This window comes from Thalassococcus lentus, from assembly GCF_028023555.1.
GTDB classification, from domain to species: Bacteria; Pseudomonadota; Alphaproteobacteria; order Rhodobacterales; family Rhodobacteraceae; genus Thalassococcus_A; species Thalassococcus_A lentus.
The window spans coordinates 1-42,891 of the sequence record NZ_JAQIOY010000013.1 but is presented as its reverse complement, the minus strand read 5'-3'; the positions used below and the strand labels follow the sequence as shown (position 1 = coordinate 42,891).

General features: G+C 58.1%; 46 protein-coding genes and 1 other RNA gene. 23 read left to right on the top strand and 24 right to left on the bottom strand.

Annotation, left to right across the window (positions count from 1 at the left end; translation table 11 throughout):
• Positions 1 to 89 precede the first annotated feature (89 nt).
• Both PFY00_RS18925 and PFY00_RS18920 read right to left on the bottom strand, forming a co-directional pair.
• Positions 90 to 704, bottom strand: a complete 615-nt coding sequence (locus tag PFY00_RS18925; RefSeq protein ID WP_271434169.1) for an exopolysaccharide biosynthesis protein — start codon at positions 702 to 704, stop codon at positions 90 to 92.
• Complete coding sequence (locus tag PFY00_RS18920) at positions 688 to 1,545, bottom strand: SDR family oxidoreductase (protein WP_271434168.1); 858 nt, start codon at positions 1,543 to 1,545, stop codon at positions 688 to 690. Before PFY00_RS18920 ends, PFY00_RS18925 begins: the two co-directional genes overlap by 17 nt.
• Positions 1,546 to 1,635: 90 nt before the next feature.
• Here PFY00_RS18920 and PFY00_RS18915 point away from each other — a divergent pair, with 90 nt between their 5' ends.
• Positions 1,636 to 2,274, top strand: a complete 639-nt coding sequence (locus PFY00_RS18915) for a class I SAM-dependent DNA methyltransferase (RefSeq protein ID WP_271434167.1) — start codon at positions 1,636 to 1,638, stop codon at positions 2,272 to 2,274.
• Between the two features lie 82 nt (positions 2,275 to 2,356).
• On the top strand, positions 2,357 to 2,842 hold the full coding sequence (locus tag PFY00_RS18910; RefSeq protein ID WP_271434166.1) for a lytic transglycosylase domain-containing protein: 486 nt from the start codon (positions 2,357 to 2,359) through the stop codon (positions 2,840 to 2,842).
• A 12-nt stretch (positions 2,843 to 2,854) separates the two neighbouring features.
• On the opposite strand, the gene PFY00_RS18905 is transcribed toward PFY00_RS18910, so the two are convergent.
• The 4 genes from PFY00_RS18905 to PFY00_RS18890 all read right to left on the bottom strand — a co-directional run bounded on the left by PFY00_RS18905 (position 2,855) and on the right by PFY00_RS18890 (position 8,231).
• A complete protein-coding gene (locus PFY00_RS18905; protein ID WP_271434165.1) occupies positions 2,855 to 3,790 on the bottom strand; it encodes a sterol desaturase family protein in 936 nt (311 codons plus the stop codon).
• A 214-nt stretch (positions 3,791 to 4,004) separates the two neighbouring features.
• Positions 4,005 to 5,555 (bottom strand): phospholipase D family protein, encoded by a 1,551-nt coding sequence (locus PFY00_RS18900; protein WP_271434164.1) that lies wholly within the window; start codon positions 5,553 to 5,555, stop codon positions 4,005 to 4,007.
• Positions 5,556 to 5,687: 132 nt separating this feature from the next.
• Positions 5,688 to 6,446 (bottom strand): class II aldolase and adducin N-terminal domain-containing protein, encoded by a 759-nt coding sequence (locus tag PFY00_RS18895; protein ID WP_271434163.1) that lies wholly within the window; start codon positions 6,444 to 6,446, stop codon positions 5,688 to 5,690.
• Between the two features lie 90 nt (positions 6,447 to 6,536).
• On the bottom strand, positions 6,537 to 8,231 hold the full coding sequence (locus PFY00_RS18890; RefSeq protein WP_271434162.1) for a thiamine pyrophosphate-binding protein: 1,695 nt from the start codon (positions 8,229 to 8,231) through the stop codon (positions 6,537 to 6,539).
• Positions 8,232 to 8,390: 159 nt separating this feature from the next.
• Here PFY00_RS18890 and PFY00_RS18885 point away from each other — a divergent pair, with 159 nt between their 5' ends.
• Complete coding sequence (locus PFY00_RS18885) at positions 8,391 to 9,128, top strand: aspartate/glutamate racemase family protein (RefSeq protein ID WP_271434161.1); 738 nt, start codon at positions 8,391 to 8,393, stop codon at positions 9,126 to 9,128.
• Here PFY00_RS18885 and PFY00_RS18880 read toward each other — a convergent pair whose 3' ends face one another.
• Entirely contained in the window at positions 9,129 to 10,067 is a 939-nt protein-coding gene (locus tag PFY00_RS18880; RefSeq protein WP_271434160.1) for a GlxA family transcriptional regulator, read from the bottom strand.
• An 81-nt stretch (positions 10,068 to 10,148) separates the two neighbouring features.
• On the opposite strand from PFY00_RS18880, the gene PFY00_RS18875 reads away from it, so the two are divergent.
• The 4 genes from PFY00_RS18875 to PFY00_RS18860 all read left to right on the top strand — a co-directional run bounded on the left by PFY00_RS18875 (position 10,149) and on the right by PFY00_RS18860 (position 15,179).
• A complete protein-coding gene (locus PFY00_RS18875; RefSeq protein WP_271434159.1) occupies positions 10,149 to 11,309 on the top strand; it encodes an acyl-CoA dehydrogenase family protein in 1,161 nt (386 codons plus the stop codon).
• A gap of 1 nt (position 11,310) precedes the next feature.
• Positions 11,311 to 13,356 carry an acetate--CoA ligase family protein gene (locus PFY00_RS18870; protein ID WP_271434158.1) on the top strand — a complete coding sequence of 682 codons (2,046 nt, stop codon included), beginning with the start codon at positions 11,311 to 11,313 and terminating at the stop codon, positions 13,354 to 13,356.
• A complete protein-coding gene (locus PFY00_RS18865) occupies positions 13,349 to 14,134 on the top strand; it encodes a carnitinyl-CoA dehydratase (protein WP_271434157.1) in 786 nt (261 codons plus the stop codon). Before PFY00_RS18870 ends, PFY00_RS18865 begins: the two co-directional genes overlap by 8 nt.
• 130 nt (positions 14,135 to 14,264) lie before the next feature.
• Positions 14,265 to 15,179 (top strand): BKACE family enzyme, encoded by a 915-nt coding sequence (locus PFY00_RS18860; RefSeq protein ID WP_271434156.1) that lies wholly within the window; start codon positions 14,265 to 14,267, stop codon positions 15,177 to 15,179.
• A 17-nt stretch (positions 15,180 to 15,196) separates the two neighbouring features.
• On the opposite strand, the gene PFY00_RS18855 is transcribed toward PFY00_RS18860, so the two are convergent.
• From PFY00_RS18855 to bhcA, 5 genes are all read right to left on the bottom strand, one after another.
• Positions 15,197 to 15,667 carry a hypothetical protein gene (locus tag PFY00_RS18855; RefSeq protein ID WP_271434155.1) on the bottom strand — a complete coding sequence of 157 codons (471 nt, stop codon included), beginning with the start codon at positions 15,665 to 15,667 and terminating at the stop codon, positions 15,197 to 15,199.
• A 135-nt stretch (positions 15,668 to 15,802) separates the two neighbouring features.
• Positions 15,803 to 16,804: an iminosuccinate reductase BhcD gene (gene bhcD, locus PFY00_RS18850; protein ID WP_271434154.1), complete on the bottom strand. Its 1,002-nt coding sequence runs from the start codon at positions 16,802 to 16,804 to the stop codon at positions 15,803 to 15,805.
• Positions 16,805 to 16,916: 112 nt separating this feature from the next.
• A complete protein-coding gene (bhcC, locus tag PFY00_RS18845) occupies positions 16,917 to 18,080 on the bottom strand; it encodes a 3-hydroxy-D-aspartate aldolase BhcC (protein WP_271434153.1) in 1,164 nt (387 codons plus the stop codon).
• 149 nt (positions 18,081 to 18,229) lie between these two features.
• Positions 18,230 to 19,201: a beta-hydroxyaspartate dehydratase BhcB gene (gene bhcB, locus PFY00_RS18840; RefSeq protein WP_271434152.1), complete on the bottom strand. Its 972-nt coding sequence runs from the start codon at positions 19,199 to 19,201 to the stop codon at positions 18,230 to 18,232.
• Complete coding sequence (gene bhcA, locus PFY00_RS18835; RefSeq protein WP_271434151.1) at positions 19,198 to 20,388, bottom strand: L-aspartate--glyoxylate aminotransferase BhcA; 1,191 nt, start codon at positions 20,386 to 20,388, stop codon at positions 19,198 to 19,200. Before bhcA ends, bhcB begins: the two co-directional genes overlap by 4 nt.
• Positions 20,389 to 20,547: 159 nt before the next feature.
• On the opposite strand from bhcA, the gene bhcR reads away from it, so the two are divergent.
• Positions 20,548 to 21,402 (top strand): HTH-type transcriptional regulator BhcR, encoded by an 855-nt coding sequence (gene bhcR, locus PFY00_RS18830; RefSeq protein ID WP_271434150.1) that lies wholly within the window; start codon positions 20,548 to 20,550, stop codon positions 21,400 to 21,402.
• A gap of 6 nt (positions 21,403 to 21,408) precedes the next feature.
• On the opposite strand, the gene metF is transcribed toward bhcR, so the two are convergent.
• Positions 21,409 to 22,272, bottom strand: a complete 864-nt coding sequence (metF, locus tag PFY00_RS18825) for a methylenetetrahydrofolate reductase [NAD(P)H] (protein ID WP_271434149.1) — start codon at positions 22,270 to 22,272, stop codon at positions 21,409 to 21,411.
• Between the two features lie 87 nt (positions 22,273 to 22,359).
• Between metF and PFY00_RS18820 the strand changes: the two genes are divergently transcribed.
• Positions 22,360 to 23,265 carry a LysR family transcriptional regulator gene (locus PFY00_RS18820; RefSeq protein WP_271434148.1) on the top strand — a complete coding sequence of 302 codons (906 nt, stop codon included), beginning with the start codon at positions 22,360 to 22,362 and terminating at the stop codon, positions 23,263 to 23,265.
• Positions 23,266 to 23,308: 43 nt separating this feature from the next.
• Here the strand turns inward: PFY00_RS18820 and PFY00_RS18815 are convergent, their stop codons facing one another.
• Positions 23,309 to 23,515, bottom strand: coding sequence for a cold-shock protein (locus PFY00_RS18815; RefSeq protein ID WP_271434147.1), 207 nt, complete (start codon positions 23,513 to 23,515; stop codon positions 23,309 to 23,311).
• A 230-nt stretch (positions 23,516 to 23,745) separates the two neighbouring features.
• On the opposite strand from PFY00_RS18815, the gene PFY00_RS18810 reads away from it, so the two are divergent.
• Positions 23,746 to 24,063 carry an arsenate reductase family protein gene (locus PFY00_RS18810; RefSeq protein ID WP_271434146.1) on the top strand — a complete coding sequence of 106 codons (318 nt, stop codon included), beginning with the start codon at positions 23,746 to 23,748 and terminating at the stop codon, positions 24,061 to 24,063.
• Entirely contained in the window at positions 24,063 to 24,431 is a 369-nt protein-coding gene (locus PFY00_RS18805) for a hypothetical protein (protein ID WP_271434145.1), read from the top strand. Before PFY00_RS18810 ends, PFY00_RS18805 begins: the two co-directional genes overlap by 1 nt.
• A 6-nt stretch (positions 24,432 to 24,437) precedes the next feature.
• Here the strand turns inward: PFY00_RS18805 and PFY00_RS18800 are convergent, their stop codons facing one another.
• The 5 genes from PFY00_RS18800 to thrS all read right to left on the bottom strand — a co-directional run bounded on the left by PFY00_RS18800 (position 24,438) and on the right by thrS (position 29,156).
• Positions 24,438 to 25,007, bottom strand: coding sequence for a DoxX family protein (locus PFY00_RS18800; RefSeq protein WP_271434144.1), 570 nt, complete (start codon positions 25,005 to 25,007; stop codon positions 24,438 to 24,440).
• Between the two features lie 9 nt (positions 25,008 to 25,016).
• A complete protein-coding gene (locus tag PFY00_RS18795; protein WP_271434143.1) occupies positions 25,017 to 25,760 on the bottom strand; it encodes an HvfC/BufC N-terminal domain-containing protein in 744 nt (247 codons plus the stop codon).
• A complete protein-coding gene (gene bufB / locus PFY00_RS18790; RefSeq protein ID WP_271434142.1) occupies positions 25,760 to 26,608 on the bottom strand; it encodes an MNIO family bufferin maturase in 849 nt (282 codons plus the stop codon). Before bufB ends, PFY00_RS18795 begins: the two co-directional genes overlap by 1 nt.
• A gap of 60 nt (positions 26,609 to 26,668) precedes the next feature.
• Positions 26,669 to 26,959 (bottom strand): BufA1 family periplasmic bufferin-type metallophore, encoded by a 291-nt coding sequence (locus tag PFY00_RS18785; protein WP_271434141.1) that lies wholly within the window; start codon positions 26,957 to 26,959, stop codon positions 26,669 to 26,671.
• Positions 26,960 to 27,209: 250 nt separating this feature from the next.
• Positions 27,210 to 29,156 (bottom strand): threonine--tRNA ligase, encoded by a 1,947-nt coding sequence (thrS, locus tag PFY00_RS18780; RefSeq protein WP_271434140.1) that lies wholly within the window; start codon positions 29,154 to 29,156, stop codon positions 27,210 to 27,212.
• Positions 29,157 to 29,613: 457 nt separating this feature from the next.
• Between thrS and PFY00_RS18775 the strand changes: the two genes are divergently transcribed.
• From PFY00_RS18775 to PFY00_RS18725, 11 genes are all read left to right on the top strand, one after another.
• Positions 29,614 to 30,354 carry an alpha/beta hydrolase gene (locus tag PFY00_RS18775; protein ID WP_271434139.1) on the top strand — a complete coding sequence of 247 codons (741 nt, stop codon included), beginning with the start codon at positions 29,614 to 29,616 and terminating at the stop codon, positions 30,352 to 30,354.
• Between the two features lie 65 nt (positions 30,355 to 30,419).
• A complete protein-coding gene (locus PFY00_RS18770; protein WP_271434138.1) occupies positions 30,420 to 31,400 on the top strand; it encodes an alpha/beta hydrolase in 981 nt (326 codons plus the stop codon).
• A 40-nt stretch (positions 31,401 to 31,440) separates the two neighbouring features.
• On the top strand, positions 31,441 to 32,049 hold the full coding sequence (locus tag PFY00_RS18765) for a hypothetical protein (protein WP_271434171.1): 609 nt from the start codon (positions 31,441 to 31,443) through the stop codon (positions 32,047 to 32,049).
• A gap of 132 nt (positions 32,050 to 32,181) precedes the next feature.
• On the top strand, positions 32,182 to 33,099 hold the full coding sequence (locus PFY00_RS18760; protein WP_271434137.1) for a nuclear transport factor 2 family protein: 918 nt from the start codon (positions 32,182 to 32,184) through the stop codon (positions 33,097 to 33,099).
• 95 nt (positions 33,100 to 33,194) lie between these two features.
• Positions 33,195 to 33,755: a hypothetical protein gene (locus tag PFY00_RS18755; protein ID WP_271434136.1), complete on the top strand. Its 561-nt coding sequence runs from the start codon at positions 33,195 to 33,197 to the stop codon at positions 33,753 to 33,755.
• Between the two features lie 259 nt (positions 33,756 to 34,014).
• The gene (locus tag PFY00_RS18750; protein ID WP_271434135.1) at positions 34,015 to 35,130 is read left to right on the top strand and encodes a LysM peptidoglycan-binding domain-containing protein; all 1,116 of its coding nucleotides are present in this window, start codon (positions 34,015 to 34,017) and stop codon (positions 35,128 to 35,130) included.
• Between the two features lie 46 nt (positions 35,131 to 35,176).
• Positions 35,177 to 36,196: a transporter substrate-binding domain-containing protein gene (locus PFY00_RS18745; RefSeq protein ID WP_271434134.1), complete on the top strand. Its 1,020-nt coding sequence runs from the start codon at positions 35,177 to 35,179 to the stop codon at positions 36,194 to 36,196.
• 146 nt (positions 36,197 to 36,342) lie between these two features.
• The gene (locus PFY00_RS18740; protein WP_271434170.1) at positions 36,343 to 37,053 is read left to right on the top strand and encodes an alpha/beta fold hydrolase; all 711 of its coding nucleotides are present in this window, start codon (positions 36,343 to 36,345) and stop codon (positions 37,051 to 37,053) included.
• A 69-nt stretch (positions 37,054 to 37,122) separates the two neighbouring features.
• Positions 37,123 to 37,524: RNase P RNA component class A (gene rnpB / locus PFY00_RS18735), an RNA gene on the top strand.
• A 102-nt stretch (positions 37,525 to 37,626) separates the two neighbouring features.
• Positions 37,627 to 37,794 (top strand): 50S ribosomal protein L33, encoded by a 168-nt coding sequence (gene rpmG / locus PFY00_RS18730; RefSeq protein WP_271434133.1) that lies wholly within the window; start codon positions 37,627 to 37,629, stop codon positions 37,792 to 37,794.
• A 174-nt stretch (positions 37,795 to 37,968) separates the two neighbouring features.
• Positions 37,969 to 38,475 carry a GNAT family N-acetyltransferase gene (locus PFY00_RS18725; protein ID WP_271434132.1) on the top strand — a complete coding sequence of 169 codons (507 nt, stop codon included), beginning with the start codon at positions 37,969 to 37,971 and terminating at the stop codon, positions 38,473 to 38,475.
• Between the two features lie 25 nt (positions 38,476 to 38,500).
• On the opposite strand, the gene PFY00_RS18720 is transcribed toward PFY00_RS18725, so the two are convergent.
• From PFY00_RS18720 to PFY00_RS18710, 3 genes are all read right to left on the bottom strand, one after another.
• Positions 38,501 to 38,962, bottom strand: a complete 462-nt coding sequence (locus tag PFY00_RS18720) for a cupin domain-containing protein (RefSeq protein ID WP_271434131.1) — start codon at positions 38,960 to 38,962, stop codon at positions 38,501 to 38,503.
• A 71-nt stretch (positions 38,963 to 39,033) separates the two neighbouring features.
• Positions 39,034 to 39,819 carry a Bax inhibitor-1/YccA family protein gene (locus PFY00_RS18715; protein ID WP_271434130.1) on the bottom strand — a complete coding sequence of 262 codons (786 nt, stop codon included), beginning with the start codon at positions 39,817 to 39,819 and terminating at the stop codon, positions 39,034 to 39,036.
• A gap of 115 nt (positions 39,820 to 39,934) precedes the next feature.
• Positions 39,935 to 40,141, bottom strand: coding sequence for a DUF1127 domain-containing protein (locus tag PFY00_RS18710; protein WP_271434129.1), 207 nt, complete (start codon positions 40,139 to 40,141; stop codon positions 39,935 to 39,937).
• Between the two features lie 125 nt (positions 40,142 to 40,266).
• Between PFY00_RS18710 and PFY00_RS18705 the strand changes: the two genes are divergently transcribed.
• Positions 40,267 to 41,148: a LysR family transcriptional regulator gene (locus PFY00_RS18705; protein ID WP_271434128.1), complete on the top strand. Its 882-nt coding sequence runs from the start codon at positions 40,267 to 40,269 to the stop codon at positions 41,146 to 41,148.
• Here the strand turns inward: PFY00_RS18705 and PFY00_RS18700 are convergent.
• Positions 41,119 to 41,517 (bottom strand): hypothetical protein, encoded by a 399-nt coding sequence (locus tag PFY00_RS18700; RefSeq protein WP_271434127.1) that lies wholly within the window; start codon positions 41,515 to 41,517, stop codon positions 41,119 to 41,121. The genes PFY00_RS18705 and PFY00_RS18700 overlap by 30 nt on opposite strands.
• 38 nt (positions 41,518 to 41,555) lie before the next feature.
• Positions 41,556 to 42,590 (bottom strand): alkane 1-monooxygenase, encoded by a 1,035-nt coding sequence (locus PFY00_RS18695; protein WP_271434126.1) that lies wholly within the window; start codon positions 42,588 to 42,590, stop codon positions 41,556 to 41,558.
• Positions 42,591 to 42,891: the final 301 nt, after the last annotated feature.

The following is a 42,891-nucleotide window of genomic DNA, read 5'->3' as shown; positions in this document are numbered from 1 at the left end:
CGCTGGGGCGATCCGACCGGTCGGGGGGCGCTGCCCCCCGAACCCCCCGGCGGTATTTGAAAAAAGAAGAAGCTCGGACTGCCTGTGGATCAGAGGAACCCTTGCCACAGGGCCATGGCGCCGGTTGTCAGGCCCGCAAGGGTGCAAAAGCCCATTACTGCATAGAGCCCGTCGTGCAGAACCAGACCGATGGCCAGAAGCGAGACTGCCCCCGCGCCAAATGATGTCAGCATCGGAAAGGGTTCGAGCAATGGCCATGGCAGGACTGTGCACAGGATCGCCACATGTACGAGCCTGTCGAGTGGCGGCTGTACCAGAAGCCTGAGCCGGTTGCGCGAATGACGGTCGACAAAGGCAGCCGGACCCGCGAGCCAGTTCAAACCGGCTTTGAGTCTGCTGGCTGCAATCTGGCGCCGTGTGATGAATCCGGGCAGCCAGAGGTGGCGGCGGCCCACCAGAGCCTGCAGTGTTACGGTTGCAATGACGATCATGCCGACAGTCGGTGAGCCGGGGATTGCAGAGAGCGGAGAGACTAGGATCAGCGCGGGTATCAGAATGAGCGGCGCAAAGCTCTGCTCTCCGATCCGGGTGATGATCTGCTGAAGGGGCAGCATCTCTTGGCCATCGTCAGGCACAATGCTGTCGAGCAGGGCGGTGAGCCTGCCGGTTGCCGGGACGGCCTGTTGATCAGCGGGCTTCGGCATCCATGACCGCCTGCAGGCCTGTGCGATAGTCGGGATATAGAAGACGAACGCCCAATTCCGTCTTGATCCGTTCATTCGAAACCCGTTTGCTTTCAGCATAAAAGCTGCGGGCCATGGGCGACATCTCGGCCTGATCGAAGGCCACCTCGGGTGGTCTGGGCACGCCCAGAAGATCGGCGGCATAGGCCAGAACATCCTGCGGCGGTGCCGGGTCGTCATCGCAGATGTTATAGGCCGCACCGGGGTTTGGCCTGAGAATTGATGCTTCGAGAACCTGCGCAATGTCTTCGACATGGCAGCGCGAAAAGACCTGTCCGGGCTTGATGATCCGGCGCGCGGTTCCGGCTTGAACCTTTTGGAACGGGCCGCGGCCCGGGCCATAAATTCCGGCCAAACGAAAAATATGGAGCGGCAAATCCGGCACGGCGCGCCAACGCGCCTCGGCGGCAACCCGTGCAACCCCGCGTTTTGTGGAAGGGGTCAGGGGCGTGTCTTCAGTGACCCAGCCGCCCGCGTGATCGCCATAGACACCGGTGGTCGACAAATATCCCGCCCAGTTCAGGGAACCGGCTTTGGCGGCCACTTCGGGTCCGATCAGGTCCAGCACCGGGTCTGAGCCTTCTGCCGGTGCCACCGAAGACAGCAGATGGTTGCATTGTTCCAGCGCGTCGGTCAGGGCCTGCACATCCCACAGAACCGGAGTAACCCCCGCCGCGCGCAGGGCATCGGCTTTGGCCGGGTCGCGGGTTGTGCCCAGAATGGTCCAGCCCTTTGGGACAAGGCGTGCCGCAAGTGCGCGGGCCGAATACCCATGGCCAAGAGAAAGAAGCGTGCCAGTCATGCCCTTTGGTGGCCGCTGAATGGCGGTTTTGCAAGCAAAAGCGCGCGTGCGGACTTGGCGCGTCGGTGATTGCCGGTCTAACCTGAAGCTATGAGCGACAAACCATCATTGGACGCGGCCTACAGTTTACAGGGGCAAGAGGACAACAAACGCCTCTATGCCGATTGGGCGACAACCTATGACAGCGGTTTTGCTGAACAGATGGGGTACCGCCTGCCGGATCAAGTCGCGCGTGTCTTTGCCGCGGCGGGCGGGTGTGGTCCGGTTCTGGATGTCGGGGCCGGCACTGGATTGCTGGGTCAAGCACTTGTGCATCTGGGGCTTGGCCCGATTGATGGCACGGATTTATCGGCTGAAATGCTGCGAGTTGCGAAAGAAAAACAGGTCTATAGCGCTGTTTTTACTGGTGATCTTCTGGATCGCTTGCCGGTTGATGACGGCGCGTATCAGGGCGCAGTCAGTTCAGGCACCTTCACGCATGGCCACGTCGGACCCGAAGCCTTGGCCGAAGTGTGCCGTACCGTTTGCAGCGGCGGGCTGATGGCTTTGTCGGTGAATGCAGCGCATTGGGTGGCGGGTGGATTTGAGGCCGCGGTGCACGCATTGAAAGTGCAGGGTGTCCTATCCGAAAGCCGAACCGAACAGGTTCAGATCTATGATGGGTCTGGCCAGATTGACGACGCACACGCCGCCGATACGGCGCTGGTTCTGGTGATGCGCAAGGCCTGACGGCGGGCATTGGCCGATGCCGTGTTCTGCGCTGGTGTCCTCTCTTGCCGCTGGGCTATTCTTTGCGGGCAGGAGGCTCTGAATGCTGACACGTCCGATCTTTGTCCTTTGCTTTTTCCCGTTTTTGTTGGGGTGCGCGGCGGCGCAAAGCGGCGCGGAGCCGGAGAAATCTGTGGCCGAGCAGATGGATATTCCGCTCCATCCAAATGAAACGCCGCAGTTGCGGGCCAAGATCAATCATTGGGCTGACCATTACGGATTGCCGCGCAGTCTTGTGCACCGGCTTGCCATTCGCGAAAGCACACACCGCCCCTCTGCGCGAAACGGGCCCTACTATGGCCTGCTGCAAATTCTTCCGCAGACCGCGCGCACGATGGGTTTTCGCGGTGTCCCCGGCGAATTGCTGGATGCCGATACGAACCTAAAGTACGGGCTGAAATATCTGCGCGGCGCGTGGATCGTGGCGGATGGCGATCCGGATGCGGCAATTATGTGGTATGCGCGCGGGTACTACTATGAGGCCAAGCGCAAAGGTCTGTTGGTCGAAACCGGACTTCGGCCGGGTTGATATTCCCCCGCATCAGCGCCCCGTGTACATCTGTTTCTTGCGTGCGCGGGTTTCTTGAGTGGCCTGTGCAGATCCGTCATGAAATGATCCGAACCATCGATCCCATGGCATCTCGACCGTGCCGTAGTTGCATTCGAAGTAACGGTGGTGGAGCTGGTGGAAAAAATCGCCCATCTTCGCGCGTTCCTTGTCAGCCACGTACAGCTGCTCAAACCCCGAGTGCGAAAACACCGGGTGGATCGATTGCATATACCCGTGAAACAACAGGTGCATCGGGTGAGTGGGCAGTACGAAATGAATCAGGAAGTTGGTGTAGAACAGCAGGTGTTCGACCGGGTGCATCGAGATGCCGGACCACGGGCCGACATTGACGTTTCGGTGATGCAGGGAGTGGGCGAGCTTATAGAGCGGCGGCCAGTGCAAGGCCCTGTGGACCCAATAGAAATGAAAGCTGGACCAAATCACGAGAACCGGGAACATCGCCAGAAACCACAAGGGATTGTCCGGAAAGGCAAAGGCCGGTGCGTATCCGTTTGCCATGGCCCAGAACACAATCCATTGCGCGATGGTCCATTGGGTGATTCCGCTGGCAATGGTCCAGAACATGTTGTCGTGGACCTGATTGCGAAAGGTAAAGGTGCCATTGTCACGGGTTTGGTCGCGCGGATCGAATTTATAGGCCGTTCCCTGACCGCGCCAGCGATAAAGCCAAAGGTGCAAAAGACCGGCGGTTGCCACATGTGGGATCAGGTTCAATAGCCAGACCGTGATCATCCATCCGGGTGCCCATTCTGCCATCGCAGTCAGCGGCGGCAGGAAAACCGCATAACCCACAAAGGCCAGAGCGATTGTGAAGGTCGTGCTGGAGATCGCCAGCCAATAGGCTGAATACCACCGCAGTACCGCTGCCGGCTTTGGCGGCCATTGAAACAATGGGTTCAGCGCCACGGCACCCTGTGGATGGTGGTTCCAACGGGCCGCCTCTTTGTCCTGATCCGAACTTGCCAGTTCATGTCCTCCTGTCCGCTTGAGGCATGGTGTTCTGGTTCAATCCGAAGATTCTGTTCTGTTTGCGACGTGTCGTCCGACCCAAAAGGAAAGGGCCAGCCCCCGACATATACTGCGAGAGGCTGATCTCTTTAGTGGCATGTAAGGTTTGCCGCTATAGCATCCACTCGATCGGCAGCACTTGGAGAACGGCAAGACCTATTTGCCTGAAAAGGCTGGTTCCCGGCTCTTGCTGCCAAATCATCGGATCGCTTGTAGCAGAGGGTTCTGCCCACACCATCCGGTCATCGGCGCTTAGCCTTGGTTGATATGTAACCAAGTCCAAGGGGCCGTCGAATGTTTGGCTGAAAGACCGTGCCATTTTAGGGCTTTCAATCAGAAATCCCATTTCACAGTTAAGAATTGCAGATCGAGGGTCAAAATTGAACGAGCCAATGAAGACCTTTTCGTTGTCGATGGCAAAAGTTTTTGCATGCAGAGACGCGCCGCGCAAACCAAGCGGATTGAGCTGATTGTCAGAGCCGGGTGCAAGTTCGCCGCGCAGTTTCAGCTCAAACAAATCGACACCAGAATCCAGCAGAGCGCGCCGATATTTAGTGTATCCGGCATGAACCAACATCACGTCCGTCGTGTTCATGGCATTGGTGAGAATATTGACATCTTTGCCCTGAATCGCGAGATCCGAAAAATATTTGGTTCCTTGCCGCCCGGGCACAAAATAGGCGCTGGCAAGGTCAAGGCGGGTTTCGACATCGCCCATAATGGCATCGAGGCGAAATATCATGAGATCGTCTCGGGTTGCCTTACCCAAACCCTTGATCGGGTCATCCGCAACCAATGTAACTTTTGTCCATTCCAATAGCTCTATGCGCGAAGCCAGTTTGTTCGCACTGGACGCCACGTCGTCCAAAACCAGCGCACTTTCATTGCCTGACAGGACGGCTTTGACGCGCACATCAAACTCTGCACGCGCGCCTCGCCCGGGAATAATGGATTCGACTTCAAAAACAGATTGGCTGTTCCAATAGGCATCAAAAACAGATGCGACCTCTTGTGCGATCCGGCCAACGGCTAGAACATCCATATCCTTGTAAAAGGTCTCACCCACCTCAAAGTACTCATCGCCTATGTTGCGGCCACCAATAATTGTCACGGCTCCGTCTACCGTGAGTGATTTGTTGTGCATCCGGCGGTTCATGCGAAAGAAGTCAAACAAGAAACTCATCGCTTTCGGCGAACGCACTGTTGACGGGTTGAATAGCCTGATTTCAAAATTGGGATGCGCATTCAAAGCAGCGAGGAAACCATCAAGGCCAGGCACACCGTTGTCATCCAGCAAGAGACGGATTTTCACGCCTCTGTCTGCCGCTTTGTCCAATGCGTCCAATAAAACAATACCCGATAGATCATCGTGCCAGATGTAATATTGCGCATCTATGCTTTGCTGGGCTTGGTTGATCATGCTCAAGCGGCTGGCCAATGCATCGATTCCGCCAGGCATGGGCGTTACTCCCGAAAGACCGGAATAGATTTCGGCAGCTTCGAGGGCCACGCGCCCGAACTCCGTCTCTTGAGAGGCTGGAATCGCGGTCGAAAGACGACGTTCCGAGATGTCTGGAAGGGGAAAAACAATGCGCGCGGCGATAACAAAAACCGCAAAGCTGGCAACCAGCCATATCAGGGATCTGAACAGTTTTCGCAACATTTCGCCACCTTGAATGAGCGTAGGAAAACGAGCTGAACTCTGAAAATTGGCTCATGCATTGGCGGTCACTGAACCGGCGAATAGCATTGCCAGTTACCGAACTGGATACATCTGGATGGGTCGGAAATCGTTTTAGTGCGCGTAGTCTGACCCTTCGGTATCCAGAATGGCCTTCAGTTCTTCGAGGTGACGGGCCTCTTGATCGACGGGATAGTCTTCGATCTCAGAGGCAACTTTTTCGGCGATCTCATCGGACAGAACATCCAGCGCCATCCCGGTTTGCAGCGCGCGGATATAGGTCTCGGCAGCGCGTTCAAAGTAGTACAGACGATTGAAGGTTTCCGCGACGGTCTGGCCGATGACCATGACGCCGTGATTGCCCATGACCAGAACCTTGTGTTTGGGGTTTTTCAGCAAGTCCGCACAACGCGCGCCTTCGTCTTCAAAAGCCAGACCGCCATAATTGTTGTCGATGGCGATCCGGTCAAAGAACATCGCGCAGTTCTGATCAATGGGGGGCAGGCGCTTGTCCTTGAGACAGGCAAGCACGGTGGCATGAACAGAATGCACATGCATCGCGCATCGCGCCTGCGGGCACAGGCGATGCAGACCGCCATGCAACCCCCAGGCCGTCGGATCAGGCGCGCCGGGTTTGGACAGCGTATCGGGGTCGTTCGCGTCGACGACGATCAGGTCTGATGCCTTGATGCGCGAAAAGTGCATCAGGTTCGGGTTCATCAGGAATTCTGTCCCATCGTCATTGATCGAAAGACTGAAGTGGTTTGCCACGGCTTCATGAAAACCCAAGCGCGCGGTCCAGCGAAAGGCTGCGGCCAGATCGACCCGTTCCTGCCAATGGTCAATGTTGGCAATGCTCTGAGGTGCGTTCATGTTCTTCTCCCACGGACTGTGACTGGCAAGAGTGTCCTGCTGCATATGGTTTGTGTCAATCGAGATTGTGTGCCGCCAGCGATACGCCGACTACCCCATCCATCGCATAACGGGCGCAGCGGCCTCTTCCAAAGGCTGAACCTGCACATCGATCAAAGTCGGTCCGTCATGGGCCAGCGCAGCAGCGAGCGCGGGCTCAAAATCTGCGGGTTCGGATACGCTCCATGCTTTTAGACCAAAGCCTTCGGCGACCTTTGCATTGTCTGTGCGCAAAAAATCAACGTGGAAATACCGCTTGTCCTTGTCGGCCATCTGGCTGGCCTTGATCCAGCCATAGCTGGCATTGTTCAGAACGATAAAGGTGATGGGGGCTTTGTGGCGAACCACTGTTTCCAGTTCACCGCAGGTGAACCCAAAGGATCCATCCCCCATCATCGCGACCACTTTGGCCTCTGGCCGTCCGAACCAAGCGCCAAGCGATGCCCCAAGCGCATAGCCCAACGCTCCATGCGCGCGGTTGGTGATGTAGTGACGCCCCGGTTTTGGCAGGTGACCATAGGCGTTGTAGTAAGGGCAAGACGCGCCGGGGTCTGACACGACGACGGATCGTTCGGGCAGCAGCCGGTTGAGCGTGTCGATCAGCCGTTCGGGGCGCATGGGCGCTTGGTCGCTGGCTGCCAGTTCGGCAAAGCGCGCAAATTTGCGTTTCTTGATTTCTGCCACCGAAGCAGCCCCACCAAAACGCGGCAGATCAGACCGCTTTTGCAAGACAGCGTTGACCTGATCCAGTGCAAGGCGCAGATCGCCGACCACGCCGACTTCGGTCTGATAGTTGGCCCCGATCACCATGGGATCACTGTCAAAATGCACGATGCGCGTGCCCGGTGCGGGTGCTTCCCAGCGTTTTGTGGTGGTCGACCCGGCGCGGCAGCCCATGAAAACGACCAGATCGGCATCGGTCATCATTTCCCACGTCTCATCCGTGCCGCCGTTCGAGCCTACCACGCCTAGCGAGAGCGGGTGATCATCAGACAGGGATCCCTTGCCAGAGACAGAGGTGGCAACGGCGATGTCCAGACTTTCCGCGATTTGGCCCAGCGCGTCCCAGGCTTTGGCAATCACCACGCCGCCGCCACAGACAATCAAAGGCCGTTTGGCTGTCAGGATTGCTTCGACCGCGGCTTCGGCTGCGCCGGTTTCCGGGGCCGTCGCGCGGGCCGGGTATGTTGCGTGGGTCGTATCGCCCCAAACGTCCGTTGGATCGACAGCATCGTACTGAATGTCGTAGGGCAAACCGAGATGCGCGCTGCCGGGACGGGCGGTTGTCATGGCACGAAACGCCGCGCGCACCATGCGCGGGATATGGGCAGATTGCTTGATGACCGTGTTGTATTTGGTCAAAGGGCGCATCAAGGCTTCCTGATCGACTTCGGTCAGCGGGTATTTCCCATAGGAGCCAACAGAAATGTCGGTTGTAATGGCTAGCACCGGATATGAGCTTTCGTTCGCTTCGATCAGACCGGGCAGGATATAGGTGGCGCCGCCGCCTGATGGCCCTTCACAAACGCCGACACGGCCGGTCACGCGCGCATATCCATCGGCCATGTAAGCGGCGCAGCGTTCGTCCCGCGTCAGGACATGGGTTATATTGTGATCCAGCGTGTAGAGCGCGTCATAAAACGGCAAAGTTGTATCGCCGCACAGGCCAAAAACATGGGTGACACCCTGCGCTTCGAGCATGCGCACCATCGCTTCGGCGCCATTGAGTTTGTTTGAGTCTTTCATGACATTCCCCGGTGTTGCGCTGCGAGAGTGCGGGGCAGATCAGCTTTTGGCAAGCACCGAGTGTCCAGTCCTATGGCGTGAATTGGCTTGCAAACGGGTGCAAAGCGCGGTGCTGTATCGGTACATGCAAAGTGAGCCTTCGGGGCAAAGGGAACAGCCATGGACAGCCAAGACATCGCCAGCGGCGGCAAATCCATTTACGGCGCAAGCCTTGGGATATTGATGCTGGACGCGCGGTTTCCCCGGATCCCGGGCGATATGGGGCATGCTGGCACATGGCCGTTTCCGGTGCTCTATCGCATTGTGCGGGATGCATCGCCTGATCTGATCGTGCGGCGGGGGGCTGAGGGGATGCTGCCAGCCTTTATCGACGCCGCGCAGCAGCTGGTCGCTGATGGTGCCGATGGGATCACAACGAATTGTGGGTTTCTGGCGCTGTTCCAGACCGCGCTTGCCGAGGCTGTTCCGGTTCCGGTTTTGACGTCCAGCCTATGCCAGGTTGATCTGGTAAACCGAATGTTGCCTGCGGGGCGCCGTGCCGGAATCCTGACGATTTCGGCCTCGACCCTGACTGTCGCACATTTGTCGGCGGCCCATGTGCCCGAAGGCACCCCCATCGGATCAACAGAAGGCGGACACGAATTTACGCGGGCCATTCTCGATAATGAAATTCAGATGGATGTGAACAAAGCCCGTCAGGACAACGTGGACGCCGCCATGGCGATGAAACAGGCGCATCCGGATCTGGGCGCCATCGTTTTGGAATGCACGAACATGGGCCCCTATGCACGCGACATCACCCGGGCGACCGGGTTGCCGTGTTTTTCCATGGTCACACTGGCGCAATGGTTTCATGCAGGCCTGGTACCGCCCCGGTTTGCAGCGCACGACAGCTGATCAAAAGGCCCGCATCTCTCGTGGTGTTGTTCCATGGTGCAGACGAAACGCCCGTGTCATCGCGCTGGCGTTGTCATAGCCGCAGCGGGTCGCGATTTCTGAGACGCTCAGACGTGTTTGTTCCGTCAGGCGCCGCGCTTCGGCAAGCCGCAGCGCGCGATAGACCGCCGCCGGGCTTTGGCCGGTTTCGCGTTTGAAATAGGCCTCAAGGGTTCTTTGGCTCAACCCCAGTGTTTGTGCGACGTTGGGAAGGCTTAGCGGTTCTTCTATGTTGCGACGCATCAGTGCTGCCGCTGCCTGCACGATTTGGCCCGGGCGGCTGGCGGCCTCGGCCATTGCGCCCGGCGCGCGTTCGCCATGCATGAACAGGGCACCCACTTCGAGTGCCAGCATGGCGCCATGATCCCTGGCGATCATCGCCAGCATCATTTCAAGCGCTGTGACACCCCCACCGCAACTGGCCCTTTTTGTTCCCAGAATGAACCGGTCCTGCACAACATCGACATCGGGAAAGGCCTCGGCGAACTGATCCAGAACGTCCCAGTGGATTGTTGCGGGATGTCCGTCCAGCAACCCGGCCGCGGCCAGCAGCCAGCTGCCCGTGTCCAGACCAGCGAGGCAGGCAAAACGCCGTTCCGCTGCCCGCAAGGCTGCCAAAACAGGTGAAGCCGTATGCGTGGTGTGGCCATAACTGGGCATCACCAAAAGCATGGCTCCACCGGGATGATCCGACAGCGCGCATTCCGGTGTGACGGGCAGTCCAGAGGACGAGATCACCTCTGATTTCGACAGACCAAGAAACTGCCAGCGATAAAGCGTGCGCCGCGCCAGCGAATTTGCGGCCCGCAGCGGTTCAACCGTGTTGGCCAGACAGTGGTTCGAAAAGTCCGGAAACAGCAGGATGCCGATTTCTTTTGGTGGGCTTTGCGAAATTTGCATTAAAATCTCCAATCCTGCACGACTTTGCCTGACGCATATGCGTTCAGTCAATCCAGCAAAGACGGACGCGGGGAGGGTGTCATGCATTTTGGGTTGAGCGAAGAACAAGAGATGATCGTCTCAACGGTTCGGCGTTTCGTCGAGACTGAAATCTATCCGCATGAAGCCGAGGTAGAGCGCACCGGCGAGGTGCCTCAGGAGCTTGCCGAACATCTCAAATCCAAAGTGCAGGAAATGGGGTTCTGGGCCTGTAATTTCCCCGAAGAGGTTGGTGGTGCAGGTCTGAGCCATCTGGATTTCACGTTGGTCGAGCGTGAACTGGGGCGCGGTTCGATGGCGCTGACGCATTTCTTTGGTCGTCCGCAGAACATTCTGATGGCCTGCGAAGGCGATCAACGGGATCGCTATCTGCTGCCCGCAGTCCGGGGCGAAAGGATGGATGCGCTTGCCATGACCGAGCCGGGGGCTGGTTCGGATGTGCGGGGAATGACATGTACCGCCGCCAGAAACGGCGGTGATTGGGTTGTGAACGGCACCAAGCATTTCATTTCCGGCGCCGATCATGCGGATTTCTTTATCGTTTTCGTCGCCACGGGCGTGGATGAGACACCCAAAGGCCCCAAAAAGCGGATCACCTGTTTCCTCGTGGATCGGGGTCATCCCGGTTTCACTGTGCGGGACGGCTACAATTCGGTCAGCCACAAGGGATACAAGAATTGCATTCTCGAATTCGATGACTGCCGACTGTCAGATGCACAGGTTTTGGGCGAGGTTGATGGCGGTTTTGAGGTCATGAACACATGGCTTTACGCGACCCGATTGACCGTCGCGGCGTTCTGCGTTGGGCGGGCACGGCGTTGCTTCGATCTGGCGTTGGAATATGCGGCGGAACGCCGGCAGTTTGGCCAGCAGATTGCCAAGTTTCAGGGGGTTTCCTTCCAGATTGCAGACATGATCACAGAAATCGATGCCGCAGATCTTCTGACGCTGAACGGTGCATGGCGATTGGATCAGAACCTGCCTGCGAACCGCGAGATTGCCAGCGCCAAACTCTATGCATCGGAAATGCTTGCACGGGTCACCGACACCAGCCTTCAGATTTTTGGGGGTATGGGGCTCATGGATGATTTCCCGATCGAACGGTTCTGGCGGGACGCGCGCGTTGAACGCATCTGGGACGGAACGTCGGAAATTCAGCGTCATATTATCAGCCGCGATTTGTTCCGGCCGCTGGGCGCCTGACATGACGCGGTTCGAACGGCTGCTGCAACCGCGTTCAATCGCCGTGGTGGGCGGCGGCGCATGGTGCCGCAATGTGATCGAGCAATGCACTGCATTTGGCTTCGACGGGCCAATCTGGCCGGTTCACCCAAAACGGCCAACTGTTGGCGGCTTGTCCGCCTTTCCTTCGCTTGACGATCTGCCCGAGGCACCGGACGCTTGTTTTATCGGGGTCAACCGTGAAGCAACAGTTGGCGTTGTTGAACAATTGTCCAGCCGTGGTGCGGGCGGGGCGGTCTGCTTCGCGTCAGGGTTTCGTGAGGCAGCCGGAGAGCTGGCTGATGGCGCGGACCTTCAACAAGCGCTTTTGAAAGCCGCCGGGGACATGCCAATCCTTGGCCCCAATTGCTATGGGTTCATCAATGCGTTGGACAGCGCATCGCTCTGGCCGGATATCCATGGTCTGCAACCCGTGGAGCGGGGCGTGGGCATCCTCGCGCAAAGCTCTAATGTCGCGCTTAATCTGACGATGCAGCGGCGCGGGCTGCCGATTGGCTTTTTGGGAACAGTCGGCAATCAGGCGCAGGTGGATCTGGCTGCGCTTGGAATGGCGCTGCTGGATGATCCGAGGATCACGGCTTTGGGCCTCTACGTTGAGGGGTTCAGCGATATTCGCGCCTTTGAAGCGCTTGCGAACAAGGCGCATGTTTTGGGTAAACCCATTGTAGCCATGAAGCTTGGGGCATCCGAGCAGGCCAGCGCCGCCGCGATTTCACATACGGCGTCTCTGGCGGGATCGGATGCGGGCGCACAGGCCTTTCTGGATCGGTTGGGGATCGCGCGCGCCCGCTCTCTTGGTGGTTTTCTGGAGACCTTGAAGATTTTGCATTGCACGGGCCCTTTGCGCAGCAGCAAAGCGGTCTCGATGTCCTGCTCAGGGGGTGAGGCCAGTTTGATTGCCGACAGCGCGCTGGGCACGGATGTACAGTTTCCGGCCTTGACTGACCGGCAGCACAAGGGGCTGTCCAAGGCGCTGGGCCCAAAGGTCGCTTTGGCCAACCCGTTGGATTACCACACGTATATCTGGGCAGACGAAGGCGCGATGCAGGCGTGCTACAAGGCGATGCTGGACCGGGACGATCTGGGTATCGGATTGCTCGTGCTCGATTTTCCGCGTCCGGATCGGTGTGAAACCTCGGATTGGGATGTCGCGTTGCGCGCTGCAGCAGGTGCTGCGGGGCAATCGAAAACACCTTTGGCCATTCTGTCCAGCATTCCCGACACGATGCCCGAGGCGCGCGCAGAGCAGATCATGGAAGCAGGCATGATTCCGCTGTGCGGCATCGGCGACAGTCTCGAAGCCATCGCGGCTGCGGCCTCTGTGCTGTCCGCCCCGGGCGGTCGCATTCTGATGCCTGAAAATCCGGAAAACGGTGTCACTGAGCGGGTTCTGTTTGAGGATGAAGCCAAGGTCGCATTGTCGGCACATGGATTGCCTTGTCCGATCGGGCGCGCTGTTCCTGTATGCGAGGCCGCAGAGGCCGCGCAGGAGATAGGGTTTCCGGTTGCGTTGAAAGCCATGGGGCAGGCGCATAAAACCGGCCACGGCGGTGTTTGGCTGGGGCTGGCTAGTCCCTCAGAGGTCACAGAGGCGGCCCATCAGATCGGGTCTGAGACCCTTTGGCTCGAGCAGATGATGCCCGGCGCCTTGGCTGAATTGCTGATCGGGGTGCAACGTGATCCGGCGCATGGCTTCGTTTTGACCATTGGAGCAGGCGGGGTTCTGACGGAAATACTGTCAGATGTTGAACACCGTTTGCTGCCGGTTTCGCGGCAGGATGTTTTGGAGGTGTTGGACCGTTTGCGCATGGCCCCGATCCTGCGGGGCTATCGTGGCGCGGAGGCTGTTGATACGGGCGCCATTGCTGATGCAGTGCTTTGTGTGCAGGACTATGTGCTAACCCGTTCCGGCGCGGTTCAGGAGATAGAGATCAACCCGTTGCTGTGCTTTGCGGACAAGGCCGTGGCCGTGGACGCGTTGATCCGACTGGAGGAAGAAAATGAGTGAGAATGCGATCCTGACGGAACGCCGCGGCGCCGTGCTTGAGGTGACTTTGGCACGAGGCAAGGCCAACGCGATCGATCTGGCCACAAGCCGGATCATGGGCGAGATCTTTACCGAATTTCGGGATGACCCGGAGCTGCGTGTGGCGATTGTCACCGGGGCTGGTGAAAAGTTCTTTTGTCCGGGCTGGGATCTGAAAGCGGCGGCAGAGGGCGACGCAGTCGATGGGGACTATGGTGTTGGCGGTTTCGGTGGATTGCAGGAGTTGCGCGGACTGAACAAGCCCGTGATCATGGCCATCAATGGAATTTGCTGCGGCGGCGGATTGGAATTGGCCCTGTCCGGGGACATTCTGCTGGCGGCAGAGCATGCCAGTTTTGCACTGCCCGAAATCCGTTCGGGCACCGTTGCGGACGCGGCAAGTATCAAGCTGCCAAAACGAATTCCCTATCACATTGCCATGGAGATGCTGTTGACCGGTCGCTGGTTGGACGCGCAGGAAGCGGCGCGTTGGGGGCTGGTCAACCGGGTGCTGTCGGCGGATGAGCTGATGACGCAGGCCCGGCAATTGGCAGATGAATTGGCCTCGGGTCCGCCGTTGGTTTTTGCGGCGATCAAGGAAGTGGTGCGCGAAGCGGAAGATATGAAGTTCCAGGACGCGCTGAACCGAATTACCAAGAGTCAGTTTGAAACTGTGGAGCGGCTCTACAGGTCCGAGGATCAACTGGAAGGCGCCCGGGCTTTTGCCGAAAAGCGCGACCCTGTCTGGAAGGGGCGTTGACGGTGTCCGGCGCTTGTGAGCAGGCTCACGTCGCCCCGCCCACCGTCCCATACTGGCGCGGTGAAACTTGCGGCGTCTGTTTTGGCTGCCCGATCAATGCGTATTTTGAAAAAGAAGAAGGACCAATGTCATGCCTTTGACCATGAACCGTGAGGTTTTCATCACCTGTGCTGTGACAGGGTCTGGTGGCACGCAGGATCGCAGCCCGCATGTGCCACGAAGCCCCAAGCAGATTGCCGACAGTGCGATCGCAGCTGCCAAGGCCGGTGCTGCCGTCGTGCACTGCCATGTTCGTGACCCTGAGAGTGGCACGCCATCGCGGGATCTGGCCTATTATCGCGAGGTCACGGATCGCATTCGTGATGCGGATGTGGACGTGGTTTTGAACCTGACGGCTGGCATGGGCGGCGACATTGTTTTTGGCCCGACCTCTAAGCCTTTGCCGGTACAGGCAGGCACTGACATGATTGGCGCCGAAGAACGGGTTGCTCATATTGCGGAATGTCTGCCGGAGATTTGCACACTGGATTGCGGAACCATGAATTTCGCTGAGGCGGACTATGTCATGACCAATACGCCGGGCATGTTGCGGGCCATGGGGGCAATGATGACCGAGATGGGCGTGAAGCCCGAGATCGAGGCTTTTGATACCGGTCATTTGTGGTTTGCCAAGGAACTGGTTCGCGAAGGCATTCTGGAAGGGCCCGCTCTTGTGCAGCTTTGCATGGGGGTGCCCTGGGGCGCACCGGATGATCTGAATACCTTCATGGCCATGGTCAACAATGTGCCAGACGATTGGACCTTTTCGGCCTTTGCGCTGGGCCGCAATCAAATGGCCTATGTTGCGGCGGCCATTTTGGCCGGGGGCAACGTGCGGGTTGGCCTGGAAGACAATCTTTGGCTGGACAAAGGCGTTCTGGCAACCAATGCGCAACTTGTGGAGCGTGCAGTGGGCGTGATTGAGGGCATGGGGGCCAAGGTCGTCGGGCCTCAGGCCGTGCGCGAAAAGCTGGGGTTGGTCAAACGGGCGCCACGCGGTGCCTGATGGCCGGGGTGCCGGCGTTATCCGGCAGCCAGCGCGGTCGTGTCTGGCTGACCTGAGACGCCGGCCTTGGCCTTTGCGCGCATATGAAGCGCAAAGGCGATAACCCAAGCCAGACCGGCCAGAAGAAGTGTTGGAGCGGACGACAGGATCGCCATGTTCCGCGTGAGTTCCGTGCCGAGACCGAGACCGGCAACGGCTGTCCAGCTTGGCAAGACCATGAGAAATGGCAGCGCGGCTAAGGGAACAATCAGGCTGAAAAATTCGCCCTCCCGGGCTTTGGGGGTGAGGCGCTCTGCCTTGATGGGCGGGATCGCAATCGCGATCGCAATGGCAAGCGCCAGCAAATTGCCAAGGACCGGAAGGATCAGATCAATACCTGACGCGTTCTGTGTGTTCAGAGTCGCAAAGAACAGAACTGAAAACGCGGCGGCATATGCACCGACTGTTCGCAGCAGGAAGATGTAAAGACCTACGATCCGTTCGCTCATTTTTTCACTCTCCGTCCAGCCATTGTTAATCTTGGTTAACAACCACTGGACGAAGAATGTGTGCATTTAGAGGCGCAAGCGTGGCGAGCATTAGCAGGTGAAAAGATTGCTTTCTATCAATCTGTGGGAGAAAGCCTAGAAATTCACCTGAGTTGCAACCCCGCGTTCGAGGGCGAGCTCCACCACTTTTGACGCAACGGCAAGGTCCTGAAGACCCACGCCGGTACCATCAAAGAGCGTGATTTCCTGATCATTTTGCCTGCCGGGATGCGCACCATTGATGACTGCGCCAATCTCAGTGATGTCGGTTTCATTGATCAAACCCGAAGCAATGGCGTGCTGCGCTTCGCCGATAGTGATGCTTTGCGCAATTTCATCGGTAAAGACCGTGGCCTTGGCCAAAAGGGCCGGGTCGACCTCTTGCTTGCCCTTGGTGTCCGTACCCATGCAGGCAATATGTGTGCCGGGTTTTGCCCAATCTGCCATAAGCCCGGCCTGATGTGACGAAGTGATCGAGATGATGACATCAGATTGGGCTCCCAATTCCTCAAGCGACACCTGCTCGAACGGGAGCCCCAGATCACGGGCGGTTTCTTCCAGACGGCCAATCATTTCCGGGTGGAAGTTCCAGCCAACGACCTTTTCGAAATCGCGTTGGGTTGCTGCTGCGCGCATTTGAAACGCGGACTGATGGCCCGCGCCGATCATGCCAAGCACTTTCGCGTCCTTGCGGGCGAGGTGATTGATGGAAACAGCCGACGCCGCAGCAGTCCTGAGCGCTGTTAGAAGATTGCCGCCGACCAGCGCCTTGACCCGGCCGGTGTCGGCATCGAACAGGACAACGGTGGACTGATGATTGGTCAGTCCGCGGTTTTCGTTTCCGGGCCAATATCCGCCCGACTTGAGCCCCAGTGATAGCCCGTCCTTATCAAAGCCGGATTTGAAACCGTACAGCGCGTCGGCGTGACCGATTGCCTCCCGGATCACCGGGAAATTATAGGCCGCACCGCTGTTCATGGCTGCAAAAGTTGCCTCGACGGCGTCATAGGCATCTTGTGGCGTCATCAGGCCGGCGATTTCGGCCTCTGGTACGATTGTGACCAGGTTCGCTTCGAGTTTGGGGGCTCCGTCGGCCATAACTTATCCTTTTCCGGGGCAAGAACCCCTGAGTGCATTGCGTTGTTTGGCGGATTGCGCCGGCCTTGAGGGCGGCGTTCGGCCCCGCACCGCAGTGCGGAGCCAGATCGGGTCAGTAGGCCTTGCCGCGTGCCGAGACGGGCCACAGGCTTTCAACCTTGCCGTTGCGCAGGCCGACATACCAATCGTGCACGTTGCAGGTTGGATCGCAGTGACCGGGCACGAGGCGCAGCTTGTCATTCACCTTCAGCACAGCATCTGCGTCCGCGACCACGCCATGTTCGTCCGAGCATTTGACGTAGGCCACATCATCGCGGCCAAAGACGGTCGGCAGACCGCTATCGATCGATTGCGCCTTGAGGCCAGCATCGACAATCGCCTTGTCGGCTTTGGCGTGGCTCATGACGGATGTCAGAATGAACAAAGCGTTTTCCCATTCGCCTTGGTCAATGCGTTTGCCATCCTTGTCGAGAATGCGGCCATAGTCGGCATCCATGAATGCGTAAGACCCACACTGCAATTCATTGTAAACACCTGAATTGCTTTCGAAATAGTAGGATCCTGTTCCGCCGCCACCAACGATGTCGCAGTCCAGTCCTTCGGCTTTCAAGCCGTCCACTGCGTCACGGACCATGGCAATGGCGACGTCGACCTTGGATTTGCGGTCTTCATAGCTGTCCATATGCTGCATCGCGCCCTGATAGGCCTGAATGCCTGCGAACTTCAGTCCTTCGGCGGCATCAACGGCTTTGGCAATCTCGATAACCGCGGGCGTCGTTGTCACGCCGCAGCGCCCCGCACCGCAATCAATCTCGACGAGACATTCGATTTGTGTGCCATGGCGTTGGGCGGCCTGAGACAGATCCGCAATGTTCTCAATGTCATCCACGCAGCAGATCGTGCGCGCACCCAGCTTTGGCATCCGCGCCAGCCTGTCGATTTTGGCGGGTTCGCGAACCTGGTTCGACACCAGAACATCCTTGATGCCACCACGGGCAAATACTTCGGCTTCGGACACCTTTTGACAGCAGACACCGCAGGCGCCGCCCAATTCGACCTGCAGTTTTGCAACATCGACTGACTTGTGCATTTTGCCGTGTACGCGGTGGCGCATACCGTGGGCTTTGGCATAGTCGCCCATCTTTTTCACGTTCCGTTCAAGTGCATCCAGATCCAGCACGAGGCACGGTGTCTGAACATCGGCTTCGTCCATGCCGGGCAGTGCCGGAATGTCATAGCCCACTTCAAATTCGTCCAGATTGGTTGTGTCTTTCATTGCATCTCTCCGAATGGTCTTTTGATGTTGGATGCAGCGCATCCGTAGGTTTCTAATTAGAGCATGGCGTTTCCGATAGGAAACTCAGTGGGCAAAAAAACGCGTTGGGATTATGCCCGGGTTTGGGGTTTGGTCAAATCCACCTTCAATCAGCCGCGCCCAATCCAAGGCAGGGCATCGAGATCGACGTTGCCGCCGGTGATGATGACGCCAACCCGTTTCCCGCGAAAGATTTCGGGGTTCTTTAGGATGGTCGCCAGCGGTGGGGCACATGAAGCCTCCATCACGATTTTCATGCGTTTCCACGTCAGTTTCATTGCATCGATGATTTCGTCTTCTGACGCGGTCAGAATGTCCGTCACGTAGTTGCTGACAAAGTGCCAGGTGTTTTCCTTAAGTGGCACTTTCAAACCATCAGCAATCGTAACGGGCGCATCGTCGGCAATGATATGGCCCGCTTTGAAGCTTCGATAAGCGTCGTCAGCCTGTTCAGGCTCGGCGGCGTAGATTTCGACCTCGGGGGCAAGGGTGGACAGTGTCAAACAGGTCCCCGACACCATGCCGCCGCCGCCGATGGGTGCGATGACCGCATCCAGTCCGTCTGCCTGTTCCATGAGTTCTTTTGAACAGGTGCCCTGACCTGCAATGACCCGTGGATCGTTATAGGGGTGCACAAATTCAGCGCCTGTTCGTTCCTGAACCTCGGCAAACACGGCCTCGCGGCTGGTTGTTGACGGCTCGCATTCCGTAATGATGCCACCGTATCCGCGCACCGCATCCTTTTTGGCCTGCGGGGCCGTGCGGGGCATGACCACATTGCATGGAATCCCGCGACGACCGGCAGCATAGCTGAGCGAAAGGGCATGGTTGCCCGAGCTGTGGGTGGCAACACCGCGTTGCGCCAGCGCGTCAGGCAGGCCAAAGACCGCGTTCGATGCACCACGGACCTTGAAAGCACCGGCCTTTTGAAAATTCTCGCATTTGAAGAACAGTTCTGCGCCCGTCAGCTCGTTCAGAAACGACGAGGTCAGAACCGGGGTGCGGTGGATGTACGGTTTGATCCGTTCATGCGCCGCCAGCATGTCCTCATAGGTCGGGATATGAGTTGTCACGTCTTTCATTGTGCTGCCATCCTTTGTGCTTGGCCGCCGTGCCGATAAACGTTCTGGGCTGCGGCCACGCCTGAGCCGAGGCTGATTTCCAGCCCAAGATCCGTCATGACCATTTCAGCGGTGGCAATGCCAGATAGGGCCATGGCGTCGGTCAAAAGCCCCAGATGCCCGATGCGGAATACTTTTCCGGCCACATCGCCGAGGCCGCCGCCAAAGGCCATGTTGTAATGCTTGGCCGCATGCACCGGGATCAGGCTCGCGTCGAAACCGTCCGGCGTGCAGATTGCGGTCACGCTGTTCGAATAGAGCTCGGGGCGCTTGGCACAGGGCGAAAAGCCCCAGGCCGAAACTGCCGCTCTGACACCATCGGCAATTCGGGCATGGCGTGCGAATACAGCATCGAGGCCCTCATCCAGGATCATGCGGGTTGCCTCGTGAAGGCCGTTCATCAAGCCGACAGAAGGCGTGTAAGGATAGGCATCGGCGGCATAGCCAGCGCGCATGTCATCGATGGACCAGAAGGTGCGCGGTAGGGTGGCCGCTTTGGAGGCGGCGATTGCCTTTTCACTAAAGCCGACGATGGCAAGACCGGCGGACAGCATAAAGCCCTTCTGGCTGCCCGTGACAGCGACATCGATCCCCCATTCGTCAAATTCGAAGGGCATTGAGCCGATTGAACTGACACCGTCGACCAGCAACAGCGCCGAGTGTCCGGCGCGGTCCATGGCTTTGCGCAGGCCGGGCACGTCCGATACAACGCCGGTCGCGGTTTCGTTGTGCGTCGCCAGAACGGCCTTGATGGTTCCGTTGGTGTCATCGCGCAGGATCTGTTCAAACTGATCGACCGGCAGACCTTCGCCCCAAGCCACGTCAATCTGCTGAACGGTCAGGCCAAAGCGCTGGCACATGTCGATCCATTTGTGGCTAAACATTCCGTTGCGCGCCGCAAGAACGGTATCGCCGGGGTTCAGAGTGTTGGTCAGCGCTGCTTCCCAGCCACCCGTGCCTGACGCAGGAAAGATAAACGTCTCGCCTTTGGTCTGGCGCAGCACCTTGCGAACACCATCCAACGCGCCATGCAGGATCGGTCCGAATACCGGCGAACGGTGATCGACTGTTGGCATGTCACAGGCCTTGCGAAGCGACTCTGGGATGTTGGTCGGGCCTGGAATGAAAACCGGGTTCTGCATGTTCATGATAAATCTCCTCTTCCGGGATTGGTTATAGAAAGCGCCCCCGTTGAGGTCTATTTTTCTGAAATCATTTTTCAAAAACGTAGTGGGCTGGAAAAAATGAATTGATTCAGTGGCTTGAATTTTCCACTCTGTGAAAGAGTTTTTCGAAAGGCGAATCTGATGGCCGAAGAATCCAACAAGAATACCGCCACGCGGGCACGCGGGCGGCCGCGTGGCTGGGCGGACAATCTCGAACAGAACCGGATCAAATCGCTGGATCGTGCGATGGAGGTCTTGGAAACGCTGGGTAGACGGGGGGGCTCGACCCTTTCTGATCTGGCCGAAGCCTGCGGCCAGCCGGCCTCGTCAGTCTATCGTGTGCTTGTTACGCTTGAGGCGCGCGGCATCGTTGATTTCGACCCCGGGCCACAATTGTGGGAGATCGGGGCAGGGGCCTTTCAGATCGGATCACATTTTCTGCGTCGGACGTCGCTGGTTGAACGCGCCCGACCGGCGCTGCGCAGTTTGATGGAGCAAACGGGCGAGACCGCCAATTTGGGCATCGCCCGAGACGGGCAGGTTTTGTTCATGTCTCAGGTTGAAAGCCATGCGAATATCCGCGCGTTCTTTCCGCCGGGCACATTATCTCCGATGCACAGCTCTGGCATTGGCAAGGCGTTGCTGGCTCAGATGACGGATGAGCAGGTGCAAAATGTCGTTTCGGCACATGGATTGGAACGGTTCACCCGCTTCACACTGGCGAACCCGGCCACTCTGGTTGCGGATTTGGCTCTGACACGGTCGCGCGGCTATGCTTTGGACAACGAAGAAAAGAACCTCGGGATGCGCTGCGTGGCAGCGCCGATCTTTGACATGCACGGCGAAGCGGTCGCCGGTTTGTCCATCTCAGGCCCATCGGCCCGATTGCCCGACGATCAGCTGCCTGAGTTGGGCCGGTACGTGGCTGCAGCCGCGCGTGAAGTGACGGAAGGCATCGGTGGGCAACCGCGCGCTGCGCCACAAGATCCTGCGTGATCACCGTCAGGCGACGTTTTCCAGTTTGACCTCAGGTGCCACGCCAAGCGCGAAACAAACGTCTCGTGTCAGCTCTGGACGGTTCAGCGTATAGAAGTGCAGCTTGTCTACACCGCCTTCCAACAAGTCGCTGCACAATTCGGTACAGATCGCTGTGGCCAGCAGATCTTCGCGGCCATCGCGTTTGGCCGTTACAAAGGCGTCTTCGACCCACGCGGGAATGTGGGTGCCGCAGCGCTGCGCGAACCGTCGGGCGCCATCCCAGTTCTCGATGGGCAAAATGCCGGGGACAATCGGTTTGTCGATCCCGGCCTTCTGGCACGCGTCGCGAAAGCGGAAAAAGCTGTCCGCTTCAAAAAAGAATTGGGTCAGGGCTTCGTCAGCGCCTGCATCCAGCTTGCGCTTGAGCCATTCGATGTCAGCCTGAGCATTGGCGGCTTCGGGGTGTGTGTCAGGATAGGCGCCAACTCGGATCGAAAAGTCGCCGGTGTCGCGCAAGGCCTCGATCAACTCGACAGAACTGCCGAACCCGTCCGGAAATGGCTCAAAGCTTTGTGCCCCCTTCGGAGGATCGCCGCGCAGCGCGACGATATCCTGAACACCGGCCTCGGCAAAACCGCGCGCGATTTCCAATGTCTCGGCCTTGGTTGCCTCAACACAGGTTAGGTGCGCTGCGGTGCGAAGGCCGGAGTGTTTGTGAAGCGTTGCCACAACATCCCGCGTCAGATCGCGGGTTGTGCCGCCTGCGCCGTAGGTCACCGAAACAAAGCGCGGTGATAACGGAGCAAGCACCTGTACCGTGTCCCACAGCCGGAATGTGCCCTCGACATTGCGAGGCGGAAAGAATTCGAAGGATATTTCAGGCTGCATAAACGGGGTCCTTTCTCGTTAGGCCCTTGTTGCACGCGCAGCATTGTGAGACAATTTCATAAATCTCATAGTTAACATGAGCCGCATATGCATATCGAGTTTCGCCACCTGCGCACCATCCGAGCCATTCATGAAGCTGGCGGCGTTGCCCGTGCAGCAGAGCAGCTGAACATCACGCAATCTGCCCTGAGCCATCAGATCAAGGGGTTGGAGGATCAGGCCGGGGTCGAGCTGTTTGTGCGCCGGTCCAAACCGATGCGGCTGTCTGCTGCTGGAAAACGCCTTCTGCGGTTGGCCGAACAGGTGCTGCCACAGATCGAAGCGCTGCAAGAGGAATTTGCCGGACTGCGCAGCGGGAAATCCGGGCGGCTTCATATCGCCATTGAATGCCACGCCTGTTTCGAATGGCTTTTTCCGGTGCTCGAGAGCTTTCGCAAAGACTGGCCGGATGTGGATGTCGACATCAGGCCGGGCCTCGCCTTTGATGCGTTGCCTGCCTTGCTCAAGGAAGAGGTGGATGTGGTGATTTCATCCGATCCAGAGGACATAGCGGGCGTAACGTTTACGCCGCTGTTTGATTACAGCCCCGTTTTTGTCGCGGCGGCCAATCACCCGCTGGCGTCCAAGCCTTTCGTCGAAGCCGAAGATTTCCGGGGTCAAACGCTGATCACCTATCCGGTCGAACGCTCTCGGCTGGATATCTTCAGCCAGTTGCTCAGCCCTGCCAAGGTCGAGCCTGCAGCCATCCGCCAGGTTGAGCTGACGGCCGTGATCCTGCTGCTCGTGGCGTCGAACAGGGGGGTGTCTGTGCTGCCGGACTGGGTGGTTCGTGAGGTGAAATACAGTTCTGATTACGTGACACGGCCGTTGACCGAGGAGGGCATAACCAGACGTCTTTATGCCGCAACACGCACAGAAGACTTGGACAAGCCCTACATGAACAGACTTGTTGATCTTGCCGGCACGGAGGCACGGCGTTTGCAGGAGGCCTAAGGGCGAAGGTCGGACGGCCCGGTATACCCGGGCCGAGCGTTTATCACAGTGCCTGGATGTTTGCTGCCATGCTGCGGCCGTCACGGCCTTCTTCGATGTCGAAGCTGACTTTCTGATTGTCTGCCAGACCCGTCAAACCCGAGCGTTCGACTGCCGAAATATGAACAAAAACATCTTTGCCGCCTTCATCAGGCGCGATAAAGCCGTAGCCTTTCGTGGTGTTGAACCACTTCACGGTGCCGTTTGGCATAGTTCCCGTGCTCCCTTTTTCAGTCTGCGTTTCAGGCCTGCAACGCACAGGCCGTCCCCGACACAATCGCCTTTCAGGGAGGAACTTAGGGGTGTACTCCGGGCCGTTCCGTGACTGATCGTCGCGTGTCACATGAATAAACATCGTGCGGCGGGGAGAAAAAGCAAGCAAATCTCCCTCGAAATTCGTGTCGCGCGCGATTATTTGATCGTAGTGATGAAGGAGACAGCATGATCCTCTATGGACTGAAAAACTGCGATACCTGCCGCAAAGCATTGAAAGCATTGCCCAATGCGGAGCTGGTAGATGTGCGCGATCCCGGCGTTCCGGCAGCGGTGCTTGCAACTGCCTTTGATACCTTCGGTGACAAATTGCTGAATACTCGCTCGACCACGTGGCGGGGTTTGAGCGAAACAGAACGGGCGGACGCGCCTTTGGCGTTGATTTCCGCGCACCCGGCGTTGATGAAAAGACCATTGATCGTAGACGGAGACACAATGGTGCTGGGCTGGGATGCCGCTGCACAACAAAAGATGGGAGTAGCCTGATGCGCAACGCAGCATTGACCCTTGGAATTATCGCGGGCGTTTTCGGAATGCTGGTTGGCTTTTTTGGCTTTGGCTATACCGAGCTGGCGCGCAACTACTCTGAAGTCGAACAGATGTTCGGCATGTTCGACAACCCGGGTCTGGTCCGGGCCATGTCCATTCTGTCACCGCTGCTGGCCATTGCAGGCGGGGCCATGTCAAAGGCCCGCGCGTTGTGGGGCGGCATTCTGCTGTTGGTCTCGGCGGCAGGGATGTATTTTGCCTTCGGCTTCAACGTCTTCACGATGTTCCCGATTGCCTTTGCCGGTCTTGCAGGCGTTCTGGCCTTGGCCGCGGGTAAACCGGATGAGCCTAAGGCGCATTTCTGAACCGGCTCAGGCCAGCGCCGTGTCCGTGCGGCGGGCGCTGAGCAAGCGATCCAGAGAAAGGGCGCCCGCGCCCTTGATCACCAAGGTAACCAGCACAAGCATCCAGAACGCGCGCTGATCGAGGATTGGTGCGTCTGGGATCCGGTCGAACCAAGCGCCAAGCGTTTCCGCGTGTTCAATGCCGCCATGGCCATAAAGATCGGTCAGGCTTTGGACGACCACGAAGCCAATCATGCCAAGCGCTGCCAGCCGCGTAAACAGGCCCACGACGATCAGAAGTGGCAGGATAAACTCGGCCCAGGTTCCGGCAACAACGACCAGCCAATGGAAGATTGATAGTTGCGACACGTCATAGACGACGGCTTCCATCTGTTTTGGGAAAATCTGCGCATAAGCCCCTGTGGAGGGCTGGAAGATACCGAGCAGCCCATCACCCAGCTTGGTCATGCCCGAGGCCCAGAAGTAGGTCAGCAGGGTCGCGGCAAAAACAAAGCGCGATAGCAGAGGCAAAAGCCCATCACCGAGATGTTCGATTTGTGCAAATAGACGATTGTGCAGCGATATCAGCGTGTTCATGGCGGACTCTTAGAGTTTTAGTTGAGCTATTGCGCCGCTTGAAAGCAGCAATGACAGAGTGTTGGGCAGGTCGAATTCAGGTCCGGCTGCTTCTAGCGCGGCCCCAAAGTTCCCGCCGGACAGGCATGCTTGGACAAAACCGGCCGCAGCAGCATCAAGCGGATGCAAAACCGGATCGAACTCGGGACGTGTAATCAGAACGTTTTCCGGCGCCGCACCGGGCTTGGCCGCACCGGGCTGCGTTGCATATCGATAGATCGACAGCATGGGCCAGCGCGATTTCACCAGCTTGGTCGCCGGCGCCAGCACCAGATACCCTGCCATCAGCGCCCCATCCGACAAGTCTTGGAAAACTGCCGGATCAAATGCTGGACAGTCCGCCGCGTGATAGCTGGCCCGCTGCGCCAGTTCGAGCCGCGCGATATCACCGAGATAAGGAATATGAGCCAGCGGCTCGGCGGCTTCGAGAAAGGCCGGGAACCCTTCGCCATAGTGCATCATCAAGGGTGATGCCGGCGGCGACTGGCGCAGGAAATGCCCGGCCACCATGGCAAAATTCTCTTTACCCAAAAGACTGGCTACTGCCGGAAAACCGGTTTCTAGCGCTTCACGCAGGGACACCGCGACATTGTTGCGGTACACAGCGTACCGGCGTCCAGCCGAACGGCCCTCGTTGTCTTTCAACCCCTCTGGAACGGGTACCCGGGCATCAAGTAGCCCGGCGCGAAATGCGTCTTGGGACACAGTGATCATCACGCATGTACCCGCGCCAGTGCTGCCTCTGCACGCCGGGCTTCGTCGCGCAGAACAGACCAATCAGGGACATCGGTGTCCCATTCAATCAACAATGGTTTGGGGCCGGAACGCTCAAGCACAAGGTCGAGCAGACCCCAGACCGGATCGGCCACCTCGCGACCATGGCTGTCGATCAGCAATGGCATTCCATGGTCGTCTTCGTCTTCGTCGTGCCCTCCAAGGTGCAATTCCCCCACGGCGTCGAGCGGAAAGGCGTCGATATAGGCCTGCGGGGAATAGCCCAGATTGGTGGCGGATACGAAGACGTTGTTCACATCCAGCAAAAGCCCGCAGCCGGTCCGACGGGTCACCTCGGTCAGGAAATCCGTTTCCGCCCAAGTGCTTTCTGCGAAGGCGAGATAGGAAGACGGGTTCTCCAACAGCATGCGGCGGCCAAGTGCTGTTTGCACTTCGTCGATGTGTTCACACACACGCGCCAGTGTCTGATCTGTGTAGGGAAGCGGCAGCAGGTCATTCAGGAAATGGCTGTCGTGCGTGGACCAAGCCAGATGCTCCGAGAAGCTGGCAGGATCCAGCCAGCCCACAAGCTGTTTGAGACGCTCAAGGTGGTCTGGATCAAGGCGGTCTTCACCGCCGATCGACAGACCGACACCGTGCACGGAAATGGGAAATTGTTCGGACAGAGCCCGTAACTGGGCCAGCGGTCGACCGCCATCACCCATGTAGTTTTCAGCATGAACCTCCAGCCATCCCACGGGTGCCGCATTCTCAAGAATGTCGCTGTAGTGCTGGGGCTTGTAACCGACACCGGGCAGCGGGGGCAGGGATTGTGTTTGGTCGAACATGCTTGGTCTTTCGTATGCGGAAAGGGATGGGCCGTTGTGGCCCAACCCTTATCATATGGATCAGCTTTTGGGCAGGTCACGCTCCAGAGCTTCCAGCGAACCCATGCGGCCGTCTGGCAGCTCGATGTCGCCGCATGTACCTGCGTCAACCAGCGTCCAGGCGTTGCCCTGGTAGTCAACGGTGGAGGAACCGGCGCATGTGGTGCCTGGGCCAGCGGCACAGTCGTTCTGGCCTGCCAGCGAAACGCCGAAGCACTTTTCTTTTTCCATGGCAGTTGCGGCTGTGCCGTGTGCGGTGAAGGATGCAGCGACGGCGCCTACGAGAGCAGCTGTTTTCAGGGTCTTGGACATTGGACTTCCTTTCAGTCTTGGGTTGGTCGTGTTTTTGAAACCGGGGCCAAAGCGGTGTGTCGCCTTGGCTCAATCAAAGTGCACTGGACGGCTGACCAAAGGAATTCACGGGCCCGTGCATCACAGGCCTGTGTGCATCTGTGGGCCCTGCGTGAGTGTTTGCAGTTGCAGAAAGCCATAAAAAACAAAGGCATAGAAAAAGGCCCCGAAATATTTCGGGGCCTTTTTCTGTGGTTCCAGCGCTGGAATGTTACAAAAGATCGGGCGGCGTTGCGTCTTTGGCGAGGCTGCTCACGATTTCCGTCAGGCTTGCAACAGAAGTTTGCTTTTCACCCAAGCGGCGCACGGTCACGGTCTTTTCGTCCACTTCGCGATGTCCGACGGCAAGAATCACAGGCACTTTGCCGACGGAATGTTCACGGACCTTGTAGTTGATCTTTTCATTCCGAACGTCCGCCTCGGCGCGCACACCAGCTGCCTGAAGCGCTGAAACGACCTCGGCCACATAGTCATCGGCTTCGGAGGTGATCGACGCGACGACAACCTGACGCGGCGCAAGCCAGAACGGCAGTTTGCCAGCGTGTTCTTCTATCAGGATGCCGATGAAGCGTTCAAAGCTGCCCAGCACCGCACGGTGCAGCATGACCGGACGGTGTTTTTCACCGTCCGAGCCGATGTAGGTTGCATCCAGACGCTCAGGCAGAACAAAGTCCACCTGCAGTGTGCCGCACTGCCAATCACGACCGATGGCATCGGTCAGAACAAATTCCAGCTTGGGGCCATAAAAGGCGCCTTCGCCGGGATTCAGCTCGAACTCGCAACCCGCGGCAGACGTAGCGGCCTTGAGGGCGTCTTCGGATTTGTCCCAGACCTCGTCCGAGCCGGCGCGGGTGTCCGGGCGATCCGAGAACTTGACTTTGAACCCTTGGAAACCGAGGTCGCTGTAGATGCTGGCAAGGAAGTCAATGAAGCGTTTGGTTTCATCTTCGATCTGATCCTCTCTGCAGAAAATATGGGCATCGTCCTGAGTGAAACCCCGAACGCGCATGATGCCGTGCAATGCCCCTGATGGTTCATATCTATTGCACGAACCGAATTCGGCCATACGCAAAGGAAGATCGCGGTAAGATTTTAATCCCTGGTTAAAAATCTGCACGTGACAGGGACAATTCATCGGTTTGAGCGCGTTGATCGCCTTTTCGCGGGCATGTTCCTCGTCCACTTCGACAATGAACATGTTCTCTTGGTACTTTTCCCAGTGGCCTGAGGCTTCCCAGAGTTTGCGATCAACGACTTGCGGTGTGTTCACTTCCACATACCCACCGGCACGTTGCTGGCGACGCATGTAGTCTTGCAGTTGCGTGTAGATGCTCCAGCCGTTCGGATGCCAGAAGATCTGGCCAGGCGCTTCTTCCTGCATGTGGAACAGGTCCATCTCGCGGCCCAGCTTGCGGTGGTCGCGTTTGGCGGCTTCTTCCAGCATGTTCAGATATTTGCGCAGATCTTCCTTGTTGCGGAAGGCTGCGCCGTAGATGCGCTGAAGCATGGCGCGGTTGCTGTCGCCACGCCAGTATGCACCTGCAACGCTCATCAATTTGAACGCATCAGCGGGCACCTGACCGGTGTGCTGCAGATGTGGGCCGCGGCACAGGTCCTGCCAATCGCCATGCCAGTACATGCGCAGCGGCTCATCGCCCGGGATGCTCTCGATCAACTCGACCTTGTAGGGCTCGCCGCGGTCTTCGTAGTACTTGATCGCGACATCACGGTCCCAAACCTCGGTCGTCACAGGCTCGCGCTTGTTGATGATTTCTTTCATCTTTTTCTCGATCGCGCCCAGATCTTCCGGGGTGAACGGTTCGGCCCGATCGAAATCGTAGTACCATCCGTTGTCGATCACGGGGCCAATTGTAACTTTTACGTCCGGCCAGATTTCCTGAACGGCGCGCGCCATGATATGCGCCAGATCGTGGCGCACCAGTTCCAGCGCAGGCGCGTCGTCCTGCATGGTGTTGATGGCGATTTGTGCGTCCGCATCGATGGGCCATTGAAGATCCCAGTGCTGGCCGTCGACCATGGCCGATATGGCTTTCTTGCCGAGAGATTTGGAAATGGAGGCAGCCACTTCGGCAGGGGTCACGCCCTGATCAAAGTCACGTTTAGAGCCATCGGGAAATGTAAGGGAAACTTGGGCCATAAGCCTTGCTCCTCGTCGGTTTGGCGCCCACGGAACGCCCGGTTGCGGGTTGTGATGTGCCTCCTCATGGCCTCAGGGCATGATGGATGTCAAGCGCAGTAGCCGTGCAAGCGCCGCGCAGCTGCCGAACCTGACTTTGCTGCGACAGTTTGGGTTTTGCAGGCCCGCCGGAAAACCGACAGGCCAAAGGGCAATTCACTGTGCCACCGCCCTTGAAAATCGATGGTTTTTGCCGGTTTCAACCCATATTTTAAGCCCGGCAAGAAAGCGCGCACATCCTTCTTGAATGCCAGATTACGCAGCTGTTCCAGGGGATATGCGGGCTTTCAGGTGCCGAATGAATTTTCGTCAAATTAATGGCCGTTGAGATGTGGTTGTCTAGGGAAGCGGCGGCACTCTGCATCTTTTCAATCGGTGGTTTTTCGATATTTTGTCGGTGGTTAGGGAAGGAAAAAACATGTCCGAACTTGCTTATCTGGATGGCCCTCGAGGGGATCGGCTCGCCTATGTTTATACGGCGGGAAAAGCCCCCTGCGTTGTGTTCTTGTCAGGGTACAGATCTGACATGGAGGGGACGAAAGCCGTTCATCTTGAAAGTTGGGCAAAGTCCCGAGGACAGGCTTTTCTGCGTCTGGACTATTCTGGGCACGGGCAATCGGGCGGCGTTTTCGAAGAAGGCTGTATCGGGGATTGGGCAGCTGATGCAGCGGCTGTGATTCGAGCGGTGGCCCCGGGCCCTGTTGTGCTGGTCGGCTCTTCCATGGGGGGCTGGATCGCCAGCATCTTGTCTCAGCGACTGCAGGTTGCGGGTTTCGTGGGTATCGCGGCGGCGCCCGATTTTACCGAAGACGGTTTTTGGGCGGGGTTCGACGAAGAGCAGCGTCGCAAGGTCATTGAGGAGGGCGGCGTAGAGCTGCCGTCCGCCTATGAGGACCCGTATGTCGTGACCAAAAAGCTGATCGAAGATGGCCGGGACAATCTGGTTTTGCGATCTCCGCTGCCGATGACGTGGCCGGTGCGATTGCTTCAGGGCACCGAGGATGAGGCCGTCAGCCGTGAAACGGCCCTACGGTTGCTGGATCACATTGCCGGTGAGGACGTGCGCCTGACGCTGGTGAAAGGGGCTGATCATCGGTTTTCCGATCCCGCCTGCCTGACCATGATCGAAACTGCCATCCAGGAGGTGTCGCCTCTGTGACGCAGCGCTTTGCTTGCCCTGCGCGTCGCTGTGCGTGTACTGGCAGCGATTGATACGGGGGTGGTATGAACGTGGTTTTGGCTTGGCTCGGTTGGGCAATTCTTTTTCTCGGGCTGGCAATGGCCGGGTTGTGGCTTTTGGGGCCGCGTGAACCTGTCGTTACCGATATCCGGTTTGATGCCTCTGCGTTGTCGCAAGGGGTGGATGCCTATCTTGCTCAGCAGGAGGCACGCTTTGACGACATAACGCCGGGCGTAGAAAAGCAGGTGGTGTGGGCCAATGGCCCGGAACAGAAAACGCCGCTGTCCATTGTCTACCTGCATGGCTTTTCGGCCACGGCGCAGGAAGTGCGACCCTTGCCGGATCTGGTGGCCCAGGCGCTTGGCGCGAACTTGGTCTTTACGCGGCTGGCCGGACATGGCCGCAGTTCAGAAGCTATGGCAGAGCCTGAGGTCGAGCACTGGATGCACGACGTGGCCGAGGCCTTGGCCATAGCGCATAGGATTGGTGATCGGGTTGTCGTTCTAGGCACCTCAACCGGTGCCACACTGGCCGCGCTGGCGGCACATGAAGATATGGGGGTGCAGATGTCAGGCGTTGTACTGATCGCCCCCAATTTCAGGGTGAACAATCCTGCTGCCGCTCTTTTGACCTGGCCAGCGGCGCGTTGGTGGTTGCCTGTGCTGGCTGGCAAAGACAGGGTTTTTGAGCCGCGGAACAAGGGCCAGGAACAGTATTGGACCACGCGCTACCCCAGCATTGCGACCCTGCCCATGGGCGCGGCAGTCAAGGCGGCCCGCGCACTGCCCCACGAACAGGTTCAGACGCCGGCATTGTTCATTTTCGATGACAAGGATAAGGTTGTTGACCATGTGGCCACGCGTGAGGTTGCTACCCGATGGGGCGCGGCATCACAGATGCATGTGGTTCATGCAGGGCCGGAAGATGACTCCTATGCGCATGTGATTGCAGGGGATATCATGTCGCCAACTCTGACCGCACCGACGGCAGAACGCATCGTCGAATGGGTCCGCAATTTGCCGTGATGAACGAGCGATAGGAACTGGCATGAAACGCCCGCGTTCAATGTGGAGCTTGGAAACCTTGGGCCGTGTGCGCCTGTCCAAGCATTTCTGGATGCGCGAGTTTCTGTATTCCGAGATTGGCAATTTTCATCAAATCCAGAACATTCCGGACGACCCGGATTTGACGATTCAAAGAGGGCGTGCCTTTTGCAGCACCTTGCTAGACCCGCTAGAGGAAACTTTTGGGCGTGTGTTTGTGCGTTCAGGCTACCGATCACTCGAGCTGAACAGCTTTGGCAATCGGAACAAGCTGAACTGTGCACGCAACGACTATCCGCTGGAATGCCATATCTGGGATCTGGCTGATGTTCCGGTTGCCGGCGCCTCTGTGGTCATTCCGTGGTTTGCAGAGCGCTACGAACAGGGCCGCGACTGGCGTGATCTGGCGTGGTGGCTCTACGATCATCTGCCGTTTTCCGAGGTCTGGTTCTTTCCAAAACTCTGCGCCTTCAACATTGCATGGCGGCCAGAGCCGAAAAGGCGCATCGACAGCTACATAGCGCCTAAAGGCACGTTGTTGCGCGCCGGAGAAGAACCCGTTGAGACGCAAGCCGTTCGTCAAAGCCGCTACGCAGATTTCCCCGCGTTTCGGGGGCTATGGCACCCATGACCCGACGCAAGGTCGGAATTTGTTAACCACTTTTGCGCAAAACCAGTGAACGGGCGGTTGACCCGCATGGGTAGCGGGGTGCGCGTAGTGAAAGGCTTTGAACCACGATTTCGGGACTTCCCGTCGTATTTGATGACCGTCACGCAGGATGTGTTGGAAAATCGGGGGCTGGGGGAGCCGTTGAAACGCTATGTTCATCCGCAGGCCGTTTTGCGTGCGGGGGATGGCATCCGATATGGCGCTGATGGGTTCAGTGACATGGCTCTGGCCTTTTTGGCGGCCTGTCCCAATGCACAAATGCTGACCGAAGACATCATTTGGTCTGGTGCGCCACAGGTTGGTCTTTTGGGGTCGCAACGCATGTTGGTGATGGCGACACATCATGGCGCTGGGCAATGGGGCGAGCCGACGGGCAAATCGCTTCGTTTTCGGGTGTTTTGCGACAGCTACGCCAAAGACAACCGGATCAGCGAAGTATGGCAGGTGCGGGACACGGCTGCGATCCTGCATCAAATCGGCCAAACGCCACAAGAATGGGCCAGGCGCCAGCTTGCTGCCGGTCAGCTGTCCGAAGAGCATCTTGGGACGGAACCCAATGTACAGGGCTACTACACTGGCGCCGGCAACGCAGACCAATGGGGCGCAGCCTTTGCCGATTTTTTGCAAAGTGTGATGCTGGGCGCGTTTTCCCGATTTCCGGAACAATATGACCGCGCGTGCCAGCTGGATTATCCCGGAATGAAGCCTGCTTTTGGCACCGTGGCGGCGGAAGCGTTCTGGATGGGGCTGCGTGGCTCCTTTCCTTCGGCGCAATTCGTTTTGCACCACAAGATCGGAATGGAGGAAGCCTTGCTGCCGCCGCGTGCGGCGCTGCGCTGGTCCTTGACCGGCAAGCACGACGGCTGGGGGCTGTTTGGCACGCCCACAGGGGCGAACATCCACATCATGGGCATCAGCCATGCCGAATTCGGTCCGCACGGCCTGAGACGTGAATGGACCCTGATCGACGAGCTGTCGGTCTGGCAGCAAATCGCGCGCCAGTCTGGCTGATCGCGCGGCTTTGATCTGCCTGTCAGCGGCAAAGGCTTGCAGTTGTGAAGAAGCCGAGGCAGCCTTGATCCATTGGTACGATAAGGATTTGAGACATGCTGCGGGTAGCGCTGTTGGCTTTTCTGAGTGGATTGTTTGCGACAACTCTTTCGGCACAGACGTGGCAAGCGATCACTGAAGATGATGGTGCTTTTGCCTATTCCTATGCCGGGGTCCCCAATTTCATGGGGCTCTATTGCCTTGGCCCGTCACCAAAGGGCGGCGCTGACGCGACCGGTTCGGCCTATGCCCAGACCCAGCCCAATGGTGATGGTCAATTTATTCTGGAACTGGGATTGCCTGTTGAAAGCCAGTTGGACGTTGTCGGGATCTCGCTGCGCGTCGGAGGGGATGACTATGATCTGCCTTTGGCTCGGTTCCATGAAACCTCGGGTATGGTACTGCATCCGGTGAACGTGGACGATCCGATGATTGAGGCGCTTCAGGCGTCCAACACGGTGCGGATCCGAAGTGAAGACCGTCTGCTTCTGAGCCTTCCATTGCGCGCCTCCCGGCGTAGCATCGATGCCATGATTGCGTTCTGCAAGACGCTCAATCCACCGCCCGAAGCCCCTGAAACGGTGTCTGAGCCTGGCGTGCCGGAAGACCAACCCTAGATATGGCGCGTAAATAAATCCGGCGTCTGAATGCATTGATCCTGGAGACGATCCGCCAACCGGTGCGGCACCGATTCTATCTGTTTGAGCCGCCAAGCGGCGCGAATAGCCCATCCCTAGTTCCTCCAATACATCGCGAATGCTGTGCAAAGCCCCTAAAATATTGGCAGATATCCGCCTAACCCCAATAAGTGGTATCGTCATTGACCTGAGGCACAAAATCAGTACAGCTTTGAAGGGTAGTAGGGGGACATCGAGTATGACTATACGTGCAAGCGCGGCGGCGGCCGCGATGCTTGCGGCCAGTACATTTGCAGCCGAAGCACAGCAAACCTGCGGCGGAAACTACACAGTACAGCGCGGAGACTCACTGTCTCTTATTGCGGACAAGCTGTACAAAGACGCCGGGCAGTGGACCACAATTTACCGATCAAACATCGACAAGATTCCGAGCCCGAACCAGATCCGGGTTGGGCAGAGCTACCGCCTTCCGTGTATCAACGGATTGCCAGTCGGGCTCGAAGGAGGAACGGTTTTGCAGGCGAATGCCGCCGTTCCCAAGGCGGTAACCGCGACCGTGAAACCGCAAGACCGCCGTGCTCCGGCGCGGGTGGCTGCGGCAGGAAATGCTGGTGGCACCATCCGTCTTCTGGCTGGGGACGATTTCAAACCTTTCACCAACCGTTTGTTGCTGTCGTCGGGTTTGATCACCGAGCTAGTCAACCGTTCGATGGTCGCCGCCTCCGGTCTGCCTGAGCACAAGTTTGTATGGGTGAATGACCGCTCGGCACACCTTGATCCGATGTTGTCCGAGGGCATGGTCGATCTCGCCTTCCCATGGAAGAAACCGGACTGCACCGCGGCACCAAACAGCCGTGCCTGCACGGACTATCTCTATTCCGAACCCCTGTTCGAAATGCTGGTGGTCCTGTTCACCTCTAAAGATCGCCCAATCGCATACAACGAGATCTCTGATCTGGCAGGCGTGCGGGTCTGCAGCCCTCTGGGGCACGGGACACTGGCCCAGCGTGGATCCGGTGCGGATTACCTGTCGCAGGTGGGCGCGCGTCTTCAGCAGCCGGTCACAGGCCGCGAATGCTTTGAGCGCCTCGAAAATGGTAGTGTCGACGCTGTGGCTCTGAACGAATTTACAGGGCGTATGTTGCTGCGGGACATGGGACTGGCCGACAAGGTAACGCTTGAGCTGCGCCGCCCATTGTCGATCGAAGGGCTGCACGTTGTTGCGCACAAGTCGAACCCGAGAGCGCAGGAAATTCTATCGTCCTTTGACAGCGGCCTGTCCGCAATTCGCGACAGTGGCGAATACGTCAGCGTATTGGACAAGCATCTCTCCAGCATCTGGTCGGGCTTGTAAGTTCATGCGCAGCCCGTTGGCTTTTTTGAAAATCGCGCTGGCGGTCATGACCGCCAGCTGTCTTGTTTCACCCTCGGCAGTTCTGGCCCAAAGTGGCAATGACGGCTGCGCGCCGACGCCCTATGCGGTTGCCGAAGGTGAAAGCGTCTTTACCATCGCTGAAAAGCATTATGGCGATCCCGAGCAGTGGACACTGATCTATTACGCTAACGAAGACAAACTGAAGGCCTCGGTCTTTCAGGTCTCGGCGGGTGATGTGTTGATGATTCCGTGCGCTCCTGGCAGCGCGCAGGCCAATGCGACGCCTCTATTGCGCGATGAGGCGGAAATCAACTTGCTCACCGGGTCTGGCTTTAGCCCGTTCACCGATCAGGATTGGCCCGGCAGCGGAATGGTGACGGAACTGGTGCATGCGGTCATGGAAAGCACGCCGGATCCACTGACATATTCCCTGACGTGGAATGACACTTGGGCGGATCATTTGGCGGATCTGGATGCCAAACGGTTCGATATGGGCTTTCCTTGGTACCAACCCAATTGTGCGCAAACGCCGAATGAAGAACGCTGCAAAAACTTCCATTTCTCGGACCCACTGGTCGAGGTGCTGATCTTGCTTTTCGTGAACGAAGGCTCGCAATTCACCTTCGAAAGCGACGCAGATATTGTGGGCAAGCGGCTCTGTCGCCCGGCTGGATACTTCACACATGATCTGGAACGTCCGGACCGGCAATGGTTGTCACGCGGATTGGTGTCTTTGATCCAGCCGGATACACCGCAGGATTGCTTTGCGGCCCTGCAGGCCGGAGACGTGGACGCGGTGACGGTGAATGTCTTTTTGGGTGCCACAACCATCGAAGGGATGGGATTACGGGGCAAGGTGGTGCCATTGGACCGCCCGCTGTCTTCCGAGTCGCTTCATGTGATCATTTCGAAAAAGCACTGGCGCGGCACTACACATCTTTATCGGTTCAACGCCGGCTTGGCCGTTTTGAAAGACTCCGACCGCTATGCGCAGATTGTGTCCAAGCACCTCGGGATCTTCTGGGACAAGATCAAGATAAACTGAGCAACGGGGCAGCGATCCGGCTGTCCCTACAGCTATAGAGCGAAAAAATTCGCATTCCACCGCCGTTGCTCCGGTAGGCTCTTGCAATCAGGCCTGTTTTCCAGTCTGACCAAGGAACACAAAGTATTTGAACAGGTTGGGGTATGATGCGCGAAACCGTGGTTTTCCTGCCGGGGTTCCTGAGCGATGCACGGGCGTTTGGGCCCCAGATCGCGGATCTGTCGCGAGATCATGCCGTGATGTGCGCTGCACCTGTAAACGGTGAGCGGATCGAGGAAATTGCTTCGGGATTGTTGGATGTTTTGCCCAAGCGATGCGCTTTGGTCGGACATGGTATGGGCGGCGTTGTCGCGCTGGAATTGATCCGAAGGGCCCCTGACCGGGTCGCCCGGATGGCGATCATGAGCGCGCATCCTCTGGCCGAGACACCGCAACAAGCGGCCGAACGCGACCCGCGCCTGATCCGCACCAAGGCGGGACGCTTTGCCGAAGTGCTGGACGAAGAGTTTCGCCCTGATCACTTGGCCACAAGTCACCACCGGAACGAGGTTCTGGAGTTGCTGCGGGATATGGCTTTTGGTCTGGGTCCCGAGATTTACGCACGCCAGTCCCGGGCACTCCAACGGCGCCGGGATCAACAAGGTGTTCTGCGCCGGATTGCGGTTCCTGTTCTGGTGATGTGCGGAGAAGAAGACCCTGTCGTGCCGGTCAAACGCCACAGTTTCATGGCCGAGCTGATTCCGGGCGCGCGCCTCGAGGTGTTGCAAGGTGCAGGACACTACCCGGCACTTGAACAGCCCGAGGCAGTGGCGCTTGCGTTGCGCAGCTGGCTGCACGAACCACTGGTTTTGCGCTGACGCCGCCTGTCTGCAATCCGGTCCAGCGCCCGTTGACCCGGGGCCGCGTGGGCTCTATCAGCGCTTTGCGTGGAGGGCTGGACGGCCGCTTGGGTGGGTTCGCCCACCCGAGAGGAAAGTCCGGACTCGCTGAAGCATTGGTGCCGGGTAACGCCCGGGCAGGGCAACCTGACGGAAAGCGCCACAGAAATGAAACCGCCCCACTTTGGTGGGGTAAGGGTGAAACGGTGGGGTAAGAGCCCACCGGGGCACTGGAAACAGCGCCCGCATGGCAAGCCCCACCAGGAGCAATGCCTAATAGGGACCGCGCGCCGGGCTGATCCTTCGGGATATCGCGGCAGGGGCGCTTCACCCCGAGCGGTCCGGGTTGGCAGCTTGAGCCTGCGGGCAATCGCAGGCCCAGAGGAATGGTCGTCTAACCTTGGGGTAACCCAAGGGGGACAGAATCCGGCTTATAGGCCCTCCACGCGTGATTTATCCCTCAGGCCCCGTTGACTCGGGGTCTGTGATGCGTAAAAGGCAGGTTCAAAGGATTTCACGGGCGCTTCGGGCACCCGCTGCAGGAGACACCCCATGGCGAAGCCAGCAACAATCAAGATCCGCCTGAACTCGACCGCGGGCACCGGCCACTTCTACGTGACCAAGAAAAACGGTAAGACCATGACCGAGAAGATGACCGTGCGCAAGTACGACCCGGTTGTGCGCAAGCATGTCGAATACAAGGAAGGCAAGATCAAGTAATCGATCTTCCCACACCGAATTGATCAAAGCCGTGCAGGACGCTCTGCACGGCTTTTTCTTTGTCTTCTGGTTTGGGACCAGCTTTGCCCTAGCTTGCAGTGGAGCGGTCTGAACAAGGGGTGCCGGGCGGATGCAACAGCGAAACGGTTCAGTTTGTAGCAAGACGAGATTCGCATGAACGACGACGTATCGCACATCCGGCAGGCCCAGATGTCTGACATCACGTCGCTCGACCGGTTGTTTCAACGCAGCTATGCCCAGTTGCTGGCGATGGACTATCCGCCCTCAGTTCTGGTCACAGCCATCCCGATCATTGGCCGCGCGCAACCGGATTTGATCCGGTCGGGATTGTTCTTTGTGGCTGAGCGGGGGGACGCGATCATCGGGGCCGGTGGATGGTCCATGCAAGCCCCTGGTGGGCGTCCTGGTGTGCGTGGGATCGGCCATATTCGCCATGTAGCGACGGACCCGGATCACGTGCGTCAGGGCGTGGCACAATTGCTAATGGCCGCGATCCTGATGGGGGCCAAGGCCTGCGGAATGGTTCAGATGCAGTGTCAGAGCACGCTGAGCGCGGTCGGCTTCTATGAGGCGATGGGTTTTGTTGCCTGTGGTGATATCGACGTACCTCTGCCCGGTGGCTTGGCCTTTCCCGCAGTCCATATGGAACGCATGCTCTAGCGGCGATCCGGGCACGACCGCGGTACTAGTCGTCGTAGAGCGGCTCTGCCGGGCCGCCATCAAAGCGGGTCCATCGGCGTTCGTTGGAACTGCGGGTGACGTGCAGCACCCGGTCCTTGCCGGGATAGGTCACACGGTCGTGCGGCGCGCGCGTGCCGATCACAAGGTAACGCAGCGGCGCATCGCTGCGGTTCTCCAGACAGTGACCCGCTTCGACGCCAGCCCGAAAGGTCGCGGCCATGCCGGGGCTGAGCACATGGGTTGCTTTGCCTTCGGTCAGCGTGGCCTCACCTTCAAGAATATAAACCATCTCGTCCTCTTCGCGGTGCCAGTGCGCGATAGATGAGGCCGAGCCCGGCGGCAGGATTTCCTCGAAGGCGCCAAACTGGGTCAGTCCACCGCTGTCAGAAAAGAGCAAGGCCTCGAAGGGGCCGCAGGCACCAGAGCCTGTATCGCGTGTCACGGTCTTTGGGTCAAAGACGGGCATGGCAGTCTCCGGGCATAAAAAAGGGCCGGTTCATTAGACCGGCCCTTGGGTATTCATGCAAGCTCTGCGTGTTATTCGCGGTTGCCCATAAGTTGCAGCAGGAACATGAACATGTTGATGAAGTCCAGGTAGAGGTTCAAAGCACCCATGATGGCCGCTTTGGCCAGCCATTCCTGATCACCGTGTACCGCGTGCTGCAGGTACGTGTTCTTGATGTTCTGCGTGTCGTAGGCTGTGAGGCCTGCAAAGATCAGCACACCGAGGATCGATACGGCAAAGGCAATCGCTGGCGAGCCGAGGAAGATGTTGATGATTGACGCGACCACAATACCGATCACACCCATGATCAGGAACGAACCCCAACCCGAGATGTCTTTCTTTGTGGTGTAGCCCCAGATCGACAGGCCTGCAAAGGCAATCGCGGTGACAAGGAACACTTGAATGATCGAGTAGCCGGTGAACACCAGGAAGATCGAGCTGATCGAAAGACCCATCAGAGCGGCAAAGCCGTAGAACAGGACCTGTACGCCAGCAGCGGACATGCGGTTCATCGCAGCGCCGAAGCCGAAGAAGATGAAAGCGAGCGGAGCAAACATGACCACCCACTTCAGAGGCGAGTTGTAAAGCGCCTCACCCAAGCCGGTCAGGAACTGTCCTTCGCGCAGCATGGTCGACGCACCCGACGGATCGGACGTGACTGCGAGACCGGAAATGGCCCAAGCCGCAGCAAAGGTGATCAGCATGCCTACGGACATTGTGCCGTAGACTTTGTTCATGTGGGCGCGAAGCCCTTCGTCAATCTGGGCAGCGCGTGCGCCGGAGACGCCAGCAGCCCGGATCGTATCATATTCAGCCATTTAAGCCTCCGTAGGAAAAACTCGCCCCGCGCGCGCGGGGGTATGGCATGAATATTGGTCATCATGCCCCCAGTTTCAAGGAGAACCGGGGGCAAATCACTGAAAATGGTAGGTTTCAGATGCGCCAATTGCTCGGAGCGTCCCAAAACGGGCGCGCGGCTTCGCTGGCGGCTTCACGCGGGTTGATTCCCACGTCCCGCAGCGCGGTTTCATCCAACTGCGCCAAGGCGCGGCGCTGACGGGCAACGGCGGCCCACTGGGATACGATACGGCCAATGGATGGGCGGGCGGAGAGGGCGAGGCGGGTTTCAACACGGATCATGATGAGTTCCTTTCCAATTCGTGATGATTTGGCGGTTTTGCATTTCGATGCTTGATGTATTAGCCTGATCGTGGTTCATTTTGGAAACGAATGTTTTTGAAGGCAATCATCACGGAGATTGATGGATGAGAAACTTGGACATTACGACGCTGCGATCTTTCGTTGCGGTTGCCCAATCCGGAGGGGTCACCCGTGCGGCAGGTTTTCTCAACCTGACCCAGTCCGCCGTTTCAATGCAGATCAAAAGGCTCGAGGAAATGCTCGATATGGCCTTGTTGGAACGATCAGGTCGCGGCGTGGCACTGACACCGGCCGGTGCACAGCTTTTGACCTACGCGCAAAAGATGGTGGACCTGAACGATGAAATCTACGCCCGCCTGACCGATCAACGCTGGGAAGGCGAGTTGGTGCTCGGAGTGCCGCACGACATTGTTTACCCGGTGATTCCGCAGGTGTTGCAGCGCATGGGCCGCACCCATCCCCGTGTCAAAGTGCAACTGGTCAGTTCGTACACCAAGGTGCTCAAGGAGCAGTTTTCGCGCGGTGAGGTTGATGTGATCCTGACCACTGAGCCCGAAATGAGCGAAGGCGGCGAAACCTTGGTCGAAGTGCCGCTGCGCTGGATTGGCGCCCCGGACGGTCAGGCCCACAAAGGCCGCCCGGTCCGCCTGGCCTATTGCAGGTTCTGCGGGTTCCGGCCGCGTGCGTTGTCGGAACTGGACGATGCAGGAATCGAATGGGAAATGGCGGTGGATTCGGACAATGACCGAACCATCGAAGCGACGGTCAGTGCGGATCTGGCGATCACCTCTTGTCTTGAGGGACATGCAGCGCCGCAGTTGGCCTATATCGATCAGAATGCGGGATTGCCCGATCTCGGTAGCCAGAAAATCAATATGTACATTGGCAAGGGCGGGCCGGGCATCATTCAGGATCTTGCCGAAGCGCTGCGCACCGGGTTTGCAGGTGTGAGCCTGTCAGACACCAACGTCCGGGCCATAGCATAGCATGGGGTCATCGTTCTGCTGGGCTTCGTACAGGACTGTGCTGGACGGGTCATTTTCAAAAACGGCGCGCAGCCCAGAACCTTCGCGGAAGAATGACCAGCATTGCGGCTCGGGGTTGTCCTCGTAGACAAAACAGATCTGTTGATCGGCTTCGTACCAGTAGCCTTCCTTGCATTTGCCATCCAAAAAGGACCAGCGCACTTCGCGGTTTGGCAGGTATTCCTCAACGCCGTAAGCTTGGCCTTCCAGCCCGAAATAGAGCGTTTTTCCAGTGACATAGCGTTCGAAGTCAGCGCCGTTCATAGGCTCGGCTGCAAGGACGGGCAGGGCGGTCGCGGTCAAAAGCGCAAAGGCGAATAGCTGTTTCATGCCAACAGATATGGGCCTTTGCGGCCCGCAAGGGAAGGTCAGGTAATCCCCGCCGTATCCATTGCGCAGGGAGCCGCCCATTTGACTGCGCGTTTGTCCATCACCCTGCGCCACACCGGCGGCACCAGCGCAAGAACAGCCATGACCGGCAGCGAATGCGGCAGCATCGGCATGGCCGAGCGATCGAGTTCGAGGCCGGGGTAGGCTTTGGCGGGTTTGGCATGGTGGTCGGAATGCCGTGGCGCATTGAGCATCAAGGCTGAGGAAAAGCCCTGAGGCGCATTCCAGCTGTGTTGCGGACCAACTGGTTCCGTCTTGCCTTCAGACGTCACGGCCCGCCGCAGCCCATAGTGTTGCACGTAGTCTGACAGCAGCAGTTGCAACTGCGCGTAGATGGCCAAACCCAGCAAAACGAAAACGCCCGCCACATCTGCGATGGCAAAGGCAATGGCCAAGGACGCGGCAGACCCGGCAGCATAGATGACATAGGGATGCGTGCCAGTGTTCCCGCGCAGCTTCGATTCGGCCAGAAGGCCTGCGCGAAACGATCCGATCCATGCCCGCACAGCGTAGCGGTAGAACGGCTCGCCCAGTTTGGCAGAGTTCGGATCGGCATCGGTTGCCGCGTGGATATGATGCACGCGCACATGGGCCGACGCGTGATGGCCAAACAGGACCGAGCTGTAGACCGCGACACCAAGGCGGCGCATGAAGCGTGGTGCGCGGTGTATCAATTCATGCGCGTTGGAGTTGCTGACCTGTCCCAGAAACAGGGAAAGCGCAAAGAATAGCAGCACCTTATCAAGAAGCGCCAAGGCCGGTGATGAACAAAGCGCCCAAACCCCACCGTATAAAAGCGGAAAATGGATTATCCCCAAGGATATACTGAGGTTATCCCCAGCCGGAAACTCTTGGCCCGGGGTGTCTGGCGCCGCGATCGCCGTGATCTTGTCCATGAAGAAGGTGAAGACCGTCATATAGGCGAGCGCCAAACCGGCAAACGGGCCACCCAGCACAATCGCCAGCGCCAAGAGCGCGACCATTGCCCAAGTTATCACTGTGAAACGCAGCATATTGGCCCCTGATTTGCGCCTGTTCTTTTGACCTTAAATACCTCTATCGGAACTTTCCGTCACCCATCGGGCAAAAGCACGGGTATTTCTGGGCGCAAGGCTGCAAATTTGCGTCGCTTTTCACCTGCGCGCCGGGTCAGACAGTCGCTATTGTTCGTCCAAAGTAGGAGGAAGCCATGGCACTCGACGAACGCAAGGGCGTGTGGAAATCCGCACCGGGGAAGGGTCGCAGGACGCCGAAGGGTCGTCAGTATGATGATGCTGCGCTTTCTGAGGTTCGTGGTTTGCTTGGCTCTTCGCC

Excerpts from the sequence above, each read along its gene's own strand:
- PFY00_RS18925 (WP_271434169.1), bottom strand. The coding sequence starts at position 704 with ATGCCGAAGCCCGCTGATCAACAGGCCGTCCCGGCAACCGGCAGGCTC.
- PFY00_RS18920 (WP_271434168.1), bottom strand. The coding sequence starts at position 1,545 with ATGACTGGCACGCTTCTTTCTCTTGGCCATGGGTATTCGGCCCGCGCA.
- PFY00_RS18915 (WP_271434167.1), top strand. The coding sequence starts at position 1,636 with ATGAGCGACAAACCATCATTGGACGCGGCCTACAGTTTACAGGGGCAA.
- PFY00_RS18910 (WP_271434166.1), top strand. The coding sequence starts at position 2,357 with ATGCTGACACGTCCGATCTTTGTCCTTTGCTTTTTCCCGTTTTTGTTG.
- PFY00_RS18900 (WP_271434164.1), bottom strand. The coding sequence starts at position 5,555 with ATGTTGCGAAAACTGTTCAGATCCCTGATATGGCTGGTTGCCAGCTTT.
- PFY00_RS18895 (WP_271434163.1), bottom strand. The coding sequence starts at position 6,446 with ATGAACGCACCTCAGAGCATTGCCAACATTGACCATTGGCAGGAACGG.
- PFY00_RS18890 (WP_271434162.1), bottom strand. The coding sequence starts at position 8,231 with ATGAAAGACTCAAACAAACTCAATGGCGCCGAAGCGATGGTGCGCATG.
- PFY00_RS18885 (WP_271434161.1), top strand. The coding sequence starts at position 8,391 with ATGGACAGCCAAGACATCGCCAGCGGCGGCAAATCCATTTACGGCGCA.
- PFY00_RS18880 (WP_271434160.1), bottom strand. The coding sequence starts at position 10,067 with ATGCAAATTTCGCAAAGCCCACCAAAAGAAATCGGCATCCTGCTGTTT.
- PFY00_RS18875 (WP_271434159.1), top strand. The coding sequence starts at position 10,149 with ATGCATTTTGGGTTGAGCGAAGAACAAGAGATGATCGTCTCAACGGTT.
- PFY00_RS18870 (WP_271434158.1), top strand. The coding sequence starts at position 11,311 with ATGACGCGGTTCGAACGGCTGCTGCAACCGCGTTCAATCGCCGTGGTG.
- PFY00_RS18865 (WP_271434157.1), top strand. The coding sequence starts at position 13,349 with ATGAGTGAGAATGCGATCCTGACGGAACGCCGCGGCGCCGTGCTTGAG.
- PFY00_RS18860 (WP_271434156.1), top strand. The coding sequence starts at position 14,265 with ATGCCTTTGACCATGAACCGTGAGGTTTTCATCACCTGTGCTGTGACA.
- PFY00_RS18855 (WP_271434155.1), bottom strand. The coding sequence starts at position 15,667 with ATGAGCGAACGGATCGTAGGTCTTTACATCTTCCTGCTGCGAACAGTC.
- bhcD (WP_271434154.1), bottom strand. The coding sequence starts at position 16,804 with ATGGCCGACGGAGCCCCCAAACTCGAAGCGAACCTGGTCACAATCGTA.
- bhcC (WP_271434153.1), bottom strand. The coding sequence starts at position 18,080 with ATGAAAGACACAACCAATCTGGACGAATTTGAAGTGGGCTATGACATT.
- bhcB (WP_271434152.1), bottom strand. The coding sequence starts at position 19,201 with ATGAAAGACGTGACAACTCATATCCCGACCTATGAGGACATGCTGGCG.
- bhcA (WP_271434151.1), bottom strand. The coding sequence starts at position 20,388 with ATGAACATGCAGAACCCGGTTTTCATTCCAGGCCCGACCAACATCCCA.
- bhcR (WP_271434150.1), top strand. The coding sequence starts at position 20,548 with ATGGCCGAAGAATCCAACAAGAATACCGCCACGCGGGCACGCGGGCGG.
- metF (WP_271434149.1), bottom strand. The coding sequence starts at position 22,272 with ATGCAGCCTGAAATATCCTTCGAATTCTTTCCGCCTCGCAATGTCGAG.
- PFY00_RS18820 (WP_271434148.1), top strand. The coding sequence starts at position 22,360 with ATGCATATCGAGTTTCGCCACCTGCGCACCATCCGAGCCATTCATGAA.
- PFY00_RS18815 (WP_271434147.1), bottom strand. The coding sequence starts at position 23,515 with ATGCCAAACGGCACCGTGAAGTGGTTCAACACCACGAAAGGCTACGGC.
- PFY00_RS18810 (WP_271434146.1), top strand. The coding sequence starts at position 23,746 with ATGATCCTCTATGGACTGAAAAACTGCGATACCTGCCGCAAAGCATTG.
- PFY00_RS18805 (WP_271434145.1), top strand. The coding sequence starts at position 24,063 with ATGCGCAACGCAGCATTGACCCTTGGAATTATCGCGGGCGTTTTCGGA.
- PFY00_RS18800 (WP_271434144.1), bottom strand. The coding sequence starts at position 25,007 with ATGAACACGCTGATATCGCTGCACAATCGTCTATTTGCACAAATCGAA.
- PFY00_RS18795 (WP_271434143.1), bottom strand. The coding sequence starts at position 25,760 with ATGATCACTGTGTCCCAAGACGCATTTCGCGCCGGGCTACTTGATGCC.
- bufB (WP_271434142.1), bottom strand. The coding sequence starts at position 26,608 with ATGTTCGACCAAACACAATCCCTGCCCCCGCTGCCCGGTGTCGGTTAC.
- PFY00_RS18785 (WP_271434141.1), bottom strand. The coding sequence starts at position 26,959 with ATGTCCAAGACCCTGAAAACAGCTGCTCTCGTAGGCGCCGTCGCTGCA.
- thrS (WP_271434140.1), bottom strand. The coding sequence starts at position 29,156 with ATGGCCCAAGTTTCCCTTACATTTCCCGATGGCTCTAAACGTGACTTT.
- PFY00_RS18775 (WP_271434139.1), top strand. The coding sequence starts at position 29,614 with ATGTCCGAACTTGCTTATCTGGATGGCCCTCGAGGGGATCGGCTCGCC.
- PFY00_RS18770 (WP_271434138.1), top strand. The coding sequence starts at position 30,420 with ATGAACGTGGTTTTGGCTTGGCTCGGTTGGGCAATTCTTTTTCTCGGG.
- PFY00_RS18765 (WP_271434171.1), top strand. The coding sequence starts at position 31,441 with ATGTGGAGCTTGGAAACCTTGGGCCGTGTGCGCCTGTCCAAGCATTTC.
- PFY00_RS18760 (WP_271434137.1), top strand. The coding sequence starts at position 32,182 with ATGACCGTCACGCAGGATGTGTTGGAAAATCGGGGGCTGGGGGAGCCG.
- PFY00_RS18755 (WP_271434136.1), top strand. The coding sequence starts at position 33,195 with ATGCTGCGGGTAGCGCTGTTGGCTTTTCTGAGTGGATTGTTTGCGACA.
- PFY00_RS18750 (WP_271434135.1), top strand. The coding sequence starts at position 34,015 with ATGACTATACGTGCAAGCGCGGCGGCGGCCGCGATGCTTGCGGCCAGT.
- PFY00_RS18745 (WP_271434134.1), top strand. The coding sequence starts at position 35,177 with ATGACCGCCAGCTGTCTTGTTTCACCCTCGGCAGTTCTGGCCCAAAGT.
- PFY00_RS18740 (WP_271434170.1), top strand. The coding sequence starts at position 36,343 with ATGCGCGAAACCGTGGTTTTCCTGCCGGGGTTCCTGAGCGATGCACGG.
- rpmG (WP_271434133.1), top strand. The coding sequence starts at position 37,627 with ATGGCGAAGCCAGCAACAATCAAGATCCGCCTGAACTCGACCGCGGGC.
- PFY00_RS18725 (WP_271434132.1), top strand. The coding sequence starts at position 37,969 with ATGAACGACGACGTATCGCACATCCGGCAGGCCCAGATGTCTGACATC.
- PFY00_RS18720 (WP_271434131.1), bottom strand. The coding sequence starts at position 38,962 with ATGCCCGTCTTTGACCCAAAGACCGTGACACGCGATACAGGCTCTGGT.
- PFY00_RS18715 (WP_271434130.1), bottom strand. The coding sequence starts at position 39,819 with ATGGCTGAATATGATACGATCCGGGCTGCTGGCGTCTCCGGCGCACGC.
- PFY00_RS18710 (WP_271434129.1), bottom strand. The coding sequence starts at position 40,141 with ATGATCCGTGTTGAAACCCGCCTCGCCCTCTCCGCCCGCCCATCCATT.
- PFY00_RS18705 (WP_271434128.1), top strand. The coding sequence starts at position 40,267 with ATGAGAAACTTGGACATTACGACGCTGCGATCTTTCGTTGCGGTTGCC.
- PFY00_RS18700 (WP_271434127.1), bottom strand. The coding sequence starts at position 41,517 with ATGAAACAGCTATTCGCCTTTGCGCTTTTGACCGCGACCGCCCTGCCC.
- PFY00_RS18695 (WP_271434126.1), bottom strand. The coding sequence starts at position 42,590 with ATGCTGCGTTTCACAGTGATAACTTGGGCAATGGTCGCGCTCTTGGCG.